Origin of the sequence: Paraburkholderia sp. BR14374 (genome assembly GCF_040948685.1) — a bacterium.
Lineage (GTDB): Bacteria > Pseudomonadota > Gammaproteobacteria > Burkholderiales > Burkholderiaceae > Paraburkholderia > Paraburkholderia youngii.
Map to the genome: position 1 here is coordinate 631,093 of NZ_JBFPKF010000002.1, position 55,536 is coordinate 686,628.

52 protein-coding genes and 2 tRNA genes (2 of these 54 cut by a window edge) are annotated in these 55,536 nt (G+C 66.1%); 34 read left to right on the forward strand and 20 right to left on the reverse strand.

Translation table 11 applies throughout. The features are described from left to right. The 4 genes in view from AB3X86_RS06820 to AB3X86_RS06835 are tightly spaced (at most 27 nt apart) and all read right to left on the reverse strand, a layout consistent with a single transcriptional unit that may run on beyond the window. A protein-coding gene (locus AB3X86_RS06820) for a S49 family peptidase (protein WP_368595353.1) crosses the window boundary here: on the reverse strand, window positions 1-311 show its 5' end (the start). 691 nt of this gene lie to the left of the window's left edge; 311 of the gene's 1,002 nt are visible here — the first part of the coding sequence; its start codon is at window positions 309-311; the stop codon falls past the left edge of the window. Window positions 312-338: 27 nt separating this feature from the next. Beyond that, window positions 339-755 carry a Rieske (2Fe-2S) protein gene (locus tag AB3X86_RS06825; protein ID WP_368595354.1) on the reverse strand — a complete coding sequence of 139 codons (417 nt, stop codon included), beginning with the start codon at window positions 753-755 and terminating at the stop codon, window positions 339-341. Further along, window positions 752-1,411: an HAD-IA family hydrolase gene (locus AB3X86_RS06830; protein WP_368595355.1), complete on the reverse strand. Its 660-nt coding sequence runs from the start codon at window positions 1,409-1,411 to the stop codon at window positions 752-754. The genes AB3X86_RS06825 and AB3X86_RS06830 overlap by 4 nt, the downstream gene beginning before the upstream one ends. Continuing rightward, window positions 1,404-2,453, reverse strand: coding sequence for an RluA family pseudouridine synthase (locus tag AB3X86_RS06835; protein WP_368595356.1), 1,050 nt, complete (start codon window positions 2,451-2,453; stop codon window positions 1,404-1,406). Before AB3X86_RS06835 ends, AB3X86_RS06830 begins: the two co-directional genes overlap by 8 nt. A 739-nt stretch (window positions 2,454-3,192) precedes the next feature. On the opposite strand from AB3X86_RS06835, the gene AB3X86_RS06840 reads away from it, so the two are divergent. From AB3X86_RS06840 to AB3X86_RS06860, 5 genes are all read left to right on the forward strand, one after another. Beyond that, complete coding sequence (locus tag AB3X86_RS06840) at window positions 3,193-6,414, forward strand: ribonuclease E/G (protein ID WP_368595357.1); 3,222 nt, start codon at window positions 3,193-3,195, stop codon at window positions 6,412-6,414. Between the two features lie 195 nt (window positions 6,415-6,609). Beyond that, entirely contained in the window at window positions 6,610-7,719 is a 1,110-nt protein-coding gene (moaA, locus tag AB3X86_RS06845) for a GTP 3',8-cyclase MoaA (protein ID WP_368595358.1), read from the forward strand. 11 nt (window positions 7,720-7,730) lie between these two features. Further along, window positions 7,731-8,357, forward strand: a complete 627-nt coding sequence (mobA, locus tag AB3X86_RS06850) for a molybdenum cofactor guanylyltransferase MobA (RefSeq protein WP_368595359.1) — start codon at window positions 7,731-7,733, stop codon at window positions 8,355-8,357. A gap of 61 nt (window positions 8,358-8,418) precedes the next feature. Then, a complete protein-coding gene (gene glp, locus AB3X86_RS06855; protein ID WP_368595360.1) occupies window positions 8,419-9,735 on the forward strand; it encodes a gephyrin-like molybdotransferase Glp in 1,317 nt (438 codons plus the stop codon). A gap of 102 nt (window positions 9,736-9,837) precedes the next feature. Next, complete coding sequence (locus AB3X86_RS06860; protein WP_008923126.1) at window positions 9,838-10,113, forward strand: hypothetical protein; 276 nt, start codon at window positions 9,838-9,840, stop codon at window positions 10,111-10,113. 56 nt (window positions 10,114-10,169) lie between these two features. Here AB3X86_RS06860 and AB3X86_RS06865 read toward each other — a convergent pair whose 3' ends face one another. The 5 genes from AB3X86_RS06865 to pncB form a co-directional block, all read right to left on the reverse strand. Continuing rightward, the gene (locus AB3X86_RS06865) at window positions 10,170-11,618 is read right to left on the reverse strand and encodes a DNA recombination protein RmuC (protein WP_368595361.1); all 1,449 of its coding nucleotides are present in this window, start codon (window positions 11,616-11,618) and stop codon (window positions 10,170-10,172) included. Then, a complete protein-coding gene (locus AB3X86_RS06870; protein ID WP_176124186.1) occupies window positions 11,615-12,604 on the reverse strand; it encodes a D-glycerate dehydrogenase in 990 nt (329 codons plus the stop codon). Before AB3X86_RS06870 ends, AB3X86_RS06865 begins: the two co-directional genes overlap by 4 nt. A gap of 48 nt (window positions 12,605-12,652) precedes the next feature. Next, window positions 12,653-14,041, reverse strand: a complete 1,389-nt coding sequence (locus tag AB3X86_RS06875) for a sodium:proton antiporter (RefSeq protein ID WP_368595413.1) — start codon at window positions 14,039-14,041, stop codon at window positions 12,653-12,655. A 139-nt stretch (window positions 14,042-14,180) separates the two neighbouring features. After that, window positions 14,181-14,843: a lactate utilization protein C gene (locus AB3X86_RS06880; protein ID WP_184226542.1), complete on the reverse strand. Its 663-nt coding sequence runs from the start codon at window positions 14,841-14,843 to the stop codon at window positions 14,181-14,183. Window positions 14,844-15,031: 188 nt separating this feature from the next. Then, window positions 15,032-16,228, reverse strand: coding sequence for a nicotinate phosphoribosyltransferase (pncB, locus tag AB3X86_RS06885; protein WP_368595362.1), 1,197 nt, complete (start codon window positions 16,226-16,228; stop codon window positions 15,032-15,034). Window positions 16,229-16,518: 290 nt separating this feature from the next. Between pncB and fdxA the strand changes: the two genes are divergently transcribed. The 8 genes from fdxA (at window position 16,519) to AB3X86_RS06925 (ending at window position 21,102) form a co-directional block, all read left to right on the forward strand. Continuing rightward, window positions 16,519-16,842, forward strand: a complete 324-nt coding sequence (gene fdxA, locus AB3X86_RS06890; RefSeq protein WP_176124190.1) for a ferredoxin FdxA — start codon at window positions 16,519-16,521, stop codon at window positions 16,840-16,842. 89 nt (window positions 16,843-16,931) lie between these two features. Further along, a tRNA-Asn gene (locus AB3X86_RS06895) sits at window positions 16,932-17,007 on the forward strand. Window positions 17,008-17,068: 61 nt separating this feature from the next. Next, window positions 17,069-17,144 (forward strand) — tRNA-Asn (locus AB3X86_RS06900). Between the two features lie 156 nt (window positions 17,145-17,300). Beyond that, window positions 17,301-17,777 carry a CreA family protein gene (locus tag AB3X86_RS06905; RefSeq protein ID WP_176105438.1) on the forward strand — a complete coding sequence of 159 codons (477 nt, stop codon included), beginning with the start codon at window positions 17,301-17,303 and terminating at the stop codon, window positions 17,775-17,777. Window positions 17,778-17,895: 118 nt separating this feature from the next. Then, window positions 17,896-18,738, forward strand: coding sequence for an AraC family transcriptional regulator (locus tag AB3X86_RS06910; protein ID WP_368595363.1), 843 nt, complete (start codon window positions 17,896-17,898; stop codon window positions 18,736-18,738). 188 nt (window positions 18,739-18,926) lie between these two features. Further along, window positions 18,927-19,688 (forward strand): AzlC family ABC transporter permease, encoded by a 762-nt coding sequence (locus tag AB3X86_RS06915; protein WP_368595364.1) that lies wholly within the window; start codon window positions 18,927-18,929, stop codon window positions 19,686-19,688. Beyond that, window positions 19,685-20,008: an AzlD domain-containing protein gene (locus AB3X86_RS06920; protein ID WP_176366113.1), complete on the forward strand. Its 324-nt coding sequence runs from the start codon at window positions 19,685-19,687 to the stop codon at window positions 20,006-20,008. Before AB3X86_RS06915 ends, AB3X86_RS06920 begins: the two co-directional genes overlap by 4 nt. A 326-nt stretch (window positions 20,009-20,334) precedes the next feature. Next, window positions 20,335-21,102 (forward strand): DUF4088 family protein, encoded by a 768-nt coding sequence (locus tag AB3X86_RS06925; RefSeq protein ID WP_368595365.1) that lies wholly within the window; start codon window positions 20,335-20,337, stop codon window positions 21,100-21,102. A gap of 30 nt (window positions 21,103-21,132) precedes the next feature. Here AB3X86_RS06925 and AB3X86_RS06930 read toward each other — a convergent pair whose 3' ends face one another. From AB3X86_RS06930 to AB3X86_RS06940, 3 genes are all read right to left on the reverse strand, one after another. Further along, complete coding sequence (locus tag AB3X86_RS06930; RefSeq protein ID WP_368595366.1) at window positions 21,133-23,271, reverse strand: ATP-dependent helicase; 2,139 nt, start codon at window positions 23,269-23,271, stop codon at window positions 21,133-21,135. 122 nt (window positions 23,272-23,393) lie between these two features. Beyond that, window positions 23,394-23,657 carry a hypothetical protein gene (locus AB3X86_RS06935; protein WP_368595367.1) on the reverse strand — a complete coding sequence of 88 codons (264 nt, stop codon included), beginning with the start codon at window positions 23,655-23,657 and terminating at the stop codon, window positions 23,394-23,396. A gap of 91 nt (window positions 23,658-23,748) precedes the next feature. Then, the gene (locus AB3X86_RS06940; RefSeq protein ID WP_368595368.1) at window positions 23,749-24,267 is read right to left on the reverse strand and encodes a hypothetical protein; all 519 of its coding nucleotides are present in this window, start codon (window positions 24,265-24,267) and stop codon (window positions 23,749-23,751) included. A 356-nt stretch (window positions 24,268-24,623) separates the two neighbouring features. On the opposite strand from AB3X86_RS06940, the gene AB3X86_RS06945 reads away from it, so the two are divergent. The 5 genes from AB3X86_RS06945 (at window position 24,624) to fumC (ending at window position 31,112) form a co-directional block, all read left to right on the forward strand. Further along, entirely contained in the window at window positions 24,624-24,842 is a 219-nt protein-coding gene (locus tag AB3X86_RS06945) for an RNA-binding S4 domain-containing protein (protein ID WP_013090085.1), read from the forward strand. A gap of 295 nt (window positions 24,843-25,137) precedes the next feature. Then, complete coding sequence (locus AB3X86_RS06950) at window positions 25,138-26,553, forward strand: MATE family efflux transporter (RefSeq protein ID WP_368595369.1); 1,416 nt, start codon at window positions 25,138-25,140, stop codon at window positions 26,551-26,553. A gap of 336 nt (window positions 26,554-26,889) precedes the next feature. Continuing rightward, window positions 26,890-27,849 carry a bile acid:sodium symporter family protein gene (locus tag AB3X86_RS06955; RefSeq protein ID WP_368595370.1) on the forward strand — a complete coding sequence of 320 codons (960 nt, stop codon included), beginning with the start codon at window positions 26,890-26,892 and terminating at the stop codon, window positions 27,847-27,849. Between the two features lie 128 nt (window positions 27,850-27,977). Further along, on the forward strand, window positions 27,978-29,699 hold the full coding sequence (locus AB3X86_RS06960) for a phospholipase D family protein (protein WP_368595371.1): 1,722 nt from the start codon (window positions 27,978-27,980) through the stop codon (window positions 29,697-29,699). Window positions 29,700-29,714: 15 nt separating this feature from the next. Next, window positions 29,715-31,112 carry a class II fumarate hydratase gene (fumC, locus tag AB3X86_RS06965; RefSeq protein WP_368595372.1) on the forward strand — a complete coding sequence of 466 codons (1,398 nt, stop codon included), beginning with the start codon at window positions 29,715-29,717 and terminating at the stop codon, window positions 31,110-31,112. A gap of 64 nt (window positions 31,113-31,176) precedes the next feature. Here fumC and AB3X86_RS06970 read toward each other — a convergent pair whose 3' ends face one another. Together AB3X86_RS06970 and AB3X86_RS06975 are read right to left on the reverse strand one after the other, a co-directional pair. Next, a complete protein-coding gene (locus AB3X86_RS06970; protein WP_018433387.1) occupies window positions 31,177-31,683 on the reverse strand; it encodes an acyl-CoA thioesterase in 507 nt (168 codons plus the stop codon). Between the two features lie 119 nt (window positions 31,684-31,802). Continuing rightward, window positions 31,803-31,961 carry a hypothetical protein gene (locus tag AB3X86_RS06975; RefSeq protein ID WP_368595416.1) on the reverse strand — a complete coding sequence of 53 codons (159 nt, stop codon included), beginning with the start codon at window positions 31,959-31,961 and terminating at the stop codon, window positions 31,803-31,805. Window positions 31,962-32,127: 166 nt separating this feature from the next. Between AB3X86_RS06975 and AB3X86_RS06980 the strand changes: the two genes are divergently transcribed. Both AB3X86_RS06980 and AB3X86_RS06985 read left to right on the forward strand, forming a co-directional pair. After that, complete coding sequence (locus tag AB3X86_RS06980) at window positions 32,128-32,841, forward strand: ArsR/SmtB family transcription factor (RefSeq protein WP_368595373.1); 714 nt, start codon at window positions 32,128-32,130, stop codon at window positions 32,839-32,841. A 171-nt stretch (window positions 32,842-33,012) separates the two neighbouring features. Next, the gene (locus AB3X86_RS06985) at window positions 33,013-35,622 is read left to right on the forward strand and encodes a DUF6600 domain-containing protein (protein ID WP_368595374.1); all 2,610 of its coding nucleotides are present in this window, start codon (window positions 33,013-33,015) and stop codon (window positions 35,620-35,622) included. Between the two features lie 104 nt (window positions 35,623-35,726). Here the strand turns inward: AB3X86_RS06985 and AB3X86_RS06990 are convergent, their stop codons facing one another. Both AB3X86_RS06990 and AB3X86_RS06995 read right to left on the reverse strand, forming a co-directional pair. Then, entirely contained in the window at window positions 35,727-36,698 is a 972-nt protein-coding gene (locus tag AB3X86_RS06990; protein ID WP_368595375.1) for a thymidylate synthase, read from the reverse strand. A 244-nt stretch (window positions 36,699-36,942) separates the two neighbouring features. Continuing rightward, the gene (locus AB3X86_RS06995; protein ID WP_368595376.1) at window positions 36,943-38,337 is read right to left on the reverse strand and encodes a sigma 54-interacting transcriptional regulator; all 1,395 of its coding nucleotides are present in this window, start codon (window positions 38,335-38,337) and stop codon (window positions 36,943-36,945) included. Window positions 38,338-38,875: 538 nt separating this feature from the next. Here AB3X86_RS06995 and AB3X86_RS07000 point away from each other — a divergent pair. The 9 genes from AB3X86_RS07000 to AB3X86_RS07040 all read left to right on the forward strand — a co-directional run bounded on the left by AB3X86_RS07000 (window position 38,876) and on the right by AB3X86_RS07040 (window position 47,451). Beyond that, window positions 38,876-39,352: a hypothetical protein gene (locus AB3X86_RS07000; protein ID WP_368595377.1), complete on the forward strand. Its 477-nt coding sequence runs from the start codon at window positions 38,876-38,878 to the stop codon at window positions 39,350-39,352. Between the two features lie 119 nt (window positions 39,353-39,471). Continuing rightward, window positions 39,472-40,023 (forward strand): hypothetical protein, encoded by a 552-nt coding sequence (locus AB3X86_RS07005; protein WP_368595378.1) that lies wholly within the window; start codon window positions 39,472-39,474, stop codon window positions 40,021-40,023. Next, window positions 40,020-40,697: a hypothetical protein gene (locus AB3X86_RS07010; protein WP_368595379.1), complete on the forward strand. Its 678-nt coding sequence runs from the start codon at window positions 40,020-40,022 to the stop codon at window positions 40,695-40,697. Before AB3X86_RS07005 ends, AB3X86_RS07010 begins: the two co-directional genes overlap by 4 nt. Before the next feature lie 25 nt (window positions 40,698-40,722). Beyond that, window positions 40,723-42,114 (forward strand): hypothetical protein, encoded by a 1,392-nt coding sequence (locus AB3X86_RS07015; RefSeq protein ID WP_368595380.1) that lies wholly within the window; start codon window positions 40,723-40,725, stop codon window positions 42,112-42,114. Window positions 42,115-42,218: 104 nt separating this feature from the next. Further along, a complete protein-coding gene (locus tag AB3X86_RS07020) occupies window positions 42,219-42,932 on the forward strand; it encodes a C39 family peptidase (protein ID WP_368595381.1) in 714 nt (237 codons plus the stop codon). Window positions 42,933-42,939: 7 nt separating this feature from the next. Next, window positions 42,940-43,749 carry a peptidase C39 gene (locus AB3X86_RS07025; protein WP_368595382.1) on the forward strand — a complete coding sequence of 270 codons (810 nt, stop codon included), beginning with the start codon at window positions 42,940-42,942 and terminating at the stop codon, window positions 43,747-43,749. Window positions 43,750-43,876: 127 nt separating this feature from the next. Next, the gene (locus tag AB3X86_RS07030) at window positions 43,877-45,295 is read left to right on the forward strand and encodes a hypothetical protein (RefSeq protein ID WP_368595383.1); all 1,419 of its coding nucleotides are present in this window, start codon (window positions 43,877-43,879) and stop codon (window positions 45,293-45,295) included. A gap of 24 nt (window positions 45,296-45,319) precedes the next feature. Next, on the forward strand, window positions 45,320-46,879 hold the full coding sequence (locus AB3X86_RS07035; RefSeq protein ID WP_368595384.1) for a sigma 54-interacting transcriptional regulator: 1,560 nt from the start codon (window positions 45,320-45,322) through the stop codon (window positions 46,877-46,879). A gap of 71 nt (window positions 46,880-46,950) precedes the next feature. Beyond that, entirely contained in the window at window positions 46,951-47,451 is a 501-nt protein-coding gene (locus AB3X86_RS07040) for a dihydrofolate reductase (RefSeq protein WP_368595385.1), read from the forward strand. A gap of 101 nt (window positions 47,452-47,552) precedes the next feature. On the opposite strand, the gene pmbA is transcribed toward AB3X86_RS07040, so the two are convergent. Further along, complete coding sequence (gene pmbA / locus AB3X86_RS07045) at window positions 47,553-48,923, reverse strand: metalloprotease PmbA (protein WP_368595386.1); 1,371 nt, start codon at window positions 48,921-48,923, stop codon at window positions 47,553-47,555. Window positions 48,924-49,074: 151 nt separating this feature from the next. Between pmbA and yjgA the strand changes: the two genes are divergently transcribed. Further along, window positions 49,075-49,683 carry a ribosome biogenesis factor YjgA gene (yjgA, locus tag AB3X86_RS07050; RefSeq protein WP_152853923.1) on the forward strand — a complete coding sequence of 203 codons (609 nt, stop codon included), beginning with the start codon at window positions 49,075-49,077 and terminating at the stop codon, window positions 49,681-49,683. Next, window positions 49,664-50,305 (forward strand): molybdopterin adenylyltransferase, encoded by a 642-nt coding sequence (gene mog, locus AB3X86_RS07055; protein ID WP_176124215.1) that lies wholly within the window; start codon window positions 49,664-49,666, stop codon window positions 50,303-50,305. Before yjgA ends, mog begins: the two co-directional genes overlap by 20 nt. A gap of 38 nt (window positions 50,306-50,343) precedes the next feature. Here mog and orn read toward each other — a convergent pair whose 3' ends face one another. After that, window positions 50,344-50,955 (reverse strand): oligoribonuclease, encoded by a 612-nt coding sequence (gene orn / locus AB3X86_RS07060; RefSeq protein ID WP_176366132.1) that lies wholly within the window; start codon window positions 50,953-50,955, stop codon window positions 50,344-50,346. Window positions 50,956-51,182: 227 nt separating this feature from the next. Here orn and AB3X86_RS07065 point away from each other — a divergent pair, with 227 nt between their 5' ends. Genes AB3X86_RS07065 through AB3X86_RS07075 form a run of 3 tightly spaced genes read left to right on the forward strand, consistent with a single transcriptional unit; the run spans window position 51,183 to window position 53,750 of the window. Then, complete coding sequence (locus AB3X86_RS07065) at window positions 51,183-52,442, forward strand: M48 family metallopeptidase (RefSeq protein ID WP_368595387.1); 1,260 nt, start codon at window positions 51,183-51,185, stop codon at window positions 52,440-52,442. Then, complete coding sequence (gene rsgA / locus AB3X86_RS07070; protein ID WP_368595388.1) at window positions 52,439-53,428, forward strand: ribosome small subunit-dependent GTPase A; 990 nt, start codon at window positions 52,439-52,441, stop codon at window positions 53,426-53,428. Before AB3X86_RS07065 ends, rsgA begins: the two co-directional genes overlap by 4 nt. A gap of 1 nt (window position 53,429) precedes the next feature. Continuing rightward, on the forward strand, window positions 53,430-53,750 hold the full coding sequence (locus tag AB3X86_RS07075) for a DUF2007 domain-containing protein (RefSeq protein WP_176380308.1): 321 nt from the start codon (window positions 53,430-53,432) through the stop codon (window positions 53,748-53,750). Between the two features lie 69 nt (window positions 53,751-53,819). Here the strand turns inward: AB3X86_RS07075 and AB3X86_RS07080 are convergent, their stop codons facing one another. Both AB3X86_RS07080 and AB3X86_RS07085 read right to left on the reverse strand, forming a co-directional pair. Beyond that, window positions 53,820-54,758, reverse strand: coding sequence for a CobD/CbiB family protein (locus AB3X86_RS07080; RefSeq protein WP_368595389.1), 939 nt, complete (start codon window positions 54,756-54,758; stop codon window positions 53,820-53,822). Window positions 54,759-54,907: 149 nt separating this feature from the next. Next, window positions 54,908-55,536 carry the 3' portion of a CoA pyrophosphatase gene (locus tag AB3X86_RS07085; protein WP_176124220.1) on the reverse strand. 130 nt of this gene lie beyond the right edge of the window, so only the last 629 of its 759 coding nucleotides appear in the window; its start codon lies beyond the right edge, outside the window; its stop codon occupies window positions 54,908-54,910.

Here is a 55,536-nt window from a genome sequence, read left to right on the forward strand (position 1 = left end):
GTGTTGACATCTTGTGCGTTCGCGTTCGTATCCGTCGAGATCTCGCCATCAAGCGACACCATCGCCGTATGTCGGCCAGTCGTGGCGACCCGCTCGCCCGAAAAACTCAGCACGCCCCACACTGCTAGTGCGAGCACTCCGAGGAACAGGAAACGGAAAAAAATCCGCCAGCGCCGCGCGGCGCGTTGCTCATTGATCGCAGCGAGCGCGATGCGCTCGAGCGCGGCACGCTCCCAGCCGGGCTGGTCGGCGGGTGCACCGGAGCGGCCTCCCGAGGAGGGGTCCTTTCCGGGGGTCAAATTGTCGGACATGCAGACAGTGAAAAATTGGAGAGGAAATCAGCGCGTGACCGGCAGCAATTCGCCGTCAGGCAACCAGAAGACCGCACGACCCTCAGGCGTATCGCGTTCCTCGACCTGCACGGCCCGCAATCTGCCCCCGCGACACGGCCCACCGACGCACTTGCCGGTATCCGGCGCGTAAATCGCGCCATGTGTCGCGCACATCAAGTATAAGCCGGACGAGTCGAAGAACTGCCCTTCCTGCCAGTCGAGCTCCATCGGCACGTGAGCGCAGCGGTTCAGATAGCCGTACGCGCACCCATCATAGCGGACGAAAAACACCACGGCACCCTGCCCGCCGAGCAGCGCGTCGTGCCGGACGCCTTCGCCACCGTCGACTAACTCCTCGGCCGCGCAAATGCGCACTGCCTGAGAAGCCGCGGCCGTCGCGGCATTCACGCCGTCGGCGCTCATGCGTTCTCCCGCAGCCAGCTGGACAAATCGCTGATGCTCGAAGCAACGAACTTGGGCGACATCGCATTCAGCGAATTCGCCGGATGCGCGCCGTAAGTCACGCCGATGCCCGCCACGCCTGCGTTGAGCGCCATCTGCAAGTCGTGCGTCGTATCGCCGATCATCACCGTGCGCGCCGTATCCTGCCCCAGTTCGCGGGTAAGCTCGTGCAGCATTGCCGGATGCGGCTTCGAGAAGGTTTCGTCAGCGCAGCGCGTGCCGTCGAACAGGCTCGTCAGACGTGCCTGATCGAGCGCGCGATTGAGCCCGACGCGGCTCTTGCCGGTCGCGACCGCAAGCAGATAGCCGACATCGCGCAATTCCTGAAGCATTTCGCGCACGCCGGGGAACAGCTCGGTGGTCTGGTCCTTTACCAGAAAATGAAAGCGATAACGCTCGGAAAGCCGCGAATAGTCGGCAGGATCGAGCGTCGGCGCGGCGATCCGCAGTGCGTCGCGCAGGCCCAGGCCGATTACATAGCTCGCGGCTTCGTCGGCGGGAACCGGCAGGCCGAGATCGCGACACGCCGCCTGGATGCTGCGCGTGATATGCGCGGTCGAATCCATCAACGTGCCATCCCAGTCGAACACGATCAGGTCAAATTGCTCTCTAGCCATGCAAGGTCGTCTCCGGGTTGGACCCAGTGCGTAGTTCGTTGAGTTGTTCTATAAAGCCGCGGCAGTCGGCCGGCAGCGGCGCCTCGAGTTGCAACGGCGCGCCGGTGGCCGGATGCGTGAGCTTGAGCCGGTAAGCGTGCAGAAACATACGCTTGATCCCAGGCTTCGCGTTCGCGCGCGCAAGAGCCTTGTTAAGCGCGAAATCACCGTATTTGGCGTCGCCAACGATCGGTAGCGCCAGATGCTGCAAATGCACACGAATCTGGTGCGTGCGCCCAGTCTTCAGTTCCGCCTCCAACAACGCGTATTCGGGCCAGAGGTCGACCAGATTGAAGATCGTGTGCGAAGCGAGGCCATCGGCCTGCACGCGCACGCGACGCTCGCCGTCGGCGGTCAGGTATTTGTGCAGCGGCTCCTTCACCGCGCGACGGCGCCCCCAGTCGCTTGCCCATTCGCCGTGCACGCACGCGTAGTAGCGCTTGTCCATCCGGTTGTCGCGGATCTGCTCGTGCAGATTGACGAGCGCCGCGCGCTTCTTCGCGAGCATCAGGATGCCCGAGGTCTCGCGATCCAGCCGGTGCACGAGTTCGAGGAATTTCGCCTGGGGCCGCGCCGCGCGCATCTGCTCGATCACGCCGAACGCGACTCCGCTGCCGCCGTGGACCGCGACGCCGGCTGGCTTGTCGATCACCAGCAAATGGTCGTCTTCGAACAGAATGTGAAAGCCCGCCGCGGGCACGGGCACGTGGGCTGCGGCCTGATTCGGCTGGGCGACGCGGATCGGCGGCACACGCACGAGATCGCCCGGTTCGAGCCGGTATTGGGCGTCGATCCGGCCCTTGTTCACGCGCACTTCGCCGCTGCGCAGGATGCGGTAAATATGGCTTTTCGGCACGCCCTTGCAGACGCGCAGCAGGAAATTATCGATGCGCTGACCGGCCGATCCGTCGTCGATTTCGATCAGCGAAACCTGGTCGCCCGAAACCGAGCCTTCGACCGCGCCTGCAACCGATCTCTGTGATGTTTTGCCTAACTCTTTCATTCTGAATATAATTTGCCCAGCAGTCCGCGACGGCCGGCGCGGTGTCCGCACAGCGTCCGGAATGCGGGTGGATTGCGCGAGCGCAAGCGATAAACCGTTATTTTACTTGCGCCGGGGTCTGGTTGCTCACCCTGAAAATGAGATGCAACAAGTTGCACGCACGAAGTCAGCACCCGGCAGGGACGGCGCCCGCAGGCGCGTTCGGTCAAGGTCGGCTTCGACGGTAACGGAATTTTGGTAAAAAAGAATTTAGCTTCCAGCTTCGTGATCCGGGTGGTATGACGCCCTGCTGGACGAAGCTGCAAGTCGCGAAAATACGGCGTGCGCCCGAGGCGTCTTGTAGAAAGTACAAGACATGGCGACGTCAAAAGAAAGGCGAGACACCCCCAGCAGGAAAAGACGCGCCGCCTGCGCGAACTTCCCGTTGCGGCATGACCGCGGACTTCGGCCCTTCGCTCGCGCGCCCAGTTGGCGCGCCCGCTTCACAGGACGAAGACTTATGAAGGTCTGCTGGCTAAACGCGGCGTGTCAGGCCATGATTTGAAGCCGTGTTCGCATGTGCCCTGCGGCACCGTGCCCATCTTTCCATCGGGCCGGGCCCTCTCAGGCAATTCTCCCGCCATCTTTCCCGCTCCAGCGTGCTTGTGAAAACACAATAAGACGCGGCACGCCTGCCCTTTACGCTCTCGCGACTGACAACCGCGCAGCTGGGCCGGCGAGGCCGCTCTGGAGCCGTTCAATGAAACGAATGTTGTTCAATGCGACGCAGCAGGAAGAACTGCGCGTCGCCATCGTCGATGGGCAAAAACTCATCGACATTGACATCGAAACCGCCGGGCGCGAACAGCGCAAAGGCAATATTTACAAGGGCATCATCACGCGCATCGAGCCGTCGCTCGAGGCCTGCTTCGTCAACTACGGCGAAGACCGCCACGGCTTCCTGCCGTTCAAGGAAGTCGCCCGGCAGTACTTCCGCGATGGCGTCGACATGCGTTCTGCACGCATCCAGGACGCGCTGAAGGAAGGTCAGGAACTGATCGTCCAGGTCGAAAAAGAAGAACGCGGCAACAAGGGCGCGGCCCTGACCACGTTCATCTCGCTCGCCGGCCGCTATCTGGTCCTGATGCCGAATAACCCGCGTGGCGGCGGCGTGTCGCGCCGGATCGAAGGCGACGACCGTCAGGAACTGCGCGAAACCATGGCGCAGCTGCAACTGCCGGAAGGCATGAGCATCATCGCGCGCACGGCCGGCATCGGCCGCAGCGCCGAAGAGCTGCAATGGGACCTGAACTACCTGATGCAGCTATGGCGCGCGATCGAAGCCGCGTCGCAAAGCGGCACGGCCGGCCAGCCGATGCTGATCTATCTCGAATCGAGCCTCGTGATCCGCGCGATTCGCGACTACTTCCAGCCCGATATCGGCGAAATCCTGATCGACACGACCGAAATCCATGACCAGGCACGCGCCTTCATGGACATCGTGATGCCGGATAATGTCAGCAAGGTGAAGCGGTATCACGACGACGTGCCGCTGTTCTCGCGTTTCCAGATCGAGCACCAGATCGAAACCGCGTACTCGCGCACCGTACCGCTGCCGTCGGGCGGCGCGATCGTCATCGACCACACCGAAGCGCTCGTCGCGATCGACGTGAACTCGGCGCGCGCCACCAAGGGCGCCGACATCGAGGAAACGGCCGCGCGCACCAACCTCGAAGCCGCCGACGAAGTCGCCCGCCAGTTGCGTCTGCGCGACCTGGGCGGGCTGATCGTGATCGACTTCATCGACATGGAATCGGCCAAGAGCCAGCGCGAAGTCGAGCAGCGTCTTAAAGACGCGCTGAAGCACGACCGCGCCCGCGTCCAGATGGGCAAGATTTCGCGCTTCGGCCTGATGGAGCTGTCGCGCCAGCGTCTGCGTCCGGCGCTGTCGGAAGGCAGTCACGTCACGTGTCCGCGTTGCAACGGCACGGGTCACATCCGCGATACCGAATCGTCCGCGCTGCAAGTGCTGCGGATCATTCAGGAAGAAGCGATGAAGGAAAACACCGCGGCGATCCACTGCCAGGTGCCGGTCGAAGTGACCGCCTTCCTGTTGAACGAGAAGCGCGCCGAAATCAACAAGATCGAGTCGCGTTTCAAGGTCAACGTCGTGCTGATCCCCAACAAGCACCTCGATACGCCGCACTACAAGCTCGAGCGTCTGCGTCACGACGACGCGCGCCTCGACGATCCGCGCGCATCGTGGAAGATGGCCGAAGAAGCAGCCCGCGAGCTCGAATCGGAAACCGGCTACAGCAAGCGCACCGAGGAAGTGAAGCCGAAGCAGGAAGCGGCGGTCAAGGGCATCACGCCCGAGAAGCCGGCTCCGAGCGCGCCGGTCCGCCCGGCGGCTACCCCCGCTCCGGTCGCGGTGACGCCGGCCAGCGGCGGCTTCATCGGCTGGCTGAAGAATCTGTTCGGCATGCAGCCGGCCGCTCCGGCACCTGCCGCACCGGCCACGACCGACAAGCAAGCCCGTCCGCAACGCGGCGAACGCGCCGAGCGCGGTGAGCGCACCGGCGAGCGCGGCGGCGATCGCAACCGCAATCGCCGTGGCGGCGCAGGCGGCCGCGACGCGGCAGCGCGTGGCGAAGGCGTCACCGGCGGCCGTCAGGCGCAAGCTCAGCAGCCGTCGCAGCGTCGCGAGGAACGCGAAGGCCGCGAGGCACGCGAGGGCCGTGAGCCGCGCGCGCCGCGTGAGCAACGCGAACCGCGTGAGGCTCGTGAAGGCCGCGAACCGCGTGAGGCTCGCGAGCCGCGTGAAGCACGCGAACGCGAGACCCGCGGCGCCGAGCGCGCGGAAGCAGTCGAAGGCACGGCACGCGCCGAACGTCAGGAACGCGGTGAGCGCCGCGAGCGTGGCGAACGCGCTGAACGCGTCGAGCGTGGCGAGCGTCGCAAGCCGCAGGCGGAAGCCGCCGCGGCGCTGACGCAAACCGACACGCAAGCCGCCGACGAACTCGCCCGCAACCGCGCCGCAGCCGGTGAAAACGGCGTGCCGGTCGATCAGGAAGCGGTCGCACGGGACGGTGAAGAGCGTCGTCGTCGCCGTCGCGGCCGTCGTGGTGGTCGTCGCGAGCGTGAAGAGGACGTGAATGGCAACCTCGCGGCGGACGTCGCGGAAGCGGAAGGTGACAACGTTGCCGCCAGCGACGAAGCGCCGGTGCGTATCGAGCAGCCTGTCGAGCACACGCGTGCGGCCAGCGAAGCGAAGGACGTGACCCCGGTCGAAGTGGTGGTCGCCGCTGTCGCAACGCAAAGCGCCGTCGTGACCGAACTGCATGCGGCAGCCGAAACGCCGGCTCTCGCCGCGGAACATGCCGCGAAGACCGAAAAGGTCGTGCCAGTCGAGCAAGCTCCGGTGGCGGCCCAACCGGCTATCGAAACGCCGGCGCAAGCAGAGCAAGCCGCGCCGGCTGCGAGCGAACCGGTCGCGCCGGTTGCTCCGGTCGAACCTGCCGCGCATGCCGAATCGCCGGCAGTCGAGCCGGCGCTGGAAGTGCAGCCGACCGTCCCGACCGAACCGCAAGCCACCCCGGCTGCGCTCGACACCGCGGCTCCGGCCACGATCGTCGAGGCACCGGCAGCCGTGCCGGCGCCGCAGGCCGAGATCGTCGAGCCGCAACCGGTCGTCGCACCGGAACCGGCCGTGGCCGCCGAACCGGCGCCCGTCGCCGCGGCCGCGCAGCCGGCTCCCATGCACAGCGCAGCGCCCGCCGCCGCATCGGCCGATGCATTGCAGCCGATCCTCGAGCAAGCTGGCCTGATCTGGGTGAACACCGACGCCGACAAACTGCGTGCCGCGCAGGAAGCGGCGGCGCAGACGGTCAAGCCGCCGCGTGTGGTCCGTGAGCGCAAGGCGCTGCCGCCGGTCGACAACACGCCGATGCAACAGGTCGAAACGATCAAGCATTCGCAGTAAGCCGCGTCGTTGCACTTGAAAAAAGCCCGCCCTTCCCGGCGGGCTTTTTTTTGGGGCGGTGACCCATCCTGGTCGTGAGCCGCGCCACTTCCCTCCCCGTAAACCCCCACAACGCGCGCCGCCCGCCTGCCACCACGGGCATTTCCGATAGAATTAATCATCCGCCGTCCGATAAAGCCTCTGACGAAGCACTTCATGTCACGACGCATCATCCCTGTTGCCGATCTCAGCGCGGCGCCGGTCATCACCGGCCCAGAGCAGACGCCTAGCGGCGCGCTGCACGATGCGCTCGCACGTCCGCTGCACGATCTGCGCATCTCGGTGACGGACCGCTGCAACTTCCGTTGCGTCTACTGCATGCCGCGCGCGGTGTTCGACAAGGACTATGCGTTTTTGCCGCACAGCGCGCTGTTGAGCTTTGAGGAGATCGAGCGGCTCGCGCAGCTGTTCGTCGCGCATGGCGTCGAGAAAATTCGCCTGACGGGCGGCGAGCCGCTGCTGCGCAAGAACCTCGAATTCCTGATCGACCGGCTCGCCCGCTTGACCACCCCCGCCGGCCGTCCACTCGATCTCACGCTGACCACCAACGGCTCGTTGCTGGCGCGCAAAGCGCGCAGCCTGAAGGACGCCGGCCTCACGCGCGTGACCGTCAGCCTCGACGCGCTCGACGACGCACTGTTTCGCCGCATGAACGACGCCGACTTCGCGGTCGCCGACGTGCTCGACGGCATCGCCGCCGCTCAGGAGGTCGGGCTCGCGCCGATCAAAGTGAACATGGTCGTCAAACGCGGTACCAACGACGGCGAAATCGTCCCGATGGCGCGTCATTTCAGAGGCACGGGCACGGTGCTGCGCTTCATCGAGTACATGGACGTCGGCACCTCGAACGGCTGGAACATGACCGAAGTGCTGCCTTCCGCCGACGTCGTCACGCGCATCGCCGAGCATTTCCCGCTCGTTCCGCTCGAAGCGCACAGCGCCGCCGAAACCGCGCAACGCTGGGGCTATGTCGACGGCGGCGGCGAGATCGGCGTCATTTCGAGCGTGACCCGCGCGTTCTGCGGCAATTGCACCCGCGCGCGTTTGTCGACCGAGGGCAAGCTGTACCTGTGCCTGTTCGCATCGGGCGGGCATGACCTGCGCGCGCTGTTGCGCGGCGGTGCGAGCGATGCCGAGATCGCCACCGCCATCGCCGAAATCTGGCAGGGCCGCAGTGACCGCTACTCGCAGCTGCGCGGCAGTCAGCCCGCCGATTCGAGCGAGCCGGCCGGGCGTCGCGTCGAAATGTCCTACATCGGCGGCTGAGCGGCCGGCGCATGTCCATCCCCCGCGAACAGATCACCGGCCTCGTGCTTGCGGGCGGGCGCGGCACGCGCATGGGCGGCGTCGACAAGGGGCTGCAACCGCTGCACGGCGAAGCGCTCGCCGCTCACGTGCTCCGACGTCTCGCGCCGCAGACCGGCCCGCTGATGATCAGCGCGAACCGCCATGCCGACATCTATGCCGCGCTCGGCGCGCCGTATCGCGCGACGGTCGTCGCTGATACGCTCCCCGACTTTCCCGGCCCGCTCGCCGGCATGCTCGCCGGACTGCGTGCCGCCGGCACTGCCTACCTGCTTAGTGTGCCCTGCGATTCGCCATGGCTGCCAGCCGACCTCGCCGCGCGCCTCGCTGATGCGCTCGACGCAAACCACGCCGATATCGTGACCGTCACCACCATCGACATCCGTGGCGAGACTGCGCTGCACCCGGTGTTCGCGCTGATGCGCACCGCCGTGACGGACGACCTGGCCACGTTTCTGGCCGCCGGGGAACGCAAGGTCCGCGCGTGGTACGCGCGCCACAAGACGGTCGAAGTCGTCTTTGCCGACGAGCGCGCGTTCTACAATGCCAACTCGTTACAAGAACTCGCCGACCTCGAACGTAATCGAGGCCCCGGCTGACATCCGCTCCGGCCGCACGGCAATAGCCGCGCCCGTCTCCGGTCGCGACGCCCAGCCATTCATGACCACGCTCAACAACTTTTCACGCTGCGTCGCGCAGTACGATCCTCATGCGCTACCCGTCCCGGCCGCTCAGGCGATCGTCCGGCAGTGGGCGACGCCCGTGGCGGCCGTCGAGCGCGTGGCATTGCGCGACGCGCTCGAGCGCGTGCTCGCCGCCGACATCGTGTCGCCGATCGACGTACCCGCGCACGACAACTCCGCGATGGACGGCTACGCGTTCAATCACGCGGCGCTCGCGGCCGCTACGCGAGGCGGCGCGGACAGCGTCGAGCTGACGGTCGCCGGCAAGGCGCTCGCGGGCCATCCGTTCACGGGCCGCGTCGCAGCGAACCAGTGCGTGCGCGTGATGACGGGCGCCTGCATGCCCTCCGGCTGCGACACCGTCGTGCCGCAAGAGCGCGTCGAGCGCGATAGCGCGGATTCCCCTTCGATCCGCTTCGCGGCCAGCGCGCTCTCGGCGGGCGCGAACCGCCGTCGCGCCGGCGAAGATCTCGCGCGTGGCCACGTCGCGCTGCATGCCGGGCGCATCGTGCGCGCGTCGGACCTCGGCCTGCTGGCGTCGCTCGGCATCGGCGAAGTCAGCGTGCGGCGGCGTCTGCGGGTTGCGTTCTTTTCGACTGGCGACGAGCTGCGCTCGCTCGGCGAGCCGCTCGACGCCGGCTCGGTCTACGACAGCAACCGCTACACGCTGTTTGCGATGCTGCGGCGTCTGAACGTCGACGCGCTCGATCTCGGCGTCGTGCGTGACGAGCCGGCCGCGCTCGAAACCGCGCTGCGCAGCGCCGCGGCCAATGCCGACGTGGTGCTGACTTCGGGCGGCGTGTCGGTCGGCGAAGCGGACTTCACGAAGCAACTGCTGCAGACTTTCGGCGACGTCGCCTTCTGGAGTCTCGCGATGCGCCCCGGCCGGCCGCTCGCGTTCGGCCGCCTGTGGTCCGGTGCACAGCCGGGGCTCGGCAAACCTGCGCTATTCTTCGGCCTGCCCGGCAATCCGGTCGCCGTGATGGTGACGTTCTATCAGATCGTGCGCGAAGCGCTGCTGCTGATGGCCGGCGCGACGCCGCGGCCGTTGCCGGTGATTCACGCGACGAGCCGCGTGGCGCTGGACAAGCGCGCGGGCCGCACCGAATTCCAGCGCGGCATCGCCGAACAGGACGCGCACGGACACTGGCACGTGAGCCCGACCGGTTCGCAAAGCTCCGGCGTGCTGAGCTCGATGAGCGAAGCGAACTGCTTCATCGTGCTCGGCCACGACGAGGGCGAAATCGACGTCGGCGATCGCGTGTCGATCATGCTGTTCGACGGTCTCATCTGACGTTCCAGGCGACGCATCGATCGCACGACATCGGCACTACCTCAGCACCTGATCCGCACTCCACCCACTACCACTACTAAGACACACTGGGGTTTGACTTACATGAAAAAACAGATCTCGTTCATCGCACCAGGACAGACGGCCAAAGCGCTGATCCTCGTGTATCTGACATTCTCGGTGCCGATCGTGCTGCTCGGCGTGGTGGTGGCGTTCGTGCGCTATGGCTCGGTGGAGCTGAGCACCGTGTTCAGCGCGCTGCTGTTGAACGCGATCCTCGGCTTCGTCCTGTTGTGGATCGCGTGCCACGCCTACAACTGGGTCGCGTCGCGCTTCGGTGGTATCGAAATCCATCTGGCCGACGCACCGGAAGAAGCGTGACGGGCGATGCGCAGGAGCGGCTAGCTGAAAGAGCCTGAATTCCAGCGCCTCGCCCCTCATTGCTCATCGGGTTCCACACCCGACAGCGCATCGCCGAGCAGCCCACTCGCCTCCTCGCCCGGCAACGCTTCGACGTCGCGCAGCTTGCGGTTCATCATGCGCGTGCGCGTTTCGGCGGCCTCGATCGAACGTGTGACGGTTTCGAGCTGCGCCTTAGTCTTCGCGAGCACGTCGCCGAATTTGCCGAACTCCGTTTTCACCGCGCCGAGCACCTGCCACACCTCGCTCGAACGCTTTTCGATCGCGAGCGTGCGGAAACCCATCTGCAGACTATTGAGCAACGCGGTCAGCGTGGTCGGCCCCGCAATCGTCACGCGATAGTCGCGCTGCAGCAGATCCGAGAGCCCCGGCCGGCGCAACACTTCCGCGTACAGGCCTTCGGTCGGCAAAAACAGCAGCGCGAAGTCCGTCGTATGCGGCGGCGCCACGTACTTCTCCGCGATGGTGCGCGCCTCCGCGCGAATCCGCACTTCAAGCGCGCGCGATGCTTCCTCGACCGCGACCGGATCGGCGCGCTCCTGCGCCTCGATCAGCCGCTCGTAGTCCTCGCGCGGGAATTTGGCGTCGATCGGCAGCCATACCGGCGTATTCGCGCCGCCCGGTTCCGGGCGCCCCGGCAGCCGAATCGCGAACTCCACGCGATCGGCGCTCTTCGGCACCGTCGCGACGTTCTTCGCGTATTGATCGGCGGTCAGCAGTTGTTCGAGCAAGGCTTCGAGCTGCACTTCGCCCCACGTGCCGCGCGTCTTCACGTTGGTCAGCACGCGCTTCAGATCGCCGACGCCGGCCGCCAGCGTCTGCATTTCGCCGAGCCCGCGATGCACCTGTTCGAGCCGGTCGGACACGAGCTTGAACGATTCGCCGAGCCGCTGTTCCAGTGTGGCGTGCAGTTTTTCGTCGACGGTGCGGCGCATCTCCTCGAGCCGCGTCGCGTTGTTCGCCTCGATGTCCTTCAGACGCTGCTCGATCGTCGCGCGCACTTCGGCGAAGCGCCGGTCGTTCGCCTCGATAAGTTGCCCGAGCTGCAGGCTCAGCGTGTCGCCGAACTGCTTGAGCGAGCGGCCCTGCTCGTCGCGCGCCTGCTGCGCCTGCGCCTGCAGGCTGTGACGCACGGCGTCCAGTTGCTGCGCAAAGCCGTCGATCTTGCCGCCCTGCACCGTCGTCATGCTGCCGAACTGCGCGGCGAGGGTTTGCTGAAACTGCGCGAAGCCGCCGCTTTGCTCGGTGCGCGATACACGGGCGGTCTCGGCGATGTCGTTGCGCAGTTGCCGCTCGAGCCGCTCGGCGGTATGCACCTGGGCGTCGACGACGGCATCGACGCGTTCGTTGAGCATCTCGAACTGCTCGTGCTGCTCCGTGCGGTCATGACCGCGCACCAGTAAGGCCAATGCGATCGCGAGGGCGACCGCCAGCACCGCGACGGCCGCCACCAGAATCATCGTCATGAACGCGCCTTGCCGATCACGTCGGGGTTGATCGGATTCGGCGGCTGACCGGCGCGCGGTCCTGCGCCGAGCCCGGCGATCAGATTGTCCGCGGCGAGGTTCGCCATCGCACGGCGCGTGGTTTCGGTCGCGCTCGCGATGTGCGGCGTCAGCACCACGTTCGGCACGCTGAGCAGCGCCGGATTCAGATTCGGTTCGCCCTCGAACACGTCGAGACCGGCCGCCGCGATGCGCCTGTCGCGCAGCGCGTCGGCCAATGCCGCATCGTCGACGATGCCGCCGCGCGCGATGTTCGTCAGCGTCGCGCTCGGCTTCATCAGCGCGAGTTCGGCCGCGCCGATCGTGTGGTGGTTGTCCTTCGTGTACGGCAGCACCAGCACGACGTGGTCGGCCCGCCGCAGCAGATCCTCTTTCGACACGTATTCCGCGTTCAGCTCGGCCTCGATTTGCGGCGCGACGCGCGAGCGGTTGTGATAGATGACTCGCATGTTGAAGCCCTGCGCGCGACGCGCGAGCGCCTGGCCGATGCGACCCATGCCGATCACACCGAGCGTCGAGCCGTACAGGTCGCTGCCGAGGAAGCCGTCGTAGCTCCACTTCTGCCAGAGCCCCGCGCGCAGCCAGTGCTCCGATTCGGCGATGCGGCGCGCGGCGGCCATCATCAGCGCCCAGCCGAAGTCGGCGGTCGATTCGTTCAGCACGTCTGGCGTGTTGGTGCCGAGCACGTTCGCCGCGTTAAACGCGGCCATGTCGAAGTTGTTGTAGCCGACTGCCATGTTCGACACGACGCGCAAACGCGGCGCCGCGGCGAGCACGGCCGCATCGATCATCTCGCCGGCCGTCAGCGCGCCGTCCTTGTCCGCGAGCCGGCGCTTCAGCTCGTCGGCGGGCAACACGTCGCCCTCGTTCCAGTCGACGTCGAAGTATTGTTTGAGCCGGTCGATCACATCGGGAAAGATCGAACGGGCAACGAGGATTTTCTGCATTGCAAGTCTCCGTATCGCACGTCGAGGGATTGCCTCGGCGTTGCAGAGTCAGCGTCCAAAAAAGAGCCAGCCGGTGAGCGCAAACAACGGCAGCAACATCGCGCCGGACCAGCCCATATACGCGAAAAAGCTCGGCATGCGCACGCCGCGCGATTGCGCCATCGCCTTCACCATGAAGTTCGGCGCGTTGCCAATATAGGTGTTCGCACCCATGAACACGGCACCGGCCGAAATCGCCGCGAGCGTGGTTGCTCCGGTGGTCATCAACGTCTGCGCGTCGCCGCCGGCCAAATTGAAGAACACGAGATAGGTCGGCGCGTTGTCGAGAAACGAAGATAGCAGGCCGGTCGCCCAGAAGTACATGATGTCGCGCGGCTCGCCCGACGGATCGTTGACCAGATGGACGATGCCCGCGAACGCGCCGGCTTCTCCCGCGCGCAGGATCATGATGACCGGCACGATCGTCACGAAGATGCCGGCGAACAGTTTGGCGACTTCCTCGATCGGCGCCCAGTTGAAGTCATTGCCGACACGGGCAGCGCGCGGCGTCCACGCGAGCGACAGCAGCGTGACGACGATCAGCGCGGCATCACGCACGATGTTTTGCAACGCGACGTGGGTGCCCAGTACGCCGAATGTGATTTGCGGGCGCCACAGTCCGCTCATCAGCACGAGCGCGATCGCCGCGGCGAGCAGCACGAAATTGATCTTGCCGTCGATGCCGAGCGGCGCGCCGTCGGGCGTCGGATCGAGGAAGGCGGAACGCGCCTCCTCGCGCTGGTGAAAGTAGTACGAGTCGAGGGCATAGAAAGCGGCGAGCAGCATGCCGCTCACGAACAGCATCGGAGCCGCGAGATGCGTGGTGGTCCAGAAAAAACTCACGCCTTCGAGAAAGCCGAGGAAGAGCGGCGGATCGCCGAGCGGCGACAGCGCGCCCCCAATGTTCGCGACGAGGAAGATAAAGAACACGACCACGTGGGTCACATGCCGGCGATTGTCGTTGGCGCGCAGCAGCGGGCGGATCAGCAGCATTGCCGCGCCGGTCGTCCCCATCACGCTCGCGAGCAACGTGCCGAGCGCGAGAATCGCGGTGTTCAGGCGCGGCGTGCCGTGCAGATTGCCGCGCACGCAGATGCCGCCCGCGACGGTGTAGAGCGCGGTCAGCAGAATGATGAACGGGATGTACTCGTCGAGCATGGCATGCGCGAGCGCGCCTAGCGCGGCGGTCGTGCCGAAGCTCACGGCGAACGGCACGATGAACGCGAGCGCCCACGCCGCGGCGATCTTGCCAAAATGGTGATGCCAGAAGGCTGGCGCGATCAGCGGAAAGATCGCGATCGACAGCAGCACACCCGCGAAGGGCAAGCCCCACAGCGCCGACAAGCGCGCACCGTCGAGCGTCGCGGCCTGCACGGACGGCGCACACAGCGCGAGCATGGAGGCAACGGCGAGCCACAGGCCCGCGCGACCAGACAGCGAACTCATGCCGATACAGGACGCGCGACGGTTTGCCAACGCACGAACGACGGATACCGCGTGTGTCGCATATGCGTCAGCAAGCCGCCGCGCGACGCGTTCAAGCATCCTGCACGACGATCGCATGCACCCGGTAAGGGCCGTGCGCGCCCAACACGATGGTCTGCTCGATATCGCCGGTGCGCGACGGCCCCGATATGAAATTGACCGCGCGCGGCAGCTCACCGCGCTCCTTGCGAATCAGACCGAACGCCTCCTCATGACCCGCGACGATGCGCGACGCCGGTACGATCGCGATATGCGTCTCCGGAAGCAGCCCGGCCGACGCATACGTCTCGGGTCCGGAAAGCAACACGAGCGTGCCGGTCTCCGCGGTCGCGCAGAAGCAGCCGGTGAGGCCGACCACGTCGTTGTCTTGGGGTTTGCGAAATTCGACGGCGAGGCCGGCTTCGGCCCACGGCAGATCGCGCAGCGTTTGCCACGCGATGGCCTGCAACGGCAAACCGTGTTGCATCAGATAGCGATGCGCGGCGGCGGGCACATCGGCGAGGGTTTGAACGGTGTCGACGGTGGTCGCCATCTTCTGCGCTTCCTCGATGAACTGCGCGCGCAGATCGGCGGGGATGTCCGGACGCGGCCCGGCCGGATGACGCGCGAGATAGTCCGCCGCGGCTTCACGCTCGGCGGCGCTCGGCTCGGGCTCGCGCCCTTGCGCGGCGCGGATGCGCGCCAGGATGTTGCGGCGGGCAATCGATGTGTCCATGGGCGAAATCCTCGTGTCGACAGCCGTGCGATATGGCGAGGATTATACCGGTGGCCTTCCACGCAAACACCCTGGCCGAACGGCATATTGCCGGGCGTCGGGAGTGCGGCGACACTGTTCGCCGCACCACCCCGAACGCGAGCAGATCATGAACAGGTGATGAACCGAAAAGCAGGCCGCGAAGCGCGCTACTTGGCCGCCTCTTCTTCCGGCTGCGCGATGCCGAACACCTGGCGCAGATACGCGAGATACGCCTTGTCCTCGCACATGTTCTTGCCCGGCGAATCGGACAATTTCGCGACCGGCTGACCATTGCAGCGGACCATCTTGATCACGATCTGCAGCGGGTTGTAGCCGAGGTCGTTGGTCAGATTGGTGCCCACCCCGAACGCGAGCTTGCAGCGGCCGCGGAAGCGCTCGTAGAGCTGCAGCACCTTCGGGATGTCGAGTGCGTCGGAGAACACGAGGACCTTGGTGCGCGGGTCGCAGCGATTCGCCTCGTAGTGCTTGAGCAGGCGCTCGCCCCAGTCGAACGGATCGCCGGAATCGTGGCGAGCGCCGTCGAACAGCTTGCAGAAGTACATGTCGAAGTCGCGCAGGAACGCCTGCATGCCGTACACGTCGGAGAGCGCAATTCCGAGGTCGCCGCGATATTCCTTCGCCCACATCTCGAAACCGAAGGTCTGCGAGTCACGCAGCCGCGGACCGAGCGCCTGGCAAGCCTGCAGGTACTCGTGCGCCATCGTGCCGAGCGGCGTCAGGCTGTGCTTCATCGCGTAGAAGACGTTGCTCGTGCCGGCGAACTGCTCGCCGAGGCCCTCCTTCAGCGTGAGGATCACCTCCTCGTGCCATTGCTTCGAGAAGCGGCGGCGCGTGCCGTAATCGGCGATCTTGCAGTCGGCGTATTCGGGACGCGCGCCGAGCAGTTGGATCTTGTCGAGCAGACGGCCCCGGCCTACGTGATAGTCGGGCGTTTGCTGCGTGTTGCGGAAATAGACTTCGTTGACGATTGCGAGCACCGGGATTTCGAAGAGGATCGTATGCAGCCACGGCCCCTTGATGTCGATGTCGATTTCGCCATTGCCCTTCAGCGACGGCGTGATCGAAATGTACTTCTCGTTCAGATGGAACAGCGCGAGGAACTCGATGAAGTCGCCCTTGATGAAGCGCATGCGGCGCAGGTAGTCGAGCTCATCGTCGGTGAAACGCAGTTCGCAGAGCTTGCGCACTTCGTCGCGAATCTCGCCGATGTAGGGCACCAGATCGACGTTCGGCGTGCGGCAGCGGAAGCGGTACTCCGCGTTCGCGGCGGGGAAGTGATGCAACACCACCTGCATCATCGTGAACTTGTACAGATCGGTATCGAGCAGCGAAGTAATAATCATGATGGTACGAACTGGACCGCTGAAAAAACGAAACGGGCTCACGGCCCCGTTGCAACGGACGCGCTCAACAGAGCGGCGCGCCAACCTGACGCATGTTACCCGAATGCGTCCGCATCCATCGTGCCGCCGGCCTGCGCCGGCTGTCCGCGGCCGTTCGCGGCACCCCATAAACTAATCACAAAAACATATAAGACGCACAGGCCGATGTTTCATCTGCCTGTTGACGTTAAGTTACAATAACTCTTTTGGCGTCCGCGCCTTCCCTGATTCCGCATGCAGGAGCTGCCTGAATGACTCACGTTGTGACCGAAAGCTGCATCAAGTGCCGCTATACCGACTGCGTCGATGTGTGCCCGGTGGACTGCTTTCGCGAAGGTCCCAACTTCCTCGCGATCGACCCCGATGAATGCATCGACTGCGCCGTGTGCGTAGCCGAGTGCCCGGTGAACGCCATCTATGCCGAAGAAGACGTGCCTGGCGACCAGCAGGACTTCATCGCGCTGAACGCCGACCTGGCGAAAGCGTGGCCCAGCATCACGAAGACCAAGGCACCGCTGCCGGAAGCCGAGGAATTCAAGGACGTGAAGGATAAGCTCGCGTTGCTCGCGCGCTGAGCAGGAATTAATATGAAGATGAACGCAGAGGTATTGACAGGCGTTTAAGCCGCCTCTACAATTTCGCTTCTCTGCTGTTGTTGTTCTGTTCCTCGATAGCTCAGTCGGTAGAGCGCCGGACTGTTAATCCGTAGGTCCCTGGTTCGAGCCCAGGTCGAGGAGCCAAGAATTGCAAAAGCCCGTTAACCAAGACGGGTTTTTTATGTAGATCAAGTTGTACCGCTGTTCCTCGATAGCTCAGTCGGTAGAGCGCCGGACTGTTAATCCGTAGGTCCCTGGTTCGAGCCCAGGTCGAGGAGCCAAAAAATTGAAAGGCCCGCATCCGTGCGGGCCTTTTTGTTTTTGCGCCCCGATCGCCCACCTCACGCGCGCGGCACGCCGTTATACGATGGCGGCTTCACGGCGCACGTTTCACCCCTCTGGCGCCGGCTCACTCCAGACACTCAACCGGCACGCTCATGAAATCCACCTCGCTACACATCGCGCTCACGGCGATCGGCGCCCTGCTGCTTTCTTCGGCGCACGGCGAAGAAATCGCCAGCGTCAATACGAATTTTCACGTTACAGGCTCCGACCGCGTGGTCGTCGAAGCCTATGACGATCCCGTCGTGCAAGGCGTCACCTGCTACGTGTCGCGGGCGCGGACCGGCGGCGTCAAAGGCACGCTCGGCATCGCCGAAGATCCGACCGAGGCGTCGATCGCGTGTCGCCAGGTCGGGGAGCTGCATTTCACCGGCCCCATCAAGCAGAAGGACGACGTGTTCTCGGTCAGCATGTCGCTGATCTTCAAGTCGCTGCACGTGGTGCGGGTGGTCGACACGAAGCGCAACGCGCTGGTCTATCTGACCTACAGCGACCGTGTGGTCAGCGGCAGCGCGAAAAACAGCGTGAGCGCCGTGCCGATGCCGACCGGCACGACGATTCCGCTCAAGTAACGCAAGTACCGTCAATTGACGGCGCGAGCGGCACGCGGCGCGACGCAGCGCGCCTGCGCGCCCACTGCCGTCCCCGCCCACGACGCGTTAAACTGACCGGTCCAGCTGCACTTTCGTCATGACCGCCACCTCTCGTTTCCGCGATTCCGCCCGCTACTGGCGCACGCCGCTACTGCCCGGCGCGGATCTGCTTACCGCCGAATACCACGACCACGAGTTCGCGCCGCATTGGCACGACGCCTACACGATCCCGGTGATCGTCGCGGGTGCGGAGTGCTATCGGTATCGCGGCGAGAACCATGTCGCCGAAGCGGGCAGCGTGCCGATCATCAATCCGGGCGAGTTGCACACGGGGTCGAAGGCGGTCGAGGCGGGCTGGCGGTATCGCGTGATGTATGCGCCGGTCGAGTTCCTCCGCGCGCTTGCCGACGAGGTTGCCGGCAAGCCGCAGGCCTTGCCGTGGTTTGCGCCCGGCGTGATCCGCGATCCCGATCTCGCGATGCGGCTCGCGCACGCCCACCGTCTGCTCGAAGCCGGCGACGACGCGCTCACCGCCGAAGCCGCGATGCTCGACGCACTGTCCACCTTGCTGGTCCGCTATGCGCAGACGCGCCCCGCCTCCGCGCGCGTCGCGACCGACGACACTCGAGTCGCATTGATGCAGGAGCGGCTGACCGGTGACCTCGTCGAACCGGTGACGCTCGCCGAGGTCGCCAAGGCCGCGGGTCTGTCGCCGTTCCACGCGGCGCGGCTATTCACGCAATCGACCGGCCTGCCGCCTCATGCGTGGCGCAATCAGGTGCGCCTGCAGCGCGCGCTCGCGCCGTTGCGCGCCGGCGTCCCGGTGACCGACGTCGCCGCCGCATGTGGCTTCACCGATCAGAGCCATTTCACGCGGCATTTCCGGCGCATGTTCGGCGTGCCGCCGGGCCAATGGCAAGGAACGCAGCGCGGCTCGTAACGCGCGATGCGGCACCGCCGTCGCGTGCGCCGCACGCAGTGAGCATCGCGCCGCAATTCGCCTGTCTGCGCCAGCCCTTCATCAGCCATCCCCCGCTACGCCGTAGCCCCCGCCGGCAACCCGCCGCAAGAACGTACAAGTCCGAATGCCCGTCAGTCGCTATGCTTCCGAAATCAAGGAGGCTCAGATTGACCGATTCCACCCAAGGCCAGCCCACCCGCGGCAGCCATCTCAAAGAATGCGCCGCCGGCGCGCGCGACATCATCCCGATGATGGTCGGTGCCGCGCCGTTCGGCGTCATCTTCGGCACGCTCGTGACGTCCGGCCCGCTGCATCTGTGGCACGGCCAGTTGATGTCGCTCGTCGTCTTCGCGGGTTCCGCGCAGTTCATCGCGCTCGGGCTGATCGCCGGACATGCGAGCTTCGCCGTAATCTGGGCGACCACGCTCGTCGTCAATCTGCGTCACGTGCTGTATAGCGCCACGCTCGCGCCGCACGTCGCGCATCTGCCGAAGCGCTGGCGCTGGGCGCTCGGCGCGCTGCTCACCGACGAAGTCTTCGCGGTCGCGTGGGAGCACTACCGGCATCGCGAGCCGGGTACCGTCGGTCCGTACTACTTCTTTGGCGCCGGCGTCGCGATGTATCTGAACTGGCAGCTGTGGACCGTCGCCGGCCTGCTGTTCGGCGCGGCCTTCCCGGGCCTGCAGTCGCTCGGCCTCGACTTCGCGATGGTCGCGACGTTCATCGCGATCGTCGTGCCGCAACTGGTCGCGCTGCGCTATATCGCGGCGGCCGTCACCGCCGGCACGCTGGCGTTTTTCTGGCAAGCGTGGCCGTATAAGCTCGGCCTGCTCGGCGCGGTGTTCGCGGGAGTCGCGGTCGGCGTGCTGCTGTCGATGTCGCGTCTGAACCTGCGTGGCGCGCGCCGTCCGGTGGAGGCGACGCGATGAACTACGTCGTTCTGATCGTCGGCATGGCCGCGATTACGTGGTTGATCCGCGCGGCCGTGTTCGTGCTCGGCGAGCGCCTCGTGTTCCCGCCGCTGATGCGCACGGCGCTCAGCTTCGTGCCGGTCACCGTGCTGACCGCGATCATCGTCCCGATGGCCGTGTCGCCGCACGGCAACAACGCCGAGTTGACCTGGCGCAATCCGCAGCTGGTCGGCGCGCTCGCCGCGATCGTCGTCAGTGCCGTGACGCGCAGGCCGCTGCTGACGATCGCAATCGGTCTCGTCGTGTTCTTCGTATGGCAGTGCGTGGTGCTGAAGTAAGCGCGCCCTTTCTCCACGCTCATCGACTCGTCAGCGGTCCGTCGACACGTCGCGGACCGCGCCCCCCTCTCCCAGCGGCAGCGAGGCGCGCAAGCGCCCGAAGCACCCCTCCAAAGCCCGCAACCGTCGCCGGGCCGCCCTCAAGTTTCCCGCCACCCCGCCGATATGCAGTCGAGGTCCGCTCATCGGGAGTCGTCCCGTTGGTTACGCGGCAACAGCTTGAAATCGAGCGCGTCGGCAGCCGGCGTCGCGTCGCCTCGGTCCGGGAGTGACCGGGCGATCGTGCGACGGCGCGCCGCGCGCGGCCGCATTAAACGGGATAACACATGGGTCAAATCACCCTGAAACTGAAGGACGAAACCGTCGCTTCGCTGCGCAAAGACTTCGAGGCCTTTTTGCGGGTCTCGCTGAAGCTCGACCCGCAGTTCGCGACGCCGTCGTTCGAAGATTTCTTGCGCGCGAAGCTGCTCGACAACATGGTGCCGCTCACCGAGCACGCGGTGCAGCGGATGCTGCAAGGCGGCCAGTACGCGTGGGCCAAACGCACGCTCGACAAGGAGTTTCCCGACGTCGTGTCGATCCTGATGCGTCAGGCGAGCGAGTTCGGCTTCGGTTTCGCGGCGCGCTCGGAATGGACGCCCGAGGAGCTCACCAGGCAATGCCGCGACTGGGCCGCCGCGATCGTCAAGGAAGCGGAAGGCGACGCGACGCTGGTCGATCCGCTCGCCGCGCAGATCAAGAGCACGGTGCAGGACATCCAGGCGCTCGAGGAAGTGATGCAGACGCCGGCATGGCGGCTGGTCGAATCGCTGCGCCAGCGCGTCTACGAGGCGAAGATCGCGTGCGAGACGAGCGTCGGCAGCACCGCGCGCGAGAAGCTCGGCGAACTGCGTGGGCTGTTGCGGCTCGGCATTTCGCACGGCACGTTCCAGAAGCAGGAAGCGCAGCAGATCATGGAGTATCTGCGGCTTTTGAAGCCGGAGATTTTCGTCGAGGAGCCGTACGACGTGTTCTCGCGGCTCGCGGCATGGCTGCGCAATTTCTTCGTGCCGCCGCCTCCGGTCGCGCAGCAACAGCAGCGGCAGCCGCGTTGAGCTTCGACTGAACTGAGCGGCGCCGGCCGCTCAGTCCCACATCTTCCTGAGCTTCGCCGCGATCTCAATCCTGGCCTGCGCGGCCGCCGCGAGCCCCGCCGCGCTTGGCGCGCTCGCCACCGGCACGCGCGGCCATGCGTACGCGTCGAACAACGGCAGCATCGGCGTGGCGATGAAGCGCGTACGCGACGCCCACACATGGCGGTCGCCCAGATGGGTCTGGTTGTGCACGTAAAAGCGCTGTGGCACGACGATATGCAGGTCTTCCTTCGCGCGCGTCATCGCCACGTAGAGCAGGCGCCGCTCCTCGTCGATTTCCTCGTCGCTGCCGGTGCCCAGGTCGGACGGAATGCAGCCGTCGACGCCATTCAGCACGAACACGTTGCGCCACTCCTGGCCCTTCGCCGAATGGATCGTCGACAGGATCAGGTAATCCTCGTCGATCAGCGGCACGCCGGATTCGTCGCTGGTGGCGTCGGGCGGATCGAGCGTCAACTCGGTCAGGAAGCGCTCTCGCGACGGATAGGTACCCGCAATGCTTTCCATCTGCAGCAGGTCCGCGTGACGGATCGCGGCGTCCTCGTGATTGCGCTCCAGATGCGGTTCGTACCAGCGCCGCACCATCTCGAACTCGGCGGGCCACGGCGTTTGCCGGCCATACACGCTCGACATCAGCCTGACGAACGGATGCCAGTCTTCTTGCGCCCTTGCGGGCGCCGCAAACGCGGCCAGCACACCGCCCGCGGTCGCGACCGGATCGCCGCCATCCGCGCGCGCGACGATGTCGTCGAGCACCTTCGCCGCGGTGGCCGGACCGACGCCGGGCAGCAGCTGCACGACGCGAAAGCCGGCGACGCGGTCGCGCGGATTCTCGGCCCAGCGCAGCACCGCGAGCACGTCCTTCACGTGCACCGAGTCGAGAAATTTGAGCCCGCCGAATTTGACGAACGGGATGTTGCGGCGCGTGAGCTCGATCTCGAGCGCGGCGCTGTGATGCGCGGCACGGAACAGCACCGCCTGCGACTTCAGCTTGACGCCCTGCTCGCGGGCTTCGAGCACCTGCTCGACGACGTAGCGAGCTTGCGCGGCGTCATCGGCGACCGTGACGAGGCGCGGGCGCTGCGCCGACGCCTTGTCGGTCCACAGATTCTTCGTGTAGCGCTCGCTCGCGAGTTCGATCACCGCGTTCGACGCGGCGAGAATCGGCTCGGTGGAGCGATAGTTGCGCTCGAGCGTGACCTGCATCGCGGGCGGCTCGAATTGCGTGGGGAAATCGAGGATATTGCGCACGGTCGCGCCGCGAAACGAATAGATCGACTGCGCGTCGTCGCCGACCACGGTCAGGCCGCGGCCGTCCGGCTTCAGCGCGAGCAGGATCGACGCCTGCAGGCGGTTGGTGTCCTGGTATTCGTCGACCAGCACGTGGTCGAAGCGCGCCGACAGATCGGCCGCGATGCTGGGCTCGGCGGCCATGTGCGACCAGTAGAGCAGCAGATCGTCGTAGTCGAGCACGCTCTGCTTCTGTTTGGCGTCGACGTACGCGGCGAACAGCCTGCGCAGGTCGTCCTCCCACTCGCGACACCACGGAAACGCGCTGTCCAATACCTGTCCGAGCGATGCACCGGTGTTGACGACGCGCGAGTAGATCGCGAAGCAGGTGCCCTTCGCCGGAAAGCGCCGTTCTTTCGCGGACAGTCCGAGTTCGTGGCGCACGAGGTTCATCAGGTCGGCGGAGTCTTCGCGGTCGTTGATCGTGAACGCGGGCGCGAGGCCGATCAGATCCGCGTATTCGCGCAACAGCCGCGCGCCGACGCTGTGAAACGTGCCCGCCCACGTCAGCCCTTGCGCGAGCGCGGCGCGTGCACCGACGGTGGTCGCCGCGGCGCCGGTGATGCGTGTCACGCGGCGGGTCATTTCGAGCGCCGCGCGGCGCGAGAAGGTCAACAGCAGGATGCGCTGCGGATCGGCGCCCTTCACCACCAGATTAGCGACGCGATGCGCGAGCGTGTTGGTCTTGCCGGAGCCCGCGCCCGCGATCACGAGCAGCGCGCCGGGCAGCGCGTCTGGCGTGTCGGTCCCGTATTCGACGGCTTCGCGTTGAGCGTCGTTGAGCTTGGCGAGCCAGGCGGCGGTATCGAACGACGGAGCGGATTCGGCGACGGTGGACACTGAGCGGTTTTTGCGGGTTGGATGGATTTTCAGGATGCGACGCACACTGTATATCCATACAACCCAATGCGACAAGCGCCCCTTTTTTGGGGCGCCTGCCTGGCGGTCTACGCCGCGCGCTACTACTGCTTCTTCGCGTCCTTCACGCTGGCCTCAGCGGCGGCCTTGTCGGCATCGGCCTGCGCGTCGGTTTTGGTCTTGTCCGCTTTCGCCTGGGCGACCGCGGCTTTCTTGTCGGCCTTCGCCTGCTCTTTCGCGGCCTTCTTGTCAGCGTGCGTGGCGGGTGCCGAAGCCGGGTCGGCGGTCTGCGCGAGCACGGCCGATGACAGGCAAGCCGCGATCAGCGCGGCGTAAATGCGGGTTCGGCTGGAACGGTCGATGTTCATTTGGGTTCTCCCTGAGGCACAGCTTGCAAAGTGACAGACGCCCCCGGCGCGCGAGCCTCGCCGACCCACGCGCCGCGGCATCCAGCAGGGCTTAATGCTTGATGTCCGCGCCGTCGGTCTGCGCGGCAGCCTGCCCTTCCATCTCCATCTTCATTTCGTTGTTGGCGCTCTGTTTGTCCGCCTTCTGGTTCAGCTTCGCGCCGCGCACCTGCTCCTTGTACTGGTCCTTCGCGGCCTTCTGCTCAGCCTTCAGTTCCGCTTTCGAGGACTTCTTCGCCGCGCGATACTCGGCGTTGGCCTTCGCGTCGGCGTCGCGCTTCTGTACGAGCGGGTCGGTCGAGCCCAAAGCCGTCAGACGGCCCGGCGGCGGCGCGGCGACGCCTTGCGCGGCGGGCGCGCCCGGGACTTGCTGCATGCCTTGCGCCGACGGCTCGGCCTGCATGCCTTGGGCGCCGGCCGCGGACGGCGGCGCCATCTCGGCGGCCCCTTGGCTCTGGATCTGCGCCTGACCGCCGATGCCTGTTGCCGGCTGCGCGGTCTGCGCGACGGCGGCCGTCGCGGCAAAAGCGGTGAGGGCGGTACCGATCAGGAGCGTACGAATCTGGGTCATGGCTATCCTCTCTAGACTTAGTTGTGACACGGGCGGACTCTCTGGCGTCGTGATGACGGAATGGCTCACGCGCCCCGCCCGGTCTATGCGTCGCTGGATGGGTGGCCGGGGAGCGGTCCCGGAATACCAGCGGGCTTTGCTGCTGAGGTGGACTTTAGGAGTGAAATCCGTCCGGCGCGACCAGCGTTACGCAACGTTTCACTCTCCACAACTGAATAACATCTACTTTCATTTGCTTGCGCAATGGCTCGCTGGATGCATCCGACACAGGCGAGACGGCCCCGCGCCGACGCGCCGCCGTGCACTTGCTTTATGATGCGAACCCCCAACGCGACCCGTGCCCAAGGTGCAAAGTCATGCCCAATCTCAATTTCACGCTGACCGGCGAGTACGTCGAACTGCACAATCTGCTGAAGATCACGGGCCTCGCGGATAGCGGCGGTTCCGCGAAGATGATGGTCGCGGACGGCGCCGTGATGGTCGATGGCCGGGTCGAGACCCGCAAGACCTGCAAGATCCGCGCGGGCCAGGTCGTGTTGCTCGGCGACACGCGGATCGCGGTCCACGAAGGCTGACGCCACTCCGGAAATTCGCAGGACGCCGCGCACCGGAACTGTGCGTTGTCCATCGACATCGCCCGGGCGAGGCAATAAGCTGTCGGTTTCGACAGGTAAACGACGGACCGCGCCACGGGCGTGGAGTCGGCTGACCGGCTCGCCGCCGCGCCGCGGAATTTCTCCGCCCGCTGCCCCGCCGCTCCATCGCCCGTCGGAGCGCAGCGCGATGCAATGCGGCACCGCTTGCGCCCGCCTCTCACTGTCGCCACTGCGGTTGCCGCCGCAGTTGCCAACTTTCGCCGCCAGGCATTCGATGACTCAACCCAGCTTCGCCCACGCGGCCAGCCGGCCGCCGACCCTATCCCGCCACGCGGCCGACACCGCGCGGCTCGCCGCGCCGCTCGCGATCGCGCAACTGTCGCAGATGGCGATGAGCGTGACCGACACGATCCTGCTCGGCTCGCTGGGCCCCGACGCGCTCGCCGCCGGCGGCCTCGGCGCGAATCTATTTTTCGTGGTCGTCACGCTGCTGCAGGGCGTGCTGACCTCGGTCAGCGTCAGCGTCGCGCACGCGCGCGGCGCGCAGGACGACGGCCGCGTGCCGCATATCTACTGGACCGGTTTCCTGCTGTCGGTGCTGCTGGCGGTGCCGGCGTTCATTCTGTTGTCGTTCGCGTCGCACATCCTGCGCGCGTTCGGCGAGCCGGGCCTGCTCGCGCACAACGTCGGCCAATACGCGGCGGTGCTGCGCTGGGGCGCACCCGCGAGCCTGATCGGCGTCGGCCTGATGCGCTCGTTCCTGCCGGCGATCGGCGCGGCGCGGCGGCTGCTGTGGGTGTCGCTGGTGAGCGTCGGCGTGAACGGCTTTCTGAACTACGGGCTGATTCACGGCGCGTATGGGCTGCCGCGGCTCGGCTTTCTCGGCTCCGCGGCCGCGACCACGATCACCGTGTGGCTGACCGCGCTCGTGCTGATGGCGCTGCTGCATCTGCGGCCGCGCTTCCGGCATTTCGTCGTCGCGACGCGGCCGAAGCTGCCGCTGATGGGCGAGCTGTTCGGCATCGGTTGGCCGGTCGCGATCACCTACGGCGTCGAGTCGACGCTGTTCCTTGCCACCGGCCTGATGGTCGGCCTGCTCGGCGAATCGCAACTGGCCGCGCATCAGATCGCGCTGAACGTCGCGTCGGTCGCGTTCATGGTGCCGCTGTCGATCGGCCAGGCGGCCAATGTGCGGGTCGGCTACTGGGCCGGCGCCGGTCAGCCGCTCGCCGCGCGCCACGCGGGCTTCGTCGCGCTCGCGCTCGGCGTCGGCTTCATGTCGATGTCGGGTCTCATGCTGATCGCCGCGCCGCATTGGATCGTCGGCCTGTATCTGCATCTCGACGATCCCGCCAACGCGCCGACCATCGCGCTCGCCAGTTCGCTGCTCGGCGTGGCGGCGATCTTCCAGGTCGTCGACGGGATGCAGGCGGTGGGCTCCGGCTGTCTGCGCGGCCTGAAGGACACCCGCATCCCGATGATCGCCGCCGCGTTCGGCTACTGGGTGATCGGCTTTCCGACCGGCTATCTGCTCGCGTTTCACGCCGGCCTCGGCGCGCGCGGCTTGTGGTGGGGGCTGGCGGCAGGCCTCGCGAGCGTCGCGCTGCTGATGACACTGCGTTTTCACAAGCTGAGCGGCCGGCAACCGCCGACGGTGGCATCAATCACACCGCCCGCGCGCTCGGTTTGAGCGGCGCAGCGGCAAGTCTCGCTCCTGAAGCACTCACTGTAAAAGGTAAAATGCCCGCCGCTGCACGCGAGCGCTAACCCGCGCTCACGCGCCAGGAACCGCACGACGGCGCGCCTCACCAAGGCAAAAGCCGGACTGGCGCCGCGGGAGCACCCACCATTGCCCGCGATGCGTGCGGCTTCGATTGGCCGCCCGTGTTTGCCGCGCTTTCGCCACGGCGCTTGCCGTAGCCGCTTCACCCGCTTCGGCGCGACGAATGCCGCAACGCCAGCCGACACCCGGCCGCGCCGCGGCCCCCGCTTTCTCGCGATACAACATAACCAAGGACCACCCGCCATGCTTGCCCGCGTCACCCGCCTGTTTCCGCTTTGGGCCGTGCTCGTCTCGGTCGTCGCGTACTTCTCGCCGGCCTCTTTTTCCGGCGTCGCGCCGCACGTCACCTCGCTCCTGACGATCATCATGCTGGCGATGGGCGTCACGCTGTCGGCCGGCGATTTCCTGCGCGTGTTCACGCGGCCCGCGCCGGTGATCGCCGGCATCGTGCTGCACTACCTCGTGATGCCGCTCGCCGCATGGGTCATCGCGAAGGCGCTGCGCATGCCGCCCGACCTGACCGCCGGCATGGTGCTGGTCGGCAGCGTTGCGAGCGGCACCGCGTCGAATGTGATGATTTATCTAGCGCGCGGCGACGTCGCGTTGTCGGTGACGATCAGCGCGCTGTCGACGCTCGTCGGCGTATTCGCGACGCCGCTGCTCACGCGCCTTTACGTCGATGCGTCGATCGCCGTCGATGTGCACGGCATGCTGGTGAGCATCCTGCAGATCGTCGCGCTGCCGATCGTCGTCGGTCTCGTCGTCAATCATCTGTTCGGCGAGCTGGTGCGCAAGATCGAACCGATCCTGCCGCTCGTGTCGATGGTCGCGATCGTGCTGATCATCGGCGCGGTGGTGGGCGGCACGCAGAAGAGCATCGCGTCGGTGGGCTTCCTCGTGATGGTCGGCGTCGTACTGCACAACGGCATCGGCCTGCTCGGCGGCTACTGGGGCGGCCGTCTGCTCGGGTTCGACGAAGCCGTCTGCCGGACGCTCGCGATCGAAGTCGGCATGCAGAACTCCGGCCTCGCCGCGACGCTCGGCAAGCTCTACTTCACGCCGATCGCCGCGCTGCCAGGCGCGCTGTTCTCTGTCTGGCACAACCTCTCGGGTTCGCTGCTCGCGGGCGTGTGGGCGGGCCGACCGGCGAAAGGCTCGACGCATCCCGATGGCGAGCGCGCGCTGCACGTCGAGCGCGTCTGATACAGCCTCCGCGCGCCGCGGTTTGCAGCAGGTGATCGATCACCGAACCGCGGCGCCCTCCCGACCAACGCGCGGCACTCCGCTGCGTTTGCCGACGTACGCGGAACCCGCGCCCCAATTCCCTTAGAATGATTTTCTCGACAGCGTGCACAGGCCTTCGCTGTCGCCACGCGAAAAGCTTGCAACAAGGGGAAAACAGCGTGCAGGGCCAATTCGAACAACATCGGCAGGCCGCGCGCCGCCGCTCGATAGTCAGCACAACGAGGCAAATCTTCCTGCTCTGTTGCGCGGCGGCATTTTTGACCGCCTGCGCGACGAAGCCGCCCGCCACCGCGTTCGACCGCCAGGTGACGCACGCGCTGCCGGCCACCGCCGATACGCCGCTGCGCGAAGCGCTTGCGCCGCTCGAGGCGAAGCATCCGGAGCAGTCGGGTTTCCGTGTGCTGGCGAACGGCACCGACGCGCTGCAAATGCGCATCGCACTTGCGCGCGCGGCGACCAAAACCCTCGACATGCAGTACTACATTGCCAACGAGGACACCACCGGCAAGCTGCTGCTCGGCGCCGCGTTATATGCGGCCGATCACGGCGTGCGGGTGCGCATGCTGGTCGATGACCTGAACTTCAAGGACATCGACCGCATCATGGCGGGCCTGGACACGCACGAGAACATCGAGATCCGCGTATTCAACCCGTTCGGCAGCGCGCAGGAAGGCTTGTTCGAGCGCACCGCGAACCTGTTCACGCAGATCGGCCACTTCACGCGCCGCATGCACAACAAGGCGATGATCGCGGACAACCAGCTGGCGATCGTCGGCGGTCGCAACCTGGGCGACGAGTACTTCAGCGCGAGTGAAACGCTGCAGTTCCGCGACCTCGACGTGCTCGCGGCGGGCCCGATCGTCGCCGACGTCTCCGCGAGTTTCGACGACTACTGGAACAGCGAACTCGCCTATCCGCTGCGTGCGCTGAACAAGCAGAAGTTCGACCAGAAGGAACTCGACCAGACGCGCGACGACCTGCGTCATCACTGGCGCACCAACGCCGATCCGTACAACGCGAAACCGCTGAACGCGACGCCGCTTGCCGCGCAGATCACGAGCGAGCAACTCGGCCTCACGTGGGCGGACGCGGAATTCAGGGTGGACCTGCCGGAGAAGATCGAGCATCCGTCGCCGGACTACGTGAGTCCGCCGCTCGCGCGGCTGCGCGAACTGATGCGCGACGCGCAGCACGATTTCCTGATCGTGTCGCCCTACTTCGTGCCGCACGCCGCGGGGGTGCAGGCGGCCAGCGAGCTCACGCATCGCGGCATCCGTATCGCGGTGCTGACCAACTCCCTCGCGGCCACCGACGCGGTCGCCGTGCAGGCCGGCTACAGTCCGTTCCGCGTGCCGCTGCTGAAGGCCGGCGTCGAGCTGTACGAATTCAGGCCGCGCCAGGAAACGCCGAACGTCGGGCTGGTCGGCTCGCGTTCGCGCGCGAGCCTGCATGCGAAGGCCTACGTGATCGACCACAAGATTCTCGTGATCGGCTCGATGAACCTCGATCCGCGCTCGGCCAATCTGAACACCGAGCTGGCGCTCGTGATCCACAGCCCCGAACTGGCGAATCAGGTCGCGAGAATCTTCGAGCGCGGGACCCAGCCGGAGCAGAGCTACCACGTAACGCTCGCCGACTCGGCGCAGCTCGCCTATCTGCGCTCGATCGGCGCGCCGCTCTCGCCGCTCGTCTGGACCGACGTCGAGAACGGCGAGACACGCACCTACATTTTCGATCCGCAGGCCGGTTTTTACCGGAATGTGCTAACCGGTCTATTCTCGTTATTGCCTGTCAACTCGGAACTTTGAGAAGCGGAGTCAACCATGACTGAAGACGTACGGATGGAGCGGGACACCTTCGGCGAAATCGCGGTGCCGAACGCTCGCCTGTGGGGCGCGCAGACGCAGCGCTCGCTGCAGAACTTCAAGATCTCGACGGAAAAGCAGTCGCCCGAACTGATCACCGCGCTCGCGGTAATCAAGCGCGCGGCCGCCGAAGTCAATCTCGGCCTCGGGGTGCTCGACGAGCAGAAGGCGCGCGCGATCATGCAAGCGGCCGACGAGATCATCGACGGCAAGCATCCGGGCGAATTTCCGCTCGCGGTCTGGCAGACCGGCTCGGGCACGCAGACCAACATGAACCTCAACGAGGTGATCGCGAACCGCGCGAGCGAGCTACTCGGCGGCGAGCGCGGCGAAGCGCGCAAGGTGCATCCGAACGATGACGTGAATCGCGGGCAGTCGTCGAACGACGTGTTTCCTACTGCGATGCACGTGGCCGCCGCGGACGCGATCGTCAAGCATCTGCTGCCCGCGCTGAAAAGGTTGCGCGATACGCTCGACGGCAAGGCGAAAGCGTTTACCGATATCGTCAAGATCGGCCGCACGCACCTGCAGGATGCGACGCCGCTCACGCTCGGCCAGGAATTCTCCGGCTATGTCGCGCAGCTCGAGCATGGCATCCGGCACGTCGAGTCGGCACTGCCGCACCTGTACGAGCTCGCACAGGGCGGCACCGCGGTCGGCACGGGCCTGAACGCGCATCCGAAGTTCGCCGACAGCGTCGCCGCCGCGATCGGCAAGCTGACCGGTTTGCCGTTCGTGTCGGCGCCGAACAAGTTCGAGGTAATGGCCGCGGCCGACGCGCTCGTCTTCGCGCACGGCGCGCTCAAAACGGTAGCGGCGAGCCTGAACAAGATCGCCAACGACATCCGCTGGCTCGCGAGCGGCCCGCGCTGCGGTCTCGGCGAGCTGTCGATCCCCGAAAACGAGCCGGGCAGCTCGATCATGCCGGGCAAGGTCAACCCGACCCAGTCCGAAGCGCTGACGATGCTGTGCGCGCAGGTGTTCGGCAATGACGTCGCGGTGAACATCGGCGGCGCGAGCGGCAACTTCGAGCTGAACGTGTTCCGGCCGATGATCGCGCACAACCTGCTGCAGTCGGTGCGCCTGCTCGCCGACGGCGCGCAGAGCTTCAACGACAACTGCGCGGTCGGCATCGAGCCGAATCACGAGCGCATCGATACCTTGCTGAACGAATCGCTGATGCTGGTGACGGCGCTCAATCCGCACATCGGCTACGACAAGGCCGCGGAGATCGCGAAAAGGGCGCACAAGGAAGGCACGACGCTGAAGGCGTCGGCACTGGCGCTCGGCTATGTCACCGAGCAGCAGTTCGACGAGTGGGTGCGACCGAACGATATGGTCGGACGCACGGCATGATAATCCGCGAGGCGGCGTGACGGAAGGCGCGCAAACGGGCGCGCCGCGCGCCGCCGCGCTGCGCTCAGATTTTCCCCTGCGCGACTTCTTCCGGCTTCAGCTCGACGATCGCGTCGAGCGCTTCCTTCACGTCCATCGCGTACTTGGCGAGGCGCTTCTGCTCCTCGGTCTCCGGCAAGAAGGCGGGCACCGGCACCGGATGGCCGTTCTCGTTGACGGCGACCATCACGACGAGACAGTCGGTGGTCTGCAGCAGTTCGCCGCCCTTCGGGTCGCCCGCGTGCACCGACACGTGGATGTGCATGCTGGTGCGGCCGGTGGCAACGACGCGCGCGCGCAGTTCGACCAGATTGCCGACGAGAATCGGCCGACGAAAACGGATATTGCCGACGCTGACCGTCACGCAATAGCGCCCCGACCATACCGCCGCGCATGCATAGGCGGTTTCGTCGATCCACTTCATCAGCGCGCCGCCGTGCACCTTGCCGCCGAAGTTGACTGAGGTCGGCTCGGCGAGAAAGCGGAAGGTGGTTTCCGAACGGTCCAGCGGTGCGGTGGGAACAGTGCTCATCTTGACTCCGGTCAATCGGATGCATTGAAAGGAGGCGATTATACGAGCGCAATATTGCGCGCGGCGCGGCGTCGCATGGAAGACGCGGCGCGCGGCACGCCGATGGGCCGGCGGGCGGCCTAGTTGTGAAAGGTGATCCCTTGGTCGATGGTGCCGTACATGCTGATGCTGCCGCTGCCGGCCGAGCCCGAGCCGGCTCCGCCCCCTGCGCAGGCGGTAAACAGCAGAACGGTCGCGGCGACGGCCAGAAGCGCTTTCATCACATCGAATTCCTGCAAGAACAGGCTTCGATTCTAGCCTGGCGGCACGAGACGGCGCGGGAATGCGGGCGAGCGTGACACGTCCGTCACATTGATTGTTCACGCAAAGCTGAAACATCGAATACCTGATGCGGGTAGAGTGGGAATCGTGGCGGCGCCCTTTGCGCCCTTCAGGAGATTCGCGATGACCGCCCCCCTATTAGACGACCAGAACCACTTCCCCGGCCTGAGCCGCATCGGCGCGCTACTCGCCGATCCCGGCCGCGCCGCGATGCTGTGGGCGCTGATGGACGGCAGCGCGCGCCCCGCGGGCGAACTGACGATGATCGCGGGGCTGTCGCCATCGGCGGCGAGCGCCCATCTCGGACGGCTTACCGACGGCGGGCTGCTCGCGCTCGAAGTGCGCGGCCGGCATCGCTATTTCCGCATCGCGTCGGCGGACATCGCCGCATCGATCGAAGCACTCGCGAACGTCGCGCAAGTCAGCGCGCCGCAGCGCTCCGTGCCGCGTCCGGCACGCACCGTGCCGCTGGAAATGCGCTTTGCGCGCACCTGCTACGACCACATGGCCGGCGAGCTGTCGGTGCGGATGTTCGAGCGCATGCTCGAGCGCGGGTTGCTGACGCAAGACGGCGCCTCGCTCGAAGCGACCGCGCAAGGCGCCGCCCGCTTCGCCGACTGGGGCATCGATCTCGCCGCGCAGAAGACCCGGCGGCGGCGCTTCGCGTGCACCTGCCTCGACTGGAGCATGCGCCGGCCGCATCTGGGCGGTGCGCTGGGCGCGGCGTTGCTCGACGCGTGGTCGGCGCATGGCTGGGTCGAGCGGACGGAGCGGCCGCGCGTGCTGCGCGTCACGCCGGCCGGCCATCAGCAATTCGATGCGTTTCTGGCCGCATAGACCGCTGAACCGGCTTTGCCGCGGAGCCGCGAGACCCGCGCGAGACCCGCGCGAGACCTTTTGTTACAGGCGAGCGAATCCACCTTACAAATGTGCGGGCCTTGAAACATAGGCGGCAGGTACAGTGACTGAACGGACCCGGCCGATTGCCGCGTCCGCCGGAGATCAGTCATGACACACGCCAAGCAACAAGTGCGGCAAGCGGGGATTCATCGCCGGACCAGCGGCTATACGCTGATCGCGGCCGCGGTCGTCGCGCTCGCCGCGCAAACCGCTCTCGCGCAGGAAGCGCCACCTGCGCCACCAGCCGCGGTAGCCGTCGGGTCGGGCGGCGAAGCGTCCGGGGGCGATCCGCCTGGGCGCATCGCGCGTCTGAACTACACGGCCGGGGCCGTGACCACCGAGCCCGCCGGCGCGACCGACTGGTCGTATGCTCAGATCAACCGGCCGCTGACGACCGGCGACCAGCTGTGGAACGACCAGAACGCCCGCTCCGAGCTGCACATCGGCTCGACCGCGGTGCGCCTCGGCCAGAACACGAGCCTCGACGTGCTCAACCTCGACGACTCAACCGCGCAACTGAAAGTCGCGCAAGGCACGCTGTCGACACGCGTGCGCGAACTCGCGCCGGGGTCGTCGTATGAAATCGACACGCCGAATCTTGCGCTCGGCGTGAACGGTCCCGGCGACTACCGCGTCGACGTCGCCCCCGACGGCAGCAGCACGACCGTCACCGTGCGCAGCGGCAGCGCGATCGCTTACGGCGACGGCGGCCAGGTGCCGATTGCGGCGGGTCAGCAGATCCGCTTTGCCGGCACCAACCTGCAGCAACTCGCCGACAACCGCGCGCCCGCCGCCGACGAGCTCGACCAATGGGCCGCCAGCCGCGACGCCACCGAAGACCGCTCGCTGTCGGCGCGCTACGTGTCGCGCGACATCCCCGGCTACCAGGATCTCGATGCCAACGGCACATGGCGCGAGACGCCGCAGTACGGCGCAGTGTGGGTGCCGAACGCGACGCCGGCCGGCTGGGCGCCGTATCACGACGGCCACTGGGTCTGGCAGGCGCCGTGGGGCTGGACCTGGGTCGACGACCAGCCTTGGGGCTTCGCGCCGTACCACTACGGCCGCTGGGCCGACATCGACGGCGCGTGGGCCTGGGTGCCCGGTCCGCTCGAAGCGGACGTGGCGCCGGCCTATGCGCCGGCGCTGGTCGCGTTCGTCGGTAATGACGACGGCGGCGCCGACTGGGGTGTCAACCTGGCGGTCGGCGGCGTGATCGCGGCGGGGGTCGCGTGGTTTCCGCTCGGGCCGGGCGAGCCGTGGCATCCGCATTGGGGCGGTCACGATCGCTGGAGCGCCGGCTATTACAACCGCGTGAACCGCGCGACGATCTACAACGACTACCACCGCAACGTGAACACGTACGTGAACTATCGCGTGCCGGGCTGTGTGACGGCCGTGCCGGCGACCGCGTTCGTGCACGGTCAGCCGGTCCGACGCTTCTCGCAGAAGGTCGACCCGGTGCGGTGGCGCAACGCGCGAATCAATCCGGGCGCACCGGGGATCGCGCCGGTGCGCGAAAGCTTCGGGTCGGATCTGCGGCGTGCGAACTATCGACCACCGGCGAGCGTCGTCGGTCGGCCGGTCGTCGCGACCCGCAATCCCGTCATGCCCGCCGCTTTCCACGACGAACTCGCGCAGCGCTTCGCGCAAAGCGGCGGCCGGGTGCCCGGCGGCGGCCAGCCGGTCGTGCGCACCTCGGTACCCGCGCATATGAGCGGTGCACCTGGCGCGCTGCCGATGGCGAACGTGCGGGTCGTGCAATCGCATGTGCCGGGACGTCCGCCGGGGATGGCGGCAGGTGCGCCTGGCATGCCTGGCGCAATGGGCGGCAACGCGCCGCATGGCGTCGAACAGGCCGGTCAGCGGCCCGGCGAAGCTGGCGCCGCGGTGCCGCGTGGCGAGGCGCCTGCGCAAGCGCGTGCGGGCATGCCGCCGCAGATGGTCGGCAACGGACGTCCGCCGCAGCCCGGCGAGAGCGGGCTCGTGGGCAATCTGGGCCGTCCGTCGAACGGTGTGCCGCGGCCACCGCAAGCAGTCGGCGGTAATCCAGCCGACGCGGCAGCGCACGCAGGGCAGCACGGCGCGCCGCAGGAATGGGGCGCGGTCGGCAGGTCTCAGCCCGCATGGACGCAGCCGCATCCGCCGATGGCGCAGCAGGCGCCGCGCATGGAACAGCCCGGCCACCTGCAACAGCCGGGCTTCGCGCCGCAGTCCGGTGTGCCGCATCCGCCGGAAAACCTGGCCGTGCAGCAACAGGCGCGTGGTTCGAACTGGCATCCGCCTGCGATGCAACAGGCGCCGCGCGCCGTCCCGCCGCAGCAACCGCGTGCCGAACCACAAATGCAGCAGGCGCAACAGCCGCATTTCGAACCGCGTCCGCAGCCGATGCCGCAAGCCCCTCGGCCCGAGCCGCAGTTGCAGCAGGCGCAGCAGCCGCATTTCGAGCCGCGTCCGCAGCCGATGCCGCAAGCTCCTCGGCCCCAGCCGCAATTCCAGCAGGCGCAGCAGCCGCATTTCGAGCCGCGTCCACAGCCGATGCCGGTGCCGCAAGCCCGGCCAGAGCCGCGTCCACAGATGCAGATGCAGATGCAGCAGCCACGCCCTGAACCGCGGCCCCAGCCGGTGCAGCAGCCACGCCCGCAACCCCAGCCGCAGCCGCAACACGTCGAGCAGCACCAGGGCGGCGGCAATCGCGACGACCATCACAGGAGCTGAGCAGGACACCTGCCGTTCCGGCAACGAAAAAGCCCCGCGATACACGCCATCGCGGGGCTTTTCTATATCGGGGGGCGAACGCTATCGCCCCGCTTCCACCGACATCAGATCGCCATCGGCGCCGTCAGCGGCTCGTGATGCTGATAGCCGATCAGCGAGAAATCCGCCGGCTCGATTTTCTCGAGCCATTCCGGCTCGTACACCCCGGTCTTCGCGTAGTCGGGCACGCGATCGGAAATCGCGAGCCGCGGACTCTCGTACGGCTCGCGCTTGAGTTGCTGATGCAGCATATCCAGCTGATTCTCGTAGATATGCGCGTCGCCGATGAAATAGCTGAACCAGCGCGGGGTATAGCCCGTCAGCCGTCCGACCAGGTGCAGCAGCGCCGCACCCTCGGTCAGATTGAACGGCGTGCCGAGCCCGACGTCGTTGCTGCGGATATACAGGCACAGCGAAATTTCGCGGCGCGTCACGTTCGGCAGGAACTGGTACAGCAGATGGCAAGCCGGCAGCGCGATCTGATCGAGCACGGCCGGATTCCAGGCATGGAACAGAATCCGTCGATCGGCGGGGTTCTGCATGATCGTGTCGAGACACTGGCGCAGTTGGTCGATCGCCTTGTAAAGCAATACCTTCGAGCGGCCATCTTCGTCGAACTGCGTGATCGCGCGAAAACCACGCGCCTGCGCGTCGGCCAGCTGCGCACCGGCGCTGGCGTCGAGCACCTTATAGGCCGGCCACTTGCGCCATTGCACGCCGTACACGTCACCGAGATCATCGGGGCCCTCGCGATACGGATTGGCGAGCCACTGCGCGTTCTGATTCGCGTTGTCGTCCCACACCTTGCAGCCGAGCTCGCGGAAATCCGCGGCGCTGCGCGAGGCACGCAGAAACCCGACCAGCTCGCCGATCGCCGACTTGAACGCGAGCTTTTTCGTCGTGACCGCGGGGAAGCCTTGCTGCAGATCGAAGCGCAGCATCGCACCGGGCATGCTGATGGTGCGAATGCCGGTGCGGTTTTCCTGCCACGTGCCGGTATCGAGAATCGTGCGGACGAGGTCCAGGTATTGTTTCATGCGGTTTCCTTCGACGCGGCGCGAACCCGATCAGGCGCGCTCACGGAATTGAGCAAAGCCCGATTCTAACAAGCGCGACCGGACGACGCCGAGGCGTGGCGCGCCGCATGGGAAATATCGAGGGGAATGTCAGGCGGGAAGGAAAACGACTCGGCACGCGATACACGAGCGGCTAAACCGTGCACGCAAAGTGCTTCGAGGCGACGCGCCAGACCTTCACAAGCCGCGTCGCCAGCCTCGCCGCTTACAGATGCTGCACCGACGCCGGCAAATCGCCGTGCGGCGCCGAGATCGGCTCGCCTTCCATATGGCGCATGCCGTGCGAGCACAGCAGCCGGTACAGCGTCACCCGCGAGATGCCGAGCTCCTGTGCCGCGTCTCCGAGCCGCCCGCGATGCCGCAGCAACGCAAGCTCGATCGCCTGACGTTCCGCCGCTTCGCGCGCCTGCGCGAGCGACACCGGCACGATCTCGACGTATTCGGCGAGTTCGAGGTCGCGCGCGGTGATTGCGCGTCCTTCCGACATCACGATCGCGCGCCGCACCCGGTTGATCAGCTCGCGCACGTTGCCGGGCCAGCCGTAGTTATGCAGCGCGGCGATCGCGTCGGGCGCGAAGCCACGCAGGCGGCGGCTCGCATCCTTCTTGAAACGTTCGAGCATGTGTCGCGCGAGCAGCTCGATGTCCTTGCCGCGCGCACGCAGCGGCGGCTCGTCGATCTGCAGCACGCAGAGGCGGTGATACAGGTCGGAACGGAAGCGTCCTTCGATCATCGCCGCGGTCATGTCCACGTGCGTCGCCGAAATGATGCGCACGTCGACATCGATCGCGGTATGTCCGCCGAGCCGCTCGACCTTGCGCTCCTGCAGGAAGCGCAACAGGCTCGCCTGGCTTTCGAGCGGCAGATCGCCGATTTCGTCGAGAAACAGCGTGCCGCCGTTGGCCGCTTCGACTCGGCCGATCTTGCGCTGGTTCGCGCCGGTGAACGCACCGCGCTCGTAGCCGAACAGTTCCGATTGCAGAAGATGCGGCGGAATCGCGCCGCAATTGATTGGCACGAACGGCGCGTTGCGCCGCGCCGAGCGTTCATGAATCGCGACCGCCGTCAGCTCCTTGCCGGTGCCCGATTCGCCGGAGATAAACACCGGCGCGTCGGTCATCGCGACTTTGCGGATCGAGCGGAACAGCGCGAGCATCGCGTCGCACGAGCCGACCATTTCGCCCTCGGCGCCTTGCAAACCGTCGTGCGGGGTCGCGTCGCTCAGCGAGATCATGCCGTACGCATGACCGACCGAGTCGACGATACGGTCGCCAGAAGACGGCACCGTCACGTAATCAAAACAGTAGTCGCGCACGAGCCGGCGCAACGCGGCGTCTTGCAGTTGGCCAGGCGCAGTGGCAGCGACCCAGCCGACGTTCGGCATGGTCAAACAGGATTCAAAAGCGGCGATTTCGTGCGGCTGGAAATCACTGGACAAATCGAGCAGGCCGCCAGCTGCCGAGCCGGTGCGCACTGCTCGGCGCGCATCGCGCGCCGATCCCACGACTTCCACATGCCAGCCACGCTGCATAAAACGCGTATTCAGTTCCGCGCTCGGGTCACGCGAAACGTAAATCAGTTGCCGCGCTGCGGGTTCCATTATTCAGATCCTCTCGTTAACGAACGTTAAGGACGACGCATGCACCTGAAACTGAGGTTCAGACACGCTGACTCGTCCGGGATTCGCGAATCGCAAAACCCGAACGGCCATTCCATTCCGTGCGGACAGCTGATCCCCAAGAAAGCGGCGTGTGTGTTTGAGACGGCCTGATATGGGCCTTTTTTAAATCTGAAGCTGTTTTCGAGAGCTTACTATACGTGCGCCGCTTCGAAAACAATTATGCGAATTTAATCGATGGACCCCTTGACCATCATGGATTAGCGGCCGATCGCCATATATTCAGCCGACAAATAAAACATTAGTGGAAGCGCTTTTCGCAGCGTTCCCGCGACGGTAGTTCGTACCTTACAGATTATCGAATTATAGGTATTTTCTGCTGACCCGTTTCAGGGCTGCAACGTTTTTTCCTGATTTGGAACGCATTAGTAGTCATTCCGCCGATGGGCGCCAGACGCATCAATGGATTGCGAGCGATGGCACATGTTTCGCTAATTGGCGAACACCAGGGAGACACATCATGCGACTCGCATTCCGCATCGATCTGATAAGCCGCCGCGCACCATTCTTCGCAATTTGCGCAGCCTTGGCGCTCACCGCCCTGCCGGCGAGGGCCGGCACCCAGACAACGCCAGCCGACCCGACGCGTTCCGTCACGCCGGCGGATTTCAACGATGCCACCGACCCCGCCTCCGCCAGCCCGCAAACCGCTTCGCCGGTTGCCGCGGACGACGGCAGCCAGCTTGCCGCCAACGCGTCGAACCGGGCTGGCGATGCTGCATCGATGAACGATATTTCGCTCGACGACCAGATGCTGTCGCGGCAACGCGGCGGCGCGCTCGGCATGTTGATGGTCGCCGCGACACCACAGTTGATGCAGGGCGGCGGCAACCAGGTGACGTTGTGGGACGAGATCGCCCCGCCCTCGCCGCTGCCCGTGCCCGTCGATGCAGCACGCGCCGCCCAGGGCAACGTCGCGACATACCAGCGCAAGTGAGCAGGATGAAGCAACGAACCGATAGCAAATAACCAGGGAATGCGGGACCGGTGGGCGCGCGAAAGGTGACGCGCCCCACGACGGCGGGACACAAGCAACAACAGAGAAGGGACCGGGACATGAGCACGAACCACCAGACGCCGCGCGCCCTCGGGCTGCCGGCGGCGTCGTTCAGCAACGCTCCCGTCTTGCCGCGCACCGCTTTGGCCGGCACCGCCCTCCTCGCCAGCGTCCTCGTCAGCGCCTGCTTCGCGAGCCATGCGTATGCCGAGCAGGTCGCCAATCCGGGCGACATCATCGTCGAGCGCAGCGTCACGCCGCGCGACGCGTTCGTCCCCGTGCCGCGTGACGAGGACCCGGTCGCGGTGCGCGCCACCACGTTCCCGGCCAACTCGTTCGACCCGACGATCGCGACGCTCGTCGGCGACACCGATCTGACCAACGCGCACGGCTCGAACGGCGTCGTCGCCGGCGGCGTGCTCGGCGGCACCGGCATGCAGGCCGTCACGCAGATCCTCTCCGGCAAGGCGACCGGCAATACGATCCCGCTGAACGCGGGCGGCATCGGCGGACCGGCGACGGGCGTCGGCGGCACGATCAGCTCGTCCGTGACGGGCGCGCTCGCGCCGCTATCGAACGTGCTCGGCGGCGCACCCGGAGGTCTGAAATGAACACGCGCCTGCGCCCCTCGCTGCCATCGCTCGAATCACTGCAATTCACTTCGGCGCGCACTGCCCTGCGCGTCTGCGCGTGCCTGTGCATGGGCGTCGCTGCGCTCGTCGCCGGCGAGGCCCACGCGCAGTCGGCGGCGGCGCCGGTCGTCAGCGCCACCGCGACCATCGGCAGCGGCGCGGGCATGGGCGCGACGGGCGCGCTCTCGGTCAACGAAACCGCTGGCCTCGACAACGCGCAGATCAACCAGATCACGGTAACGAATGGCGCCGCCGTCGGCAACGCGAACGCCAGCGTGCAATGCGCGTCGGTGCTCGCCAACGTGCCGCGCGCGCAAGCGTCGATCGAGGCCAATGCGTTTTCGAACACATCCGGCGCGGTGCTGGTGAACCAGTCGGCCGGAGCAGGGAATCTGCAGCGCAACAGCACCCAGATCGGGACTGCGGCGCTCGGAGTCGAGACCGTCTCGGATGGGGAGCTATCCGCGACGGCCCCGAAAAACGGCAGTCCGGGGCGGTCGAACACGATTCACGGCGTGCGCGAGGCAAGCATTTCCAGCGATGCCTTCCGTAACGCGAGCGGAATCGTGCAAATCAACCAGGCAGCCGGCGCCGGTAATGCCACGGCAAACAGTTTTGTGCTCCGTCCCCCGGCGGGCACTTTTTTTAAATGACCACACTTAAGTATCGGAGCGAATCATGAAGCGCACTCTTATTGCCACGGCCGTTCTCGCTGCCGCATCCGGCAGCGTGCTTGCCGCGCCGCAGAAGGCCTACCTGTTCAATACGACGGTCGTCGGCGAGATGGTCGGCGTCGAGGGTATGGTCGGACTGTTTGGCTGCGTGCATGTCTCCAGCACGGCTAACGCGGTGATCAACAACAATCAGATGGTCAACGTCAACGCGACGCTCGATCCGCAGGCGCAGACCTACACCACCGGCACCGTGACCACGACCATCAACAACAACAGGTCGTCGGTCAGAGGCGGGGGCGCGGCATTCGCGTTCACGACGCAAAGGCATACCTCGTCGAGCTCGAGCGCGCAGGGCTTCGAAGCTTCGGGCGGCTATGCGTACGGCAGCCAGAGTGCGAGCGTGACGAGCGGCGGCTATGAAACGAGCCAGCAGGCAGCCGGCATCGCGGGCAGCTTTTCGCACACGAGTCAGAATTCGGGCGGCCATATCGCGGCGGGCGGCTCGATCGGCGGCAGCTACAGCTATCAGGACCACAACACTCCCTCGCACGGCAGCGGCTCGTTCAGCGCCCACGGCGGCCTGCACGCCGGTTATCGCGAGTCGAGCTACTCGAACTCGTCGGGTGTCGCCGGCGCCTTCGAAGCGAGCGAAGCGTCCGGGCAAAGCCGTTCGTGGAGCTTCAAGGCGAGCGAAGGCTCCGGCTTTGCGAGGGTCGGCGAGCAATCGTCGAGCTACTCGCGCAGCAGCTCTTCGTCGACCAACGCGTACGGCGCCGTATGGGGCATCGACGAAGGCCTCGCGACGACCGACGTGACGACGCGCGGCTCGATCACGCAGCACATCAACAACGAACGGGCCGCCACGCTGAACGCGACCACCGGCACCAATGCGGCCAGCAACGTGTCGGGCAACCTCGGCATCAACATCGCGGAAGGCATCGACAACGCGCAGAGCAACGACGTGTCGCTCGCCTCGGTCGACGTCGGCAACGTGTTCGGCAACGCGCAGGACTTCAACGTGCAGTCCTCGGGCGGCAGCGCGGCGATCCACAACTTCAATCTGAACGCGTCGGTCGGCAACGGGTCGCTGTCGGGCGTGACGGGCAACGTCGGCGTGAACGTCGCGTCCGGCATCGGCAACGCGCAGGACAACGCGCTTGCCGGCGCAGTAACGACGACCTCGCCGGGCAAGGCGCTGACCACCGCGATGGATGCGACGGATGACAACTCGCAATCCGCCACGATGGTCGTTCACGGGCAATTCCAGGGCACCGCAAGTCTGGGCGCCGATACGTTGAAAGGCGCCTCCGGCAACATCGGCGTGAACATCGCCGGCGGCGCGGGCAACTTGCAGCACAACGGCCTTGCCATCGCGGCGCTGAACAGCGGCAAGTAAGCCGACGACGCGACGACCGCGGGCAAGCAGAAAAAGCAAAAGCAGTCGGAAGGGCGCGCCGGCAGCCATAGAAGCTGCCGGCGCGGATCGGGCAGGAGACCAGCATGACCGGGTTCAAGGAGTTCCCGGCGCTACCGTTCGCGGTAGCGCTGGCAGGCTGCGTGCTGTGCGCGGACCACGCCGCCGCACAGTCGAGCATCGACACGTCCACGTTCGTCGGCGTGCCATTGACGAAGACGGTCCGTTCGATGAAGGACCTGCGCTACAACCACATCGTCAATCAGCAGTTCGACTACAGCTGCGGCGCGGCGGCGCTCGCCACCCTCCTCAAGTATGGCTACGGCATCGATATTCCGGAAACCGAACTGATCCGCCGGATGATGGTTTTCTCGACGCCCGAAGTCGTCGTCAAGAACGGCTTCTCGATGCTCGACATGAAGCACTTCGTCGAAACCATCGGACTGCGCGGCCGCGGCTTTCGCGTCAACGTCGACGCGCTTCACCACCTTCAGATCCCCGTGATGGTCCTGATGAACATCGACGGCTACGAGCATTTCGTGATCGTCAAGCATGCGCAGGACGGCCGCGTGTTCATCGCGGACCCGGCGCTCGGCAATCGCATCGTGCTCGAAGACGACTTCGCGAAGACCTGGAACGGCCTCGTGTTCGCGGTCCTCGGCAAACCCTTCAGGAAGGATTCACCGCTGTTGCAGGACAACGAGTCGCTCGCGCTGAAGCTGCGCGCCGCCGCGCTGGCGGCCGGCACCGCCGCGACGCCCTTTTTCGAGTACGGCTTGAACAAGGCAGACATGTTCTGATCCCGCCATGAAGTCACACCTGACACCGCTTGGGTTCGTGCTCTGCTCCATCGCCTGCGGCGCAAGCAGCATTGCCCATGCTTCGGAGGGCGCCGCCTCGCCACCGGCTCCCGAAGTTTCGACACGGTCCGCGCCGGGCGCCGAGCCGCTGCGAGTGCAGCTGGTCGGCGACGACGTGCTCGCGACCCAGACCGGCAAATTCGCCGGCGCGACGATGATCTCCGGCTTCGTGCTGAACGTCATTTCGCAATGGCAGTTGCCCAACGGCGCGAGCGCGCTCGCTCAAGGCTCGCTGAGCGCGGTACAGAACGGTGGCGGCCAGCTCACGAGTTCCGTCAGCACGTTCGCGAGCGTGAGCAGCGGCGCGCACGGCCATGCCGGCGATTCGGGCGCCAATCCGAATGCGCAGGCGCGCGGCGGCCAGAGCATCGGCGTCAACGGCGTGTCGCAGGTTAGCCAGGTCGCGGGCGATCGCAACAGCGGCACTAACTCCGCGCTGATCGACTTCAACAACAGCGCCGCGACGCTGACCGGCTCCGCCAACGCGCCGTCGGCGACAGCCAGCAATTCGACCGGCTCAGTGAAAGCCGGCATTTCGTTCGGCAGCAACGGCGTGAACGTCGCGCTGCAGACACCCGCTGGGCTCGCCACCCAGAGCATCGCGCCGAGCAACGGGCAGATCGCCCAGTTGCTGCAGATCGCAGGCAATAACCAGCAAGTCGCCAACGCCCTGCAACTGCATCTGCAAACCCAGCAGATGTCGGCTTCGATGCTTCGTCAGTTGGGCGTACTGCAGGCACTGCAAAACAGGAGATAACGGAGCGGGCCGCCACCCGCCAGTTGCACCACAAGCAGAAAAGAGACGGCCGCGCAGTCAGGACCGCGCGGCCGGACCACCGGGGGCGCAAATAATGAAAAAAGTGTCATCGACCAGGGCACCGCGCATGGCTCTCGCGGCCATTCCGGCCGCCGTCATGCTTTGGGCTCTTTCTCAGCCAGCGAGCGCGCAGGCGCTCGCCGGTCAATCCGTGGAGGACCGTCTGAACACGCTGATGCGCGTCGTCGACGAGCAGCAGCGGCAGATCCATTCGCTCGAACGCCAGGTCACCGAACTCGAGATGGCGCAACGCGGCCGCGGCGTGCCGGGCGCCGGCGCTCCCGCGGGCAGCGGCGCGGTGGCCGAGCAGCCCGGCGCCGACGGCCTGCCGGTGCCGCTGCCGCCGCTCGCGCAGATCGCGCCTGGCGCGCCCGCGCCGGCGGGCACCACCGGCACCGCCACCGGCGTGCCGGTCAATCCGCCGACGCCGGACGGCAGCAACGCGGGCAACGCCAGCGCCGGCGGCCTGCCCGCCGCCACCGACGGCAGCGGCGCGGTCGGCCAGACCCAGCGCGCGAACGAACCGGTGCGCACGCAGGCCGAGCAGGCGGTCGTGCAGCGCGAGCATGCGCCGCTGTTCGACCACAAGCTGACGATGGACTTCGGCATCAGCGACACCTACTACGACCGTCGCCAGTTGCAGTTGTCGGGCTTCCTCGCGCTCGACGCGATCTTCCTCGGCAACATCAACCTCGGCCAGACCAAGTCGCACCAAGTGATGGCGGACCTCGACACGCGCTACGGCGTGTCCGACCGCATCAACGTCGACGTCGACGTGCCGTACGTGTACCGGCGCAGCACCTTCATCGTCGGCGGCGCGGGCGGCGCGGCCAGCACGCTGTCGGACGCGACGGTGTCGAGTCACGACATCGGCGACGTGAATTTCGGCATCTACTACCAGTTCGTCAGGGAAACCAATGCGCTGCCGGACGTGGTCGGCAGTCTGCGCGTGAAGGCGCCGACCGGCAGCTCGCCGTTCGGCGAAAAAGTCGTGCAGATCGACGCGAACAACACCAACCTCGTCGCGCCGACCCGACTGCCGACCGGCACCGGATTCTGGAACATCACCGCGGGTCTGTCGGTGCTGAAGACCTACGACCCGGTCGTGCTGTTCGGCAGCGTTTCGTACACCTACAACCTCGCGCGTTCGTTCGCGGACATTTCGTCGGTGCAGGGACAAACCGAACCGGCGACGGTCAAGCTCGGCGACATCGTGCAGTTCGGCGGCGGCGTCGCGCTCGCGTTCTCCGACAAGGATTCGGCCAGCGTGTCGTTCACGATGGCGCTCGAACCCGAGTCGCAGACCAAGGCGCCGGGCGGCAGCTACCAGAAGGTGCCGGGCAGCGAAACCACGGCCGCGGCGATGAATTTTGGCCTGAACCACGTCGTGAACAAGCACCTGACCATCAACGGCTCGGTATCGATCGGACTCACACCCGACGCGCCGAACTTCGTGGTCGGCGTGCGCTTTCCGTACACCTTCTGACGTGCCAACGATACGAGGTCGAACGTGCGTGAATCACCTCATCTGAGCAGTGTGGCTTCCGTCGCGGCAGCGGGATCGCATCTGTCGCTCGCGGTGCCGAAGCAGCGCGCCGCGGTGTCGTCCGCCGGGGCCGCCGCGGCGCCGGCCGTCGAGCCACCGGCTAGCAACCAAACCGGCGCGCCCGCGAGCGCCGCGATGCCGGGCGTCGCGCGACAGCTGCTGTACGTCGCGCGCACCCCCGACGAAACGCTGATCGCGCATCTGAAAAGCCGCGGCTGGCAGGTCGCGGCCGCGCGCTCGGCGCACGAACTCGGGCGGCTTTTGAAGCCGGACATAACGTGCGCGGGCATCGTCGATCTGGCGAGCTTCGCGCCGCGCGACATCGGCGGACTCGAGGCGAGCCTGCGTCAGCAGCAGATCGGCTGGATCGCGCTCGCGAGCAACGAGCGGCTCAGCGATCCGCTGGTGCGACGTCTCGTGCGCCACTACTGCTTCGACTTCGTGAAGCTGCCCGTCGCGCACGCGACGATCGACTATCTGGCCGGCCACGCGTTCGGCATGGTCACGCTATGCGACCCGGAGCTCCCGCCGCCCGCCAGCGAAGCGGGCGACGAGGAAATGGTCGGCACCTGCGAGGCGATGCAGCAGCTCTTTCGCACGATCCGCAAAGTCGCGAACACCGACGCGAGCGTCTTCATCGCGGGCGAATCGGGCACCGGCAAGGAGTTGACCGCGCTGGCGATCCACGAGCGCTCGCCGCGCCGCAAGGCGCCGTTCATGCCGATCAACTGCGGCGCGATCCCGCATCACCTTCTTCAATCCGAACTGTTCGGCTACGAGCGCGGCGCCTTTACCGGCGCGAATCAGCGCAAGATCGGCCGAGTCGAGGCTGCCGACGGCGGCACGCTGTTTCTCGACGAGATCGGCGACCTCCCGCTCGAAAGCCAGGCGAGCCTGCTGCGCTTTTTGCAGGAAGGCAAGATCGAGCGGCTCGGCGGACGCGAATCGATCCCGGTCGACGTGCGCATCATCTCGGCGACCCACGTGGATCTCGACGGCGCGATGCGCGACGGCCAGTTCCGCGCGGATCTGTTTCATCGCCTGTGCGTGCTGCGCGTCGACGAGCCGCCCCTGCGCGCGCGTGGGCGGGACATCGAGATTCTCGCGTACCACATCCTGCACAAGTTCAAGACCGACAACGCGCGCAAGATTCGCGGCTTCACACCGTCGGCGATCGAGGCGCTCTACAACTACAACTGGCCCGGCAACGTGCGCGAACTGATCAACCGCGTGCGCCGCGCGATCGTGATGGCCGAGAACAAGCTGATCTCAGCCGACGACCTCGACCTCGCCGGTTTTACCGAGCAGCAAAGCATGACGCTCACCCAGGCGCGCGAGGCCGCCGAGAAGCGCGCGATCGAGGCCGCGCTGCTGCGCCATCGGCACCGCTTGAACGAGGCGGCGGCGGATCTGAACATTTCGCGCGTGACGCTGTATCGGCTGATGGGCGTGCACGGTTTGCGCGAACCGGGAGGCGCCGACGACAAGAAGGGGCTCGCCACGGACGGGGCGGCGCAGGGGTGAGCAGCGGGCGGGCATCGGTGCGCATCGGTGCGTCGGGTAGAATCGCCCGGTTACCCTCCTCTTTCCATTCGATGACGACGCTCACCCTGATCGTCGCTCGCGCCAGCAACGGCGTGATCGGCCGCGACAACCAGTTGCCCTGGCGACTGCCCGAAGACCTCAAGTTCTTCAAGCGCACGACGATGGGCGCGCCCATCATCATGGGCCGCAAGACACATGAATCGATCGGGCGGCCGCTGCCGGGACGCCGCAACATCGTCGTCACGCGCGATGCCTCGCGGCGCTTTCAGGGCTGCGACACCGCGACCAATCTCGACGAAGCGCTCGCGCTCGCCGCGCAAGACCAGGCGCCGCAAGCGTTTCTGATCGGCGGAGCGGAGTTGTACGACGAAGGGCTGCGCCACGCGGACAAGCTGATCGTCACCGAGATCGCCGCCGACTTCCCCGGCGATGCGACCTTCCCCGCGATCGACCCGCGCGTGTGGGAAGAAATCGCGCGCGAAGCGCATCACTCGAATGCGCCGAACGACTTCGATTACGCATTCGTCACGTATCAACGCAAGGACGTCTGACGGCACGCGCCACGCATGCAAATAAAAAACGCCACGCAACGTTGAGCTGCGTGGCGTTTTCGTTTGATACGGGACAGCGCCGGAACGCGCCGCCGCGCGGCTTACTGCCCCGCGATCGTCATCCTCTCGATCAGCACCGAGCCGGTCTGCTTGGTGCCGCGCGTGATCGTATCCGCGCCGATTGCGACGATATGGCGGAACATCTCCTGCAGCGTGCTCGCGACCGTGATCTCTTCGACCGGGTACTGGATCTTGCCATTCTCGACCCAGAAGCCCGACGCACCGCGCGAGTAGTCGCCCGTCACGTAGTTGACGCCCTGCCCCATCAGCTCGGTCAGCAAGAGACCCGTGCCGAGCTTCTTCAGCATGGCTTCGAAGTCGTCGTCGGCGCGCGTGTTCGAGCTGAGCAGCGACAGGTTGTGCGAGCCGCCCGCGTTGCCGGTGGTCTTCATGCCGAGCTTGCGCGCCGAGTAGGTGGACAGGAAGTAGCCCTCGACGACGCCGTCCCTCACGACCGAGCGCTGACGCGTGCGCACGCCTTCCTCGTCGAACGGCGCGCTGCCCATCGCGCGCGCGACGTGCGGATCTTCGACCACCTGCACGTGCGGCGCGAACACCGGCTTGCCGAGGCTGTCGACCAGAAACGAGGTCTTGCGATACAACGCGCCGCCGCTCGTCGCCTGCACGAACGCGCCGAGCAGGCCCGCCGCGAGCGGCGCTTCGAACAGCACCGGGACCTTGCGCGTATCGAGGCCGCGCGCGCCGATGCGCGCGAGCGCACGCTGCGCCGCGTAACGGCCGACCGCTTCCGGATCGGCGAGCTCGTCGGCGCTGCGCGTCGACGTGTACCAGTCGTCGCGCTGCATGTTGCGGCCGCTGCCGGCGATCGGCGCGCACGCGATGTAGTGGCGCGAGTACGGGTAGCCGGCGAGGAAACCGCGCGAGGTCGCCAGCACGAACTGCGAATGCTGCGCCGACACGCTCGCGCCTTCGGAGTTCTTGATCTGCGGATCGGTCGCGAACGCGGCATCTTCGGCGCGGCGCGCGATCTCGACCGCTTCGTCGGCCGACAGGTTCCACGGGTGATACAGATCGAGGTCGCGCGGCGCGGTTTCGAGCAGCTCGGCTTCGGCGAGGCCCGCGCAATCGTCTTCGGCGGTGAAGCGCGCGATGTTGTAGGCGGCCGCGACCGTGTCCTTCAACGCTTGCGGCGTGAAGTCCGAGGTGCTCGCGTTGCCGCGCTTGTTGCCGATGAACACCGTCACACCGACCATCTTGTCGCGGTTGTGCTCGATCGTCTCGACTTCGCCGCGCCGCACGGAGACGGACAGGCCGTCGCCCTCGGAGATTTCGGTTGCGGCGTCGGTGCCGCCGAGCGCCTTCGCGTGACGGAGGATGTCCGAGGCGATTTCCTTCAGTTCATCCTGGGTATGCGGAAAAAAGCGCTGCTTGACGTCCATGTCTGCTGCCATTGTGGTTGCCGTCCTGTTGGGGCCGCGCGGCCCTGGGTATGCGCACCGTGTTCGGCGCGAGATGCGCGGGTGCGGGATAAATGCATCCCGCGATCATAGCAAGGTACGCGCCGCCGCGGGTCGGGCCGGCGCGGCAAGTTACAATACCGGCATGACACGCAAAACCCGCATTCAACCGATCGAATCGGTCGTCACGGAAGTCGACGAAAACGGCTACGATCGTCCGAGCAAGTCCCAGGTCAAACGCGAAATGCAGGCGTTGCAGGATCTGGGCGCGGCGCTCGTCGCGCTGCCGAAAGACGCGCTCAAGCGCATGCCGATGCCCGAAAAGCTCGACGAAGCCGTGCGCGAAGCGCGCCGCATCACCGATCATGAAGGCAAGCGCCGCCAGATCCAGTACGTCGGCCGCGTGATGCGCTCGCTGCTCGACACCGAAACCGCCGCGCTGCGCACCGCGCTCGACACTTACAACGGCGTCAACAAGACGGAAACGGCGAAGCTCCACTGGATCGAACGCACCCGCGAAAAGCTGCTTGCCGACGACGCCGCACTGACCGAGTTCATCCGCCAGCACCCGGCCGCCGACCCGCAGCAGGGCCGCACGCTGATCCGCAACGCGCGCAAGGAAGCGCAGCAGAGCAAGCCGCCGCGCTACTTCCGCGAGCTGTTCCAGTGGATCAAGAACGCGGCCGGCGCCGGCGACGAAGCCGAAGACGCTGACCTCGCCCCGGAACACGACGATGACGACCGCGACGCCTGATCAACGCAAGCAACGTAACCACCCCGACGAAATCGTGATCGGCCTCGTGTCGATCAGCGACCGCGCGTCGACGGGCGTGTACGAGGACAAGGGCATTCCGGCGCTGCAGGAGTGGCTCGGCGCGGCCTTGAGCTCGCCGTGGCAAGTCGTCACGCGGCTGATCGCCGACGATGCGCCGACCATCTCGGCGACGCTGATCGAACTGGTCGACGAAGTGGGCTGCGATCTGGTGCTGACGACTGGCGGCACCGGTCCGTCGCGCCGCGACGTGACGCCCGAGGCGACGCTCGCGGTGGCGACCAAGGAGATGCCCGGCTTCGGCGAGCAGATGCGGCAGATCAGCCTGAATTTCGTGCCGACCGCGATCCTGTCGCGCCAGGTCGCGGTGATCCGGGAAACCGATCAGCACGCCGCGCTGATCGTCAACCTGCCCGGACAGCCGAAATCGATCCGGGAAACGCTGGAAGGCCTGCGCGATGACGGCGCGGTGAAGGTGCCGGGAATTTTCGCTGCGGTGCCCTACTGCATCGACCTGATCGGCGGGCCTTACGTGGAAACCAACGCCGACGTGGTGAAGGCGTTCCGGCCAAAGAGCGCGCAGCGCGCGCCGCGGCAGGACTGAGGTTGGCGGATTAGGGCCTGCAGGTGCAGGCCCGCGCTTTATTTGGCGCTCGAGGCGGCGTCGGGCGCCGACGGCACGAGGAAATGCTCGCGGTAGTACTTCAGTTCGTCGATCGACTCGTGAATATCGGCCAGCGCGGTGTGCATCGCGCGCTTCTGGAAGCCCTTGTAGATGACCGGCTGCCAGCGCCGGCACAGCTCCTTCAGCGTGCTCACGTCGAGGTTGCGGTAGTGGAAGAAGCTCTCCAGATCCGGCATCCAGCGCGCCATGAAGCGGCGGTCCTGGCAGATCGAGTTGCCGCACATCGGCGACTTGCCCGGCGGCACGTACTGGCCGAGGAATTCGCGGATCTGCGCGGTTGCGTCGGCCTCGCTGACCGTCGAGGCCTTCACCCGATCGATCAGCCCCGAGCGGCCATGCGTGTTCTGGTTCCACTCGTCCATCTTCGCGAGCGTCTCATCGCTCTGATGAATCGCGAGCACCGGACCTTCGACCATCCTGTCGAGCGTCGAATTCGTCACCACCACCGCGATCTCGATGATGCGGTCGGTGTCGGGCTCGAGCCCGGTCATTTCCATGTCCAGCCAGACGAGATTCATGTCGCTGCGCACGAGCGGCGGCTGTTCGGTGGATGCGAGGATGTCAGTCATGAAGGCAACCCTGAGGGCCGCGCCGCGGGCTTCGCTGCAAGCCCGTGCGGCGCGGCATGTGTTCGTTTGAAATGGATTCGCGCGGTTCGAGCCGGGCCGGCTGCGCTGAAGCGCCGCCTTGAACTGCTGCCCGGAGCTGATGCGTTAAACCGCCGCGTTAAACCGTATCTCCGCCCTGAGGCGGGAAGAAACATATAATTCTCGCATAGATACCACGGAATCCTCGGATGCCTACCCTGTACTTCACCGCCCTCTTCATCGTCGCCGTCGTCGCGATGGTCGGCACCAAACTCTGGCTCGCGTCGCGGCAGATCCGCTTCGTCGTCGCGCATCGTGAACAGGTGCCCAGCCAGTTCGTGAACACCATCGCGCTCACCGCGCATCAGCGCGCAGCCGACTACACCGTCGAGCGCACGCGGCTCGCGATGGTCGAGATCGTCGTCGGCGCGGCCCTGCTGATCTGGCTCACGCTGCTCGGCGGCGTGCAGATGCTCGATCTCGCGATCTCCGACTGGCTCGGCCGCGGCTATGCCGGTCAGATTGCGCTGGTTGCCGCTGTGATCGCGATCACGAGCGCGATCGACCTGCCGTTCGACTACTACCGGCAGTTCGTCGTCGAGCAACGCTTCGGCTTCAATCGCATGAGCAAAAGCCTGTTCTTCTTCGACCGTCTGAAGGGCGCGCTGCTCGGTATCGCGTTCGGCCTGCCGCTGTTGTTTGTCGTGCTGTGGCTGATGAACCGCGCGGGCAACCTGTGGTGGCTGTGGGCATGGGTCGTGTGGGTCGCGTTCCAGATGTTCGGCCTGCTGATTTTCCCGACCTTCATCGCGCCGCTCTTCAACAAGTTCGAGCCGCTGAAGGATGAAGCGCTCGTGACCCGCATCGAGGCGCTGATGAAGCGCTGCGGCTTCGCCGCGAAGGGTCTGTTCGTGATGGACGGCAGCCGCCGCTCGGCGCACGGCAACGCGTACTTCACCGGCTTCGGCGCGAGCAAGCGCATCGTGTTTTTCGACACACTGCTTGCGCGGCTGTCGGGCCGCGAGATCGAAGCGGTGCTCGCGCACGAGCTCGGCCACTTCAAGCGCCGTCACGTGATGAAGCGCATGCTCGTCACGTTCGCGATCAGCCTCGCGATGCTCGCGCTGCTCGGCTGGCTGACGCAATGCGTATGGTTCTACGAAGGGCTCGGCGTGCGGCCGTCGCTGATTGGCGGCAACAGCGGACTCGCGCTCGTGCTGTTCTTCCTTGCGCTGCCAGTGTTCATGTTCTTCGTCACGCCGCTCGGCAGCCTCAGCTCGCGCAAGCACGAGTTCGAAGCCGACGCGTTCGCCGCGTCGCAAACCGACGCGCACGATCTGATCAACGCGCTCGTCAAGCTGTACGAGGACAACGCGTCGACATTGACGCCCGATCCGCTCTACACCGCGTTCTACTACTCGCATCCGCCGGCCTCGCAGCGGATCGACCGACTGTTGCAGCACGCATGAGCGGCCGCGCTCCCAAGAAAGCGGCGCGCGGCGCCGGGTCCGGCATGCACGGCGCGCGCACGGGCGGCCTCGTGGTGGCCGCGCACGGCCGCCACTATCTGGTCGCGCCTGAAGACGGCGGCGCGCTGCTACAGTGTTTCCCACGCGGCAAGCGCAGCGAGGTCGCGGTCGGCGATCGCGTGATCTACGAGCCGACTTCGGCGGATCAAGGCGTGATCGTCGAAATCGGCGAGCGGCGCAATCTGCTGTATCGCTCGGACCAGTACAAGTCGAAGCTGTTCGCCGCGAACCTCGACCAACTGCTGATCGTGCTCGCGACCGAGCCGCATTTCAGCGAGGATCTGCTCGGCCGCGCGCTCGTCGCCGCCGAGGCGAACGAATTGAAGCCGCTGATCGTGCTGAACAAGATCGACGTCACCGCTGCTCTGGATGGCGCGCGCAAGCGGCTCGAGCCGTATCGCGCGCTCGGCTATCCGGTGCTCGAAGTGTCGATCCGCATGCAGCCCGAGGCGGCACGCGCCACGCTGACCGAACATCTGCACGGTCACGCGACGCTGCTGCTCGGTCAATCCGGCATGGGCAAATCGACGCTCGTGAACCTGCTGATTCCCGATGCCGAAGTGGCGACGCGCGAGATCTCGACCGCGTTGAACAGCGGGCGCCATACGACGACGTTCACGCGTCTTTATCCGCTGCCTCAGTCGGAGGGTACGGCCGATTTGAATCACGTCAACGGCGCGGCCGGCGCGCTGATCGATTCGCCGGGCTTCCAGGAATTCGGCCTGCACCATCTGACCGAAGGCCGGCTCGAACGCGCGTTCCCCGAGTTCCGGGCGCTGCTGCCGAACTGCCGTTTCTATAACTGCCATCATCTGCACGAGCCTGGCTGCGCGATCCTCGAAGCGGTCGCCGACGGCCGCATCCGCCGCGAACGGCATGCGCTTTATGCGCAACTCGTGCACGAGGCGAGCCAGATCGTCCGCTGACATGAAACTGATGCGCGCGCCGAACCTGATCATCGGACAGCATTGGGTCAACGTGCTGGAGACCGCGGGCATCGCCTGCGAGCTACATAACCGCTATCTGAACGGCGCGCTCGGCGAGATTCCGGCCGATCAATGCGCGCCGGAGCTGTGGCTCGTCGATGAACGCGATGAGGCGGTCGCGCGGCGGCTGATCGAAGCGGCGTCGCGAGGACCGGCACCGGGCGCGCCGCAATGGCAATGTCAGCAGTGCGGCGAAATGCTCGAGGCGCAGTTCACCGTGTGCTGGCAATGCGGGACTGTGCGCGATCCTTTGAAGGGGTGAGGCGTCGTCGGGAATTGAAAAAGCCGGGCAACGCCCGGCTTTCTCTTGTGCTGCGCGCGCGTGGCCGCTTCAGGCGAGCCACACCGCGATGGTCAACATCAACAGCAGGATCATCCACAACACGACCGCGCGCCACACGAGCCCCACCGCCGATTGCAGCGTGCGCGGCGTGCAGTCGTCGCCGACCTGCATCGGACCGCCGTCGCCGGTGGCGAGCGCGTCGAGGCTCGACGGCTCCGCGAGTGGCCCGGCCAGGCGCGCGCCGAGCGCCCCGCTGCCCGCGGCGAGCAACACGCCGTCGTTCGTATCGGGCCATTGCCGCGCATGATTGCGCCACGCGTAAATCGCATCCTCGAAATTGCCGACGATCGCAAAGCCCAGCGACGTCAACCGCGCCGGCACCCAGTCGATAACGAAGAACGCGCGCTGCGCGAAACTCGAAAACGCGACGGTGCGGTCGTCGGTCGGCCGCGCCCATGCGCGCGCCAGATATTCCGCGCAACGGTACAGCACCGCGCCGGCAGGGCCGACCGGAATCAGGAACCAGAAGAACACGCCGAACACGTGGCGATGCGACGCGACCACCGCGTGAATCAACGTGTGACGCACGATCTCGCTGACCGGCATGTCGACTGTCTCGAGCCCGGTCCATTCGTTGAGGATTTCGCGCGCGCGTGGCACGTCGTCGTTGTTCAACGCGAGATGGATGTCGGTGAAGTAGTGGCTGAACTGCCGGAAGCCGAGCGTGAAGTACAGCACCACGACGTTCCACAGGAACGCGAGCATGAAGTGAATGTGATACAGCACGTAATAGACGAGCGCGACTGCGAGCGTCCAGGGTAGCACCACGACGAGCCACGCGAGCAGACCGTGACGTTGCTTGCCAGCATCGAATCCGTGCGCCGCCGACTCCGCATGGTATTGAAGCAACGCAGACACCGGATTGTTCGGCGATAGCGCGCGTACCTGTTCAATGATCAGAGCCAGCAATACGGAGAAAAAAGTCATGCGATGCGCCGTGCTTTTTAAGTTTTTACGATTGTTTTATAACGATAGCACAGGGTCGGATGAGTCTGAACGCGGACGCTGACAAAGCGCCAACAAGTGCGTCGTTCGCGCAACTCGCATCGTCGGCGCGTCGATGCGAGTCATAGCTCTCACGCGGCGAGGAACCGATACAGGTTGCGCAGCATCGCGGCCGTCGCGCCCCAGATGAAATGATGGCCGCTTTGCACGGCCGCTGGCGTGGCCGTCTGAGCGTGTTGCCCGCCGTGCTGCTCGGCGGCTTCCGGAGCCACCGTCAATTCGCCGCGCGGATACGGCATCGCGAAGAAGCGGCGCTCGCCGCCCTCGTAGCGGAACAGGCGCTCTTCGTGGTTGGACGGGTCCATCAGGAACGCGAGCGGCACTTCGAAGACCTCGGCGACTTCGAGCGGATCGATCTCAAGCGAGAACGGCGGGTGCACGAGAGCGATGATCGGCGACACGCGAAAGCCGGTGCCAGTCAGATAGTCGGGCAACGCGCCGAGAACTTCGACGCGCGACGCGTCGAGACCCACCTCTTCACGCGCTTCGCGCAGCGCCGTGGCGGTCGCATTGGCGTCGAACGGTTCCTGGCGGCCGCCGGGAAAACTCACCTGGCCGGCGTGATCGCTCAGATGGTCCGCGCGCTGCGTGAGCAACACGGTAAGGCCTCGCGCACGCACGACGAGCGGCACCAGCACCGCGGCCACGCGTGGGTCGAGGTCGGTGTTGCGCCACGGCGCATCGGCAATTTTTTCGGGGG

What these genes read in the sequence shown, in the direction of transcription:
- AB3X86_RS06945 (WP_013090085.1), top strand. Translation starts at nt 24,624, where the DNA reads ATGCCCAATCTCAATTTCACGCTGACCGGCGAGTACGTCGAACTGCAC.
- AB3X86_RS06960 (WP_368595371.1), top strand. Translation starts at nt 27,978, where the DNA reads ATGATTTTCTCGACAGCGTGCACAGGCCTTCGCTGTCGCCACGCGAAA.
- orn (WP_176366132.1), bottom strand. Translation starts at nt 50,955, where the DNA reads ATGACTGACATCCTCGCATCCACCGAACAGCCGCCGCTCGTGCGCAGC.
- AB3X86_RS07040 (WP_368595385.1), top strand. Translation starts at nt 46,951, where the DNA reads ATGACGACGCTCACCCTGATCGTCGCTCGCGCCAGCAACGGCGTGATC.
- AB3X86_RS06825 (WP_368595354.1), bottom strand. Translation starts at nt 755, where the DNA reads ATGAGCGCCGACGGCGTGAATGCCGCGACGGCCGCGGCTTCTCAGGCA.
- AB3X86_RS06835 (WP_368595356.1), bottom strand. Translation starts at nt 2,453, where the DNA reads ATGAAAGAGTTAGGCAAAACATCACAGAGATCGGTTGCAGGCGCGGTC.
- yjgA (WP_152853923.1), top strand. Translation starts at nt 49,075, where the DNA reads ATGACACGCAAAACCCGCATTCAACCGATCGAATCGGTCGTCACGGAA.
- AB3X86_RS06925 (WP_368595365.1), top strand. Translation starts at nt 20,335, where the DNA reads ATGGGTCAAATCACCCTGAAACTGAAGGACGAAACCGTCGCTTCGCTG.
- AB3X86_RS06830 (WP_368595355.1), bottom strand. Translation starts at nt 1,411, where the DNA reads ATGGCTAGAGAGCAATTTGACCTGATCGTGTTCGACTGGGATGGCACG.
- AB3X86_RS07025 (WP_368595382.1), top strand. Translation starts at nt 42,940, where the DNA reads ATGAAGTCACACCTGACACCGCTTGGGTTCGTGCTCTGCTCCATCGCC.
- AB3X86_RS07080 (WP_368595389.1), bottom strand. Translation starts at nt 54,758, where the DNA reads ATGACTTTTTTCTCCGTATTGCTGGCTCTGATCATTGAACAGGTACGC.
- AB3X86_RS06940 (WP_368595368.1), bottom strand. Translation starts at nt 24,267, where the DNA reads ATGACCCAGATTCGTACGCTCCTGATCGGTACCGCCCTCACCGCTTTT.
- AB3X86_RS07075 (WP_176380308.1), top strand. Translation starts at nt 53,430, where the DNA reads ATGAAACTGATGCGCGCGCCGAACCTGATCATCGGACAGCATTGGGTC.
- AB3X86_RS06990 (WP_368595375.1), bottom strand. Translation starts at nt 36,698, where the DNA reads ATGAAACAATACCTGGACCTCGTCCGCACGATTCTCGATACCGGCACG.
- AB3X86_RS06865 (WP_368595361.1), bottom strand. Translation starts at nt 11,618, where the DNA reads ATGACGATGATTCTGGTGGCGGCCGTCGCGGTGCTGGCGGTCGCCCTC.
- moaA (WP_368595358.1), top strand. Translation starts at nt 6,610, where the DNA reads ATGTCACGACGCATCATCCCTGTTGCCGATCTCAGCGCGGCGCCGGTC.
- pncB (WP_368595362.1), bottom strand. Translation starts at nt 16,228, where the DNA reads ATGATTATTACTTCGCTGCTCGATACCGATCTGTACAAGTTCACGATG.
- AB3X86_RS06980 (WP_368595373.1), top strand. Translation starts at nt 32,128, where the DNA reads ATGACCGCCCCCCTATTAGACGACCAGAACCACTTCCCCGGCCTGAGC.
- rsgA (WP_368595388.1), top strand. Translation starts at nt 52,439, where the DNA reads ATGAGCGGCCGCGCTCCCAAGAAAGCGGCGCGCGGCGCCGGGTCCGGC.
- glp (WP_368595360.1), top strand. Translation starts at nt 8,419, where the DNA reads ATGACCACGCTCAACAACTTTTCACGCTGCGTCGCGCAGTACGATCCT.
- AB3X86_RS06920 (WP_176366113.1), top strand. Translation starts at nt 19,685, where the DNA reads ATGAACTACGTCGTTCTGATCGTCGGCATGGCCGCGATTACGTGGTTG.
- AB3X86_RS06935 (WP_368595367.1), bottom strand. Translation starts at nt 23,657, where the DNA reads ATGAACATCGACCGTTCCAGCCGAACCCGCATTTACGCCGCGCTGATC.
- AB3X86_RS06875 (WP_368595413.1), bottom strand. Translation starts at nt 14,041, where the DNA reads ATGCTCGCGCTGTGTGCGCCGTCCGTGCAGGCCGCGACGCTCGACGGT.
- AB3X86_RS06880 (WP_184226542.1), bottom strand. Translation starts at nt 14,843, where the DNA reads ATGGACACATCGATTGCCCGCCGCAACATCCTGGCGCGCATCCGCGCC.
- AB3X86_RS07015 (WP_368595380.1), top strand. Translation starts at nt 40,723, where the DNA reads ATGAAGCGCACTCTTATTGCCACGGCCGTTCTCGCTGCCGCATCCGGC.
- AB3X86_RS06910 (WP_368595363.1), top strand. Translation starts at nt 17,896, where the DNA reads ATGACCGCCACCTCTCGTTTCCGCGATTCCGCCCGCTACTGGCGCACG.
- AB3X86_RS06870 (WP_176124186.1), bottom strand. Translation starts at nt 12,604, where the DNA reads ATGCAGAAAATCCTCGTTGCCCGTTCGATCTTTCCCGATGTGATCGAC.
- AB3X86_RS07010 (WP_368595379.1), top strand. Translation starts at nt 40,020, where the DNA reads ATGAACACGCGCCTGCGCCCCTCGCTGCCATCGCTCGAATCACTGCAA.
- AB3X86_RS06970 (WP_018433387.1), bottom strand. Translation starts at nt 31,683, where the DNA reads ATGAGCACTGTTCCCACCGCACCGCTGGACCGTTCGGAAACCACCTTC.
- AB3X86_RS07000 (WP_368595377.1), top strand. Translation starts at nt 38,876, where the DNA reads ATGCGACTCGCATTCCGCATCGATCTGATAAGCCGCCGCGCACCATTC.
- mobA (WP_368595359.1), top strand. Translation starts at nt 7,731, where the DNA reads ATGTCCATCCCCCGCGAACAGATCACCGGCCTCGTGCTTGCGGGCGGG.
- AB3X86_RS06860 (WP_008923126.1), top strand. Translation starts at nt 9,838, where the DNA reads ATGAAAAAACAGATCTCGTTCATCGCACCAGGACAGACGGCCAAAGCG.
- AB3X86_RS06905 (WP_176105438.1), top strand. Translation starts at nt 17,301, where the DNA reads ATGAAATCCACCTCGCTACACATCGCGCTCACGGCGATCGGCGCCCTG.
- AB3X86_RS06840 (WP_368595357.1), top strand. Translation starts at nt 3,193, where the DNA reads ATGAAACGAATGTTGTTCAATGCGACGCAGCAGGAAGAACTGCGCGTC.
- AB3X86_RS07065 (WP_368595387.1), top strand. Translation starts at nt 51,183, where the DNA reads ATGCCTACCCTGTACTTCACCGCCCTCTTCATCGTCGCCGTCGTCGCG.
- AB3X86_RS06995 (WP_368595376.1), bottom strand. Translation starts at nt 38,337, where the DNA reads ATGGAACCCGCAGCGCGGCAACTGATTTACGTTTCGCGTGACCCGAGC.
- AB3X86_RS06985 (WP_368595374.1), top strand. Translation starts at nt 33,013, where the DNA reads ATGACACACGCCAAGCAACAAGTGCGGCAAGCGGGGATTCATCGCCGG.
- pmbA (WP_368595386.1), bottom strand. Translation starts at nt 48,923, where the DNA reads ATGGCAGCAGACATGGACGTCAAGCAGCGCTTTTTTCCGCATACCCAG.
- AB3X86_RS07030 (WP_368595383.1), top strand. Translation starts at nt 43,877, where the DNA reads ATGGCTCTCGCGGCCATTCCGGCCGCCGTCATGCTTTGGGCTCTTTCT.
- AB3X86_RS07005 (WP_368595378.1), top strand. Translation starts at nt 39,472, where the DNA reads ATGAGCACGAACCACCAGACGCCGCGCGCCCTCGGGCTGCCGGCGGCG.
- AB3X86_RS06950 (WP_368595369.1), top strand. Translation starts at nt 25,138, where the DNA reads ATGACTCAACCCAGCTTCGCCCACGCGGCCAGCCGGCCGCCGACCCTA.
- AB3X86_RS07020 (WP_368595381.1), top strand. Translation starts at nt 42,219, where the DNA reads ATGACCGGGTTCAAGGAGTTCCCGGCGCTACCGTTCGCGGTAGCGCTG.
- fdxA (WP_176124190.1), top strand. Translation starts at nt 16,519, where the DNA reads ATGACTCACGTTGTGACCGAAAGCTGCATCAAGTGCCGCTATACCGAC.
- fumC (WP_368595372.1), top strand. Translation starts at nt 29,715, where the DNA reads ATGACTGAAGACGTACGGATGGAGCGGGACACCTTCGGCGAAATCGCG.
- mog (WP_176124215.1), top strand. Translation starts at nt 49,664, where the DNA reads ATGACGACCGCGACGCCTGATCAACGCAAGCAACGTAACCACCCCGAC.
- AB3X86_RS06955 (WP_368595370.1), top strand. Translation starts at nt 26,890, where the DNA reads ATGCTTGCCCGCGTCACCCGCCTGTTTCCGCTTTGGGCCGTGCTCGTC.